This is a genomic window from Amycolatopsis acididurans, from assembly GCF_012328925.1.
Lineage (GTDB): Bacteria > Actinomycetota > Actinomycetes > Mycobacteriales > Pseudonocardiaceae > Amycolatopsis_E > Amycolatopsis_E acididurans.
This window is the reverse complement of the sequence record NZ_JAAXLS010000030.1, coordinates 1-54,739: the sequence shown is the minus strand read 5'-3', so window position 1 is coordinate 54,739 and position 54,739 is coordinate 1. Positions and strand designations below refer to the sequence as shown.

Genomic DNA, 54,739 nt, shown 5'->3' with positions numbered 1-54,739 from the left:
CTCGCCGCCGAAGGCGCGAAGGTCGTCGTGAACGACCTCGGCGGTGCACAGGACGGCACGGGCGGCGAACCCGGGCCGGCGCAGCAGGTGGTGCAGGAGATCCGAGACGCGGGCGGCCAGGCCGTCGCCAACGGTGACGACGTCGCCGACGCGCAGGGTGCGCAGTCGGTGGTCGACACGGCGATCCAGGAGTTCGGCAGGCTCGACGCGGTGGTGAACAACGCCGGCATCCTGCGCGACCGCGTTCTCGTCAACATGGACGAAACGGACTGGGACATCGTGGTGCGTGTCAACCTCAGGGGCACGTTCCTGGTCACCCGCAGCGCCGCGCGGTACTGGCGCGAGGAGAGCAAGGCCGGTCGTGAAGTCGCCGCGTCGGTCGTCAACACCTCCAGCGAGTCGGGTGTGTTCGGTAACCCCGGTCAGGTGAACTACGCCGCGGCGAAGGCGGCGGTCGCGTCGCTGACCCAGGTCGCCTCGAAGGAACTGAACCGCTACGGCGTGCGCGTGAACGCGATCCTCCCGCAGGCGCGTACGCGCCTGACCGAGAGCACGTTCGGTGACGCGATGGCCCCGAAGGAGGGCAAGTTCGACCGCTGGAACCCGGCCAACATCGCCCCCTTCGTCACCTACCTGTCCTCGCCGGCCTGCGAGATCACCGGCGAGGTGTTCCTCGTTGGCGGCAGCCGGGTGCAGCGGGTCCGGCCGTGGGAACTCGACCCCGAATGGAAGCTGAGCGCCGAGGGCCGCTGGAGCGTGGCCGACCTGGAGAAGGCGGTCATCGAGGCCGGTGTCCCGAAGGGACAGTCATGGAGCGCGAACCCCTCGGGCGGTAAGAAGTGACGACAGTCGGCGAAAAAGAGGCCCGGATGCCCGAGGCCGTCATCGACGACGCGATGATCGAGTCGATGAAGGCCAAGGCGGGCATCCAGCTGCGGATCTCGCATTCGGTCAACAACGAGGAAGCGACCCGCATCGCGGTCACGAAGTTCGCCGGTGGCATCGGCGACATCAACGAACTGTGGACCGATCCCGAACGGGCCCTGGCCTCGGAGTACGGGGCACCGGTCGCGCCACCGTCCTTCGTGATCGGCTGTTTCTCGGGTATCCAGTTCGGCTGGCCCGGTCTCGGTTCGTTCCACTCCGCGACCCAGATGGAGCTGCTCGCGCCCATTTACTGGGGCGACAAGATCGAGGCCACCTGTCGCTACGACGGGTTCACCGGCCCCCGGCCGAGCAGCTTCGCGGGCCGCATGGTCACAGACCACTTCGTCAACGACTACGTCAACCAGCGTGGCGAGGCGGTCGCACAGATCCGCTGGCAGGTCGTGAACTACGAGCGCGCGGCCGCGCGTGGCAAGAGCAAGTCACGCAAGATCGACGTACCGCACCGCTGGACCGAGGACGAGCTGCGGGCGATCGAAGAACGCGTGCTCGCCCAGCGGCCGCGCGGCGCCGAGCCCCGGTACTGGGAAGACGTCGAGGTCGGCGAACCGATCGACGACCTGACCAAGGGCCCGATCGGGCTCACCGACGAGGTCGCGTTCATCGCGGGCGGCGGCACCCCGATCCCGCGGCTGAAGGCACACGCGGCGTCCCTTCACGACTACGCGGCACACCCGGCGTGGGCGTTCCGGGACCCGGTCACCGGTGCCCAGGAACCGATCTACGCCGTGCACTACAACCAGGCCGCCGCGAACGCGATGGGCGTGGCCTTCCAGTACGACGTGGGTTTCCAGCGGCAGTGCTGGCAGATCCACCTGCTGACACACTGGTGCGGCGACAACGGGTGGGTCAAGCACCTTTCGTCGCAGTACCGCGGTTTCGTCTACCTGTCGGACGTGATCGACCTCGGCGGGGTGGTCACGGGTAAGTCCGTCGACGATTCCGGCGAGCACGTCGTCGAGATCACCACGCACGCCCGCAACCAGCGCGGAGACGACATCATGCCCGGCACCGCGGTGGTCGCGCTGCCCAGCCGCGACGGTGGCGCGAGCCCGGTCGCGGCCAGGGCAAGGACGATGTCATGAGTGGCGAGGCGGGTATCAGGGAACAGCTGCGTGCCGAGGTGCGCCGCTGCCTGTCCGACCACGTCGATGTGCGCCCGTACTTCGCCGAAGGGGCGGATTCGGGGCCCCGGACCGACGAGGCGCTGTGGCGGCTGCTGGCGACGCAGATGAACCTGCCCGGGCTGATCGTTCCCGAAGCCGACGGCGGCGCCGGCGCACAGCTGGCCGACCTCGCGGTGGTGTTCGAGGAACTCGGCGCGGCGCTCGCGCCCGTTCCGATGTTCGCCACGGCCGGGTTCGCGTTGCCGCTCGTGCTCGCGGTAGCGGGCGAGCGGCGCACCGACGCCGCCGGCGATCTGCTGGCGGCGATCGCGTCGGGAACCACAACGGTGACGGTCGCACTCAACGAACCGGATGGCGGCTACCGTCCGGATTCCACCACCGTGCGCGCGGTGCGCACGGAAACCGGATGGTCGTTGTCGGGTAGCAAGTCCTTCGTGATCGACGCACCCGCGGCGGACATCATCCTGGTGCCGGCCTGGACCTCCGCCGGTATCGGGCTGTTCGCGGCCGACCGCGGCGAGGTGGCCGTCAGCCCGATGCCCTCGCTCGACCTGTTGCGGCCACTGTCCACGGTGCGGTTCGACGGAGCACCGGCGCGGTTGATCAGTGACGAGGACGCCGTCGCGCTCGACGCGGGGTTGGATCTCGCACTCGTGCTGCTGGCCGCCGAGCAGGTGGGCGGGGCCCAGCGTTGCCTGGACAACGCCGTCGCTTATGCCAAGCAGCGTGTCCAGTTCGGACGGCCGATCGGCAGCTTCCAGGCGATCAAACATCAGCTCGTGGATCTGCTGCTGCAGGTCGAAATGGCTCGTTCGGCGATGACGCACGCGATCGGCGTCGCGGATTCCTATCTGCGAGACCCCGGTGCGGGTACCGCGCGTGATCTGGCCGAGGCGGCGAGCCTGTCCCGTGCGCTGTGCTCGGACACGTTCACCCACGTCGCCGACGAGGCCCTGCACATCCACGGTGGCATCGGGTTCACCTGGGAGCACGACTCGCACCTCTACTACCGCCGCGCCAAGGCGACCGAACTGCTCTTCGGCATTCCGGACGCCCACCGGGAACGGCTCGCCGCGGCCGCCGGTCTGTAGAAGGGAACCGACACGATGCCGGATGTGCTGGTCGACCGTGCCGAGGGCGTGGTCACCGTGACGTTGAACCGTCCAAAAAGGAAGAACGGTGTCACCTGGCCACTGATCGAGGAGCTGGTTCGCGAACTCGAGAACATCGCCGGGAATTCCGGCGACCGGGTCGTCGTCCTCACCGGTGCCGGCGGGGCGTTCTGCTCCGGCATGGACCTGTCCGAGTCGGTGGCACCCGACGAACTGCGCTTCATGCGGCGCGTCGGGCAAGTGGTCACCCTGCTGCACGAGATGCCCAAGCCGACCATCGCCAAGGTCGCCGGACCTGCCGTGGGCTTCGGCTGCAACCTGGCGCTGGCCTGCGACCTGACGGTGGCGGGGGAAGGCGCGATGTTCGGCGAGATCTTCGCCGAACGCGGGCTCACCCTCGACGGCGGTGGTTCCTGGTTGCTGCCGCGCCTGGTGGGGCTGCAGAAAGCGAAGGAACTCGTGTTCTTCGCCCAGCGAGTGTCCGGCTCCGAGGCGGCCTCGCTCGGGCTTGTGGCATGTGCTGTTCCCGACGACGAACTCGACAAGGTGGCCGACGACTGGGCACGCAGGCTGGCCGACGCGCCGACCCTGGCTTTGTCGATCATGAAGAAGTCGCTGAACAAGGCGTTCGAATCATCCTTCGCCGAGGCCATCGAGACCGAGAGCCTCGCTCAGTCGTTCAGTTTCTCCTCCGCCGAGGCCAAGGAGGGCATGCGCGCCTTCCTGCAGCGGCGTGAGCCGCGGTTCCGCGGATAGTCAGGTCGAGCAATGGAGCAGACATGGCGTTGTCAGGGTTCTACCCCTCCCCACCGTCCACCGTGGCACCCGCCACGACGCATCACGTAGTTCTGATAACGGCCATCGTGCTCTTCGCCCTGTGGGTGTTGTACGCGCTGGCCGACCTGATCCGCACGCGTTCGCCGATCCTGTTGTTCTGCGCCATCGGAGGACTGGTGTGCGCGCTCATGGAGACGTTCTGGGGTGTGCTCGGCCTCTTGAACTACCGGGACGGCAACCTGATGTCCTGGATCCAGTTCAACTTCCGGGGCGACCCGCTCTGGTCGACGCTGCTTTACTCGCTGTTCGCGGGTGGTAGCGCCTATCTGTTCTACGACCTTACGCGCAAGGGTGCGCCGAGGAAGCAGTACTGGATGGGCATGGGCGTGATCATCGTGTCGAACCTGGTGATCGAGATCCCGCTGACGGCACTGAAGCTTTACGACTACTACGGCCCGCAGCCTTTCCAGTTCTACCAGGGTGGTTTCCCGCTCTGGTGGCTGTTCACCAATCTCGGGGGAATCGCCTCGGGTGTGCTGCTCGCGCTGGCGGTCGGCCGCTACGGCGTGCGCGGCACGCTGCTGGCCGTCCCCCTGGTTCCCTGTGCTTTCGGCGCCTGGGAGTTGTGGGCCGGATGGCCGACGTTCGTGACCATGACAATGGGCGTGTCGCGCGCGTGGACCTACCTGGGGGCCGCCATCACCATCGCGCTGAGCGTCAGTACGGTCGCCGCGATCGTGAACGCGGTACGGCCACGGACGGAAACGATCGAGCGGTCGCCGGTCCCGCACCAGGATGCCGCGGGCACACGTTAGAGGCGCGCACCCGTTCACGCGAGCGATGCGCTCGCACGCTCACCTGGAGAAGAGATGACCTTATCTTGCGCTGCCCGCCGTATCGCGGTCGTACCGGCAGCTATGGCGGCCGCCGCACTGGCTGCTGTCCTGCCCGCGGTCGCGGCGACGGATCCCGCGGTTGCGATCGCGCAGAGCCTCGCCGCGGGCGACGGACCCGGAGCCGCGCAGCAGATCGAATCCGCCGGCTTCGAGCACGACTCCCGGCGACTCGCGCACGTCATTGTGGAGGGCGGGCATCTCGCGGTGCGCAACCACAACGGCGACGGTTTCCGTGACGCGGTCGCATTTGCTTTCCCACATTCCGGCGTGCCCTTCTCCGGCGCGATGGCCACCTTCGGCCTGGCGGCAACCGAGGTCGCCGCCACCGGGGTCACGCCCGACGAAGCCCTCGTCGGCGGAGAAACCATAGCTGCCACCACCAAGGCATACCTCATCTGAACCTGCGACGGAGAAATCATGTTCGGCAAGAAGCTACGCCTGTCCGCGCTCGGCGCGACGGCCATCGTGCTCACGGTTCCGTCCCTGGCGGCAGCGGACACGATCTCCATCACCGAATCGGCGCCGTTCCCGAGCCCCGCGGCAGGTCCCTGCGAGATCCACTTCGACAGCTCCGGCATCGGCTGGGTCGAGGAGATCACCGCGAACAAGATCGGCCGCTACGACCCGGCTACCGGCGCTATCACCGAGGTCCCCGTGCCGACGCCGCTGTCAGTGCCCGGGGGTGAGGCGATCGGGACGGACGGCGGTGTGTGGTTCACCGAAGTGTCGGCCAACAAGATCGCCCGGCTGGACCCGGGCACCCAGCAGATCGAGGAATACACCATCCCGATTCCGGGCGCACTGGGCAGCGTCCAGCTTCCCACGGGAGCGGCCGCGTCCGACGCGATCGAAGCCGGCCCGGACAACGCGATGTGGTTCACCGAGATCGGCAACAACGCGATCGGCCGGATCGACCTGGCTACGCACGCCATCACGTCGTATCCCATCCCGACCCCGCTGGCCGGGCCGATCATCGTGCACCGAGGTCCGGGCAGCACCATGATCTTCCCGGAGGCCACGGCGGGCAAGGTCGGTCAGATCGACATCTACACGCATCAGTTCACCGAATACACCGTGCCATCGCCGGCTTCGGCTCCGCAGGGCGTCACCACCGCTGAGGATGGGACGATCTGGTTCACCGAGACCGGTACGGGCAACATCGGGCAGATCAACCCGGAAACGCGGCAGGTCGCCGAGTGGTCGCTGGCCGCGCCCGCCAACCTGTTCCTGCCCCGGCCCGGGCCGCTCGTCTTCGGCAGTGAGGGCAAGATCTATGTCGCCGAAGGAAACCTCGACGGCGGCACGAACATCGGCCAGTTCGACCCGGTGACGCACGCTTACCGTGACTTCCCGATCCCGACCCCGGCGGCGAGTCCGTGCGACCTCAACGCCCACGGCGGTTCCGTCTACTTCGGTGAGCTGCTGGGCAACCGTATCGGCAGGCTCACCATCGGCAGCTGATACCAGAAACCACTGTGGCGGCCGGCGCGTTGAGTGCGCCGGCCGCCACAGTGGTTCTCAGAGCATCGCGAGGCGGGGGAGGGTACCGGCCCGCAGTTCACGGCCCAGCTCGGCGTTCAGTGCCGTGGTCGTGCCGAGGAACGGCTCGAGCACCATGGCGCGCTTGAGGTATCGGTGGAAATCGTGCTCCCATGTGAAGCCCATGCCGCCCAGCACTTGCTGGCAGTGTTGCCGGGCCGCCTCACTGAACCGGTTCGCCGTGACCTTCGCGATCGCCGCGGCGATCGCACGCTCATGCTCGCCGGCCGCCTCCCAAGCCGCATCCGCCGCCAGCTTCGCGCATTCCTGCCACAAGCGCACGTCGGCCAGTTTGTGCTTGACGGCCTGGAAACCGCCCAGCGTTCGTCCGAATTGGACGCGTGAGCCGACGTGGTCCACGGCAAGCTCGAGCATCGCGCCCGCGAGTCCGGTCAGTTCATGGGCCAGCGCCCGGTGTCCCGCGGCGCGCAGGTTCCGCCAGCACGCCGCATCGGTGGTGACCGTGGAGCTGTCCGCGTGCAGTGTCGTGTCCAGCTTCACCCAGCCCGCCTCGGGTGCGATGCCGGTGCCGGAGCCCGGCCAGGATCCTTGCCACGGAGCTTGGACGACGACGGTGGCCCCGTCGAGCACCGCCGGGACGACGACGCGGTCCGGCGCTTCCGCGCGGACGGCGACGATTCCCCGTACCTCGACCGTCATTGCGGATCCGTCCACCGTGGCGGCGCTGGTCGGGCCGGCGTGCGCGAGCGCGGGAAAGACGACAGCCGCCATGCCGCCGAGTCCGGTGGCCGTCGTGCAACTGATGTCCAGAGCCGACGACCGGGCAAGGCCGCGACCCTGTAGTTCGAGCAGGATAGAAACCGCGGCGTGTGGCTCTTCCTCGAGCAGCTCGCGCCAGCCGAACTCGGTCAGCGCGTCGTCCAGGCGCTCGGGCGCGGCGTTTCGCACGATCCCCTCGAGGCTTTCGGCCAGCAGGGCCTTTTCCCCGGAGTCCATGGTCACTCCCTTGGCAGGCCGAGTACACGCTCGGCGATGATGTTGCGCTGGATTTCGGCCGCGCCGCCGTAGATGGACGAGGCGCGCGAGTACAGGTAATCGCTGCGCAGGTCGCGTGCCGCCTCGTCCTCGCCGAGCAGCACGGTATCCGGTGCGCTCCCCAAGGCCGCGTCGAACAGGAACTTCTCGGCCGTGGACATCATCAGCTTGTCGAACGAGGGCAGCACGCCGACCGGCTCCCCGGCGGAGAGCGAGCGCACGGTTCGCCGCGACAGCAGCCGAAGTGCGTGGATCAGCGTGAACGCCTCGCCCGCGGCCGCGTCCGGCAGCTCCGGGGCGAGGTCGGTGATGGTGCCCAGCCGCCAGCGCATCCACGCCTGCCGCTGCCACGCGGCGGCACCACGCTCGCAGCTCAGTACGAACATCGCGACGGCCCAGCCCCCGTTGACCTCGCCCAGCGTCCGGGACTTGGGTACGAGCACGTCGTCGAAGAACAGGCTGCAGAACTCGTCGTCGCCGTTCATGCTCGTCAACGGACGGATCTCGATTCCCGGCGTATCCATGTCGAGGAAGAGCGCGGTGATGCCCTTGTGCGCGGACTCGACCGTGCCGGTCCTGGCCAGGAGCACGCAGCGGTTCGCGAACTGGGCCCAGCTGGTCCAGATCTTTTCGCCGTTGACCCGCCAGGCGTCCCCCTCGTCCACGGCACGAAGCCGCAGCGAGCCGAGATCGCTTCCGGCGCCGGGCTCGGAGAACCCCTGACACCAGCTTTCCTCGCCGCGCAGCAGGCGGGGCAGCATCTCGGCAGCGAGTTCGGGCGGCGCGAACCGGGCGACAGCCGGACCGAGGACCTCCTGGGTGCCGAACGAGAACGGCGGCGGGTACCCCGCCGCGGCCAGCTCTTCGCTGATGACGGCGCGAAGGATGAGCGGCCCGCCAAGGCCGCCGACCTCTTCGGGCCAGCCCAGCCGGATCCAGCCGGCCGAGAAGAGCATCCGCTGCAACGTGGACAGGGTCGCGAAGATCTGGCCGACCTCGGTGCTCAGGTGCCGGAAAGGCGCGAGTTCTGCGGCGTTGTCGGCCAGCCAGCCGACGAACGCGGCACGCACCTCCTCGACCGACTTGCCTGCCAGCGCGGTCACGTCGTCGTCGACCACGGAAGTCATGCGACCGCGCCCTTCTCGTTGAGTTCGGACACCTCGTCAGCGGTGAAGCCCCATTGGGCCAATGCGGCGGCCGCACTCTCCGTGCCGGCCCCACGCTCCGCGACCGCGCCCGGAGTCCGGGAGAACCGCGGGGCGGGGGCCGGCTGCAGGATCCCGCCGACCTCGACGAACCCGCTTCGCGCCTGGATGTGGGGGTGGCGGGCCGCCTCCTCCGGGGTGAGGACCGGTGTCACGCACGCGTCCGTGCCCGCGAAGATCTTCTCCCATTCATCCCTGGTCCGGCTCCGGAACGCTCCCGCGATCTCCGAGCGCAGCCGTGGCCAGCCGGGCTGGTCGTACTGGGCCGGCAGGCGTGCGGCATCGAGCCCGAGCCCCTGCAGCAGCTGAGCGTAGAAGCGCCGCTCCAGCGCCCCGACGCTGACGTACTTGCCGTCGGCTGTCTCGTAGGTGTCGTAGAACGGGGCACCACCGTCGAGCAGGTTCGCGCCCCGCTCGGGAGACCAGTCGCCGGCGGCGCGCTGTCCGTGCATCCAGGCCGTGAGCAGCGCGGCACCGTCGACCATCGCGGCGTCGATCACCTGGCCCTCGCCGGATGTGTTGCGCTCGTGGAGCGCGGCGACGATGCCGAGCGCCAACAGCAGGCCACCACCACCGAAGTCGCCGACCAGGTTCAGCGGCGCGACGGGCGGCTCGCCGGCGCGCCCGATCGGCTCGAGTACCCCCGCCAGCGAGATGTAGTTGATGTCGTGTCCCGCACGATCGGCCAGCGGTCCGGCCTGGCCCCACCCGGTCATGCGTCCGTAGATCAAACGGGGATTGACCGAACGGCAGTCCTCCGGCCCGATACCGAGCCGTTCGGCGACGCCAGGCCGGAATCCTTCGACCAGAACGTCCGCGCGCTCGGCGAGGCGCCGCACGATGGCCGGGCCTTCGGGCGCTTTCAGATCGACCGTGATCGAGCGGCGGCCGCGCGCGAGCGGGTCGGTGGCCGGGCGAGGGCGGGTGGCCCGGTCGACCCTGAGCACCTCGGCGCCCAGATCGGCCAGGACCATGCACGCGAACGGAGCGGGTGCCGCACTGGCGATCTCGACGACCCGCACTCCGTGCAGCGGACCCATTCAGGCCACCCCCGCCGGGCGAGCCTCCAGGATGTGCACCGCGCACGCCGAGGCCAGTCCGATCACGTGGGTGAGCCCGACCTTCGCGCCTTCGATCTGGCGCTCGCCCGCCTCGCCGCGCAGGTGAGTCGTGACCTCGTAGAGGTTGGCGATCCCGGTCGCGCCGATGGGGTGGCCCTTGGACAGCAGCCCGCCCGAGACGTTGACGGGGATCTTGCCCTCGCGCCAGGGAGCGCCGGAGTCGATGAAGTCACCCGCTCCGCCGGGCTCGCACAGCCGGAGGTTGTCGTAGTGGATGAGCTCGGCGGTCGCGAAGCAGTCGTGTAGTTCGACGAGGTCGAGGTCGTCCGGCCCCAGGCCGGCCTTCGCGTAGGCGGCATCGGCGGCCTGCCGGGTCAGCGTGTTGACGTCGGGCTGCACCTGACCCGCCTCGCTCCAGGGGTCAGAGGTCAGCACCGAGGCCGAGATCTTCACCGCCCGCCTGCGCACGTCCGGGTCCAGCGTCTTGAGCTTCGCGTCGGAAACCAGCACCACGGCCGCCGCTCCGTCGCCGGTCGGGCAGCACATCGGCAACGTGTTCGGATACGCGATGACCTCGGACTCGAGGATCTCCCGTAGTGAGAACTCCTTGCGGTACTGGGCCAGCGGGTTGAGCACGGAATGCGCGTGGTTCTTCTGGGCCACGCGCGCGAACTGCGTCGCCGTCACGCCGTGCCGGAGTGCGTACTCGGTGCCTGCCTGCGCGAACACACCCGGCATCAGGCCGGTCCCCAGCACGCCCTCGGTCTTGAGCACCGAGCCGTAGCGGCCCTTGGGCTGGTACTGCTTCTTGGCGTCCCGGTTCTTCGCGGCGCCGCCGAGCAGACCCATCTTGCCCATCTTCTCGACACCCACCGCGAGAGCTGTGTCGGACTCGCCCGAGGCGATCGACATCAGGGCGACGCGGACCGCGGTCGCGCCTGTCGCGCACGCGTTGACCACGTTGTACACCGGAACGCCGGTCTGCCCGATCTGCTTCTGCAGGCGCTGGCCGTTGTGCGAGTTCGCCTCGTAGACGTTGCCGAGGGCGAGCGCGCCGATGTCGGTGATCGCGCTGCCGCCGTCCTTGAGCGCCCCCAGCGCGGCCTCGCTCGCCAGGTCGAGCAGGTCCTTGTCGGGGAACCGCCCGAACCTGGTCATCGCCGTGCCGATGATCCAGACGTCACCGGAGCTCATGGAAGTTCCTTTCGCTTGCGGTAGCCGAAGCCGACCGCCTCGACACCGTCGTCATCGGTTCCGGCCACGAACACCTCCAGCGTCACCGGCAGGCGTGGCGTGATCTCCGCCGGATCGGTCACGCCGAGCAGGTTCGCCTTCACAGCGCCGCCGCCGTCCAGGTCGACGACCACGGAGGTGTAGGGCGCGGGGACCGATGGAGCGGCCCGGTGCACGATCGTGAAGGCACGGACCCATCCGTCGTTGGACAGCGTCTTGCGGACGAACTCGACACCGCCGCACTTCGCGCAGGCGTTACGACGGTCGAAGTAAAGCGCCGAGCAGGAGGAGCACGCATGCGCCTCCAGATGTGCCGGGTCGTCGAGTACGAGGTAATCGACGATGGGGATCTGCTGTGCCATGTGCTGGACCAATCAGTCGTACCGTGACCAATATACTCTAGTTATAGACGATATTTGGCTAGAGTAATCCGGCGTCGAGTACCCTGTCCATCCGTTAGATGTCACACCTGCGACCGTATAAGTCTGATTGGCAATAGTTTACAACTGGAGTAAATTTGCGAAGGTTGAGTGAGCTCCAGGAAGGTTGATCGGACATGACGCGTGAAGTGTGGATCATCGACGGCGCCCGGACGCCCCGTGGCAAGGGCAAGCCCACCGGTGCGCTGCACGAGATCCATCCGCAGGAACTGCTGGCGCAGGTACTGGGCGCGCTCGCGGAGCGCTCAGGCATCGACACCTCGGCGGTCGACGACGTCGTGATGGGCAACGGCGACCACAACGGCGACCACGCCAACGACATCGCCAGGATGGCGGTCCTCGCCGCCGGCTGGCCCATCGACGTTCCCGGTGTCACGCTCAACCGCTTCTGCGGTTCGGGGCAGCAGGCCGTGATGTTCGCGGCCATGGGTATCGCCGCGGGCTGGCAGGACCTGGTCGTCGCCGGCGGTGTGGAGAGCATGTCCCGCTACGGAACGGGATTCGGCAACCCGCTCGACGCCGGCAACCGGCGGCTGCGCGAGCGGTACCCGCTCGTCCCGCAGGGCATCTCGGCCGACCTCATCGCCACGCTGGAGAAGTTCGACCGCGCGGCGGTCGACGCGTTCGCGGCGCGCAGTCAGGACCGGGCGGCCAAGGCGATCGCCGACAATCGCTTCTCGGGCAGTCTCATCCCGGTCGTGGGCGCCGACGGCGAGATCGTGCTGGACCACGACGAACACCCACGGCCGGGTACGACCGCGGATTCCCTGGCCGGGCTGCCGCCGTCCTTCGCCAGGGCGGGCGCGAAGGTCCGGGAGCCGGAGGGGCTGTCCTACGACCAGATGTGCGCGAAGGTCTACCCCGAAGCCGGCGAGATCGACCACGTCCACCATGCCGGCAACTCCTCGGGCGTGGTCGACGGTGCCGGTGCGCTGGTTCTGAGCTCTCCGGAGTACGCCAAGGCGCACGGGCTGAAGCCGCGCGCCCGGATCCTCGCCGGCACCGTCGCGGGAGCGGAACCGGTGATCATGCTCACCGCGCCCGGCCCCGCGTCACGCAAGTGTCTAGCCAAGGCGGGGATGGCGATCGCCGACATCGACCTGTGGGAGATCAACGAGGCCTTCGCCGCGGTCCCGCTCAAGGTCATCCGTGATCTGGGCATCGACGAGGACCGGGTCAACGTGAACGGCGGCGCGATCGCACTGGGTCATCCCATCGGTGCCACCGGCGCGATGCTCTTCCAGACCGTCCTGGACGAACTCGAACACAGCGACAAGACAACCGGCCTCGTGACCATGTGCACCGGCGGCGGCATGGGCACCGCGACGATCATCGAACGGATCTAGGCCGGCGGCCCAAGAGCCTCCTTCCGTTGCGGCGAAAGGAGGCTTTTGCGGGGCGTCTATCGGGTCCGTCCGCTCGGCTGTCCGACCACCCGGTCGGTGAGGAAGCGCTCCAGGCCGACGCTGAACACGTCGTTGTCGTCTCCAGCGACCATGTGGCCCGCCCCGCTGACGTCGATTTGCTCGGCGTGCGGGATCAGCGCACGAAGTTCGGCGGCCGACTCCTCACTGACGACCCGGGATTGCACGCCGCGCACCAGGAGGGTGGGGACGGTGACCTGTGCCGCCGCGCGCCGGGCTCGTTCGGCGCGGTGATCGTCGTCGAGTCGTTCGCGGCTGGGCTCGTCGCGGCCGTCCAGGAAGCGCGGGTCCCAGTGCCAGTACCAGCGGCCTTCGCGCAGCCGCAGGTTCTTGCGGAGCCCGTCCGTCGACGTCGGGCGCGGGCGGTGCGGGTTGTAGGCGGCGACGGCGTCGGCCGCCTCGTCGAGCGTCGCGAACCCGCCCATGCCGCTGCGCATGAACGCCATGATCTCGGCAACGCCCTCGGGCTCGATGCGCGGTGTGACGTCGACCAGGACGATGCCGCGGCTGAATCCGCGATGTTCGCCTTCGGCGAGCAGCGCGGTCGTACCGCCGAGCGAGGCGCCGACCAGGACGGGCCGCACGTCGAGTGCGGTGACGACCGCCTCGAGGTCCGCGACCAGGGCATCCATCGAATAGTCGCCGTCGGGCGCCCAGCCGCTGTCGCCGTGGCCCCGCGCGTCGAGGGCGTACGCGGTCCAGCCCGCCCGGGCCAGCGCCCGGCCGGTCTTCCGCCACGAGTGGCGGGTCTGGCCGCCACCGTGCAGCAGCAACACGGTGCCCGAAGACTCCGTGCCCTCGGGCGGGTCCCAGCGGTCCGCGGCGAGCAGGACGCCACCCGTCCCGACGAACACGAGTTCTCTGGTCATTCGTGTACCTCCCACCGGAACTCTAGGCGCGAGTAGTCCAGCAGGCGAGTATCCGTGACATAGGCGACCGGGACCGTCGCCTACTCCAGCCCGTAGCGGGGCAGTGTGCCTCGCGTGATCAGCGGGCAGTGCCCGGTTCCCGGAACGCCGTCGATGGTGAGCTTCACGGGCTGTTCTCGATGTCCAGGCGGGACCGGTTCGCCGTTGAGCAGGACCGTCTCCGGGGGACGGTGCTCGTAGACGTCGTGCTCGGCGACCGTGCCGCGCCAAGCGCCGAGTCCTCGCCGGTCGTTGTAGCCGCCGTCGTAGCCGGTGCCGGAATAGGCCCATGCGTGCAGCAGCGGTTCCACGCGCACGATACGAGTCTTGTCGCTCTCCAGCGTGAGCGTCATCCGGAGCTCGCGGTAGGCGCGGCTTCCGGGCGTGAATTCGGCGTGCAGCTCCAGATCGGACACCCGTTCGCGTGATCCGTCCCGGCCGATCAGTTCGCCGTCCAGCGCGAGGCGTCGCCCGTCGGCGTTCTCCCGGTATTGGAGAGCCAGGAACTCGTCTCCCGCCTCGGCGAACAGAACGAGGTGGAGGATCGGCTTCCTCGGAGCGGTGGGCATATCGGCGGTCATGCTCGGATCGCCATGGGATTTCTCGAAGCCGCCTACGCCAGGGCGGATGCCCCAGGAGTGGTCGCGGGCCCCGAACCAATCGTCGACGTCGATCCGGCCTCCGCCGTGGTCGATCCACCCGCGCCACCGTCCGAGTTGGTCGTAACGCGTCATGTCCTGCATCGTGCGCCCGGCCGGTGCGTCGAAGTGGTGTGCTTCGAGGTGCGGCGCGAACGTCGATGTCCAGACGAGGTCCGCGGCAAGGGGCGACGAGTGTGGGTCGACGGTGAGCCGGATTCGCTCGAACGGCTTCTCGACGACGATGCGGAGATCGCCGACCGCGAGGCTGTCCCTGTCGTCATCCAGTGGCCGTGCGAATCGTGTGTTGTACTGGCTCGAACCGGCCTGGATCGAGACGTAGCCGTCGCAGCTGCCGGTGTTCTTGTAGACACCCAGACCCGCGATCAGGCCGGCCGACCCGCGGGGATCGGCTGCGGTGAGCCAGTACCGGTCGAAGAAGCGGACATCCGACGTGGCCGCGTGCCGTAGCGGGAACGGCGTCTGGTGCAAGAGCGTTTCGTCCAGGTCGCACAGTTCATGGTGGCGGAAGCCCATGCATCACTCCAGTCGCGAACTCGCCAAATAGTCTATAAGTAGAGTATCGCGTGCTGGAGCGCTTGTGAATCGTTCAGGCGGCCTCGCCCGAAGAACCGCGGTGCGCGATTCGTTCGGACAGCACGTCGAGAAACCAGTTCATCGTGCGTTCCGCGGCACGAGCACGAGCGGAGTTCGAGGCGAGCCGGGCCTGTTCGAGCGCTTGTCGCGCCTGCTGGATGCGGAGATGCAGCTCCGGCGTGGAGGTGGCTGCCTTTCGGAAGTCGTTCATGCGGCCTGCCTTTTCATCGACGTCGAAGGTGTTGGAGACCGGTCCTGCCGGGCGGCCGAGATGCTCGCCCGGCAGGACCGGAGCACTTGGCGGTTCGCCGCGCTGTCCGGCAGCCGATGGCAACGAGGGCAGGTGAGGGCGACCGAGCCGGTGAGCTCGTCGACGGCGATGGTCGCGGGCACGTCGCAGCGCCGGCACCAGCGGTGTCCGGTCACCCGGATGGCATGCGCCGCGGACGACGTGCATTGGTGGACCCACCGGCGGTGCGCGGGGCACGTGACACGGTCATGCGGCGAGAGGGTTTCCCGCTCCTCCGCCGCGTCCTCGCGTATCAAGGTGCTGGACAGGCATGTGTCGTCCGGCGCCCCGCTCCGAGGCCCCTTGACCTCCCGAGGCGCCGGAACCGATCCCGGCTTCTCGCGCAACATGAGAACAGAATCCGCCGGACAACGCGGCCGCGACATCCGCAAAGGTACCTACGTTCGTACTAATCAGGTACCGGTCGCATGCCGTCGGCACCAGCGGACCGATCCCGCGGGTATTGTCGTTACTCGCACTTCTGCTTTTCGAGACAGGCTTTCAGGCTGGACCAGATCCTCTGTTCCTGCCTGCGTCCCAGCGCGGCGAGCAGTGGGGTGGCGAGTTTGAGCATCCCCTTCGGTCGTAGGTTCCAGCTCCAGCTCATTCGGGTGCCCTGCGCCTCCGGCACGAAGGTGAGCGCTCCGCTGATCTCGATGGCGTCCATGTGTGTCACCGAGGCGAGCCTGGACGGCGGCGCATACTCCGTGATCTCCAGCTCGAAGGGGGTGGCGCGCTTACGTGAGGTCGCGACCGCGTGCCACCGGGTGCCTCGGCCGATCGGTCCGGGAGTGGTTTTCTCGACACCGCTCAGCCGAGGATTGTAGGTGGGTTCGTTCCGCTCGTCGGCGACGAAATCGAAGACTTCCTCGACGGGGCGTTCGATGTGAATGGAACCGTTGATCGAGGTCATGCTGTTCGCTGTTCTTCCGAGGCTGACAAGGGCCCGCTGTGGGGCGGACGTGACGCGTCGCCGCGACGTGGCAGCCGTAGGAGCGAGATGCCGACAACGGCGAACCACACCCACAGAAGCGGCCCGTACGCGGTGTAGAGCGTCGACGTCGAGAAGCGCAGCGCCTCGCTGACCACACCGAGGGCGCCGGTGGCGATTCCCAGCCAGCCTGCCCAGTGGGGGAGGGCGCCCCGGATCATCGGCAGCGAGATCAACAGCACTCCCAAGGGGGTGAGGACCCCGGCAAGCGACACCGTGTTGTTCTGGGCGACGAGCGCCTCCGCGGCCGCGACGAACGACGATCGCGCCGCGTCATCGGACGCCGCGCGGTACTGATCGCTGAGGTAGACCAGCGACAGCGTTCCCTCGCTCGTCACCGGGACAGCGAGTAGCGCCGTCCAGGATGCGGCACCGACCGCGAACCCCAGTACGGCGAGGCTCGGACTCGCGGCGAACAGAGCGACCAGAAGGGCAACGAACACGACCAGCCCGAACAGTGACGGCACGAGCCAGAGAACCTGCTGGGCGATATAGGAGTTTTCGTGGTCCGCGATGAACCGCAGGGTCGCCTCGCCCCCGGAGACAGGCGGTGGAGCGAGCGTGTAGAGGACCAGAGCCGCCAGACCCGCCAGCACGAACAGAATCCCCGCGCTTCCGGCCACCCGGAAGAGCGGATTCCACGCTGAGGTTCTGGACCAAGACGGCGCCGACATGCGCCTGAAGCTAGCCCCGGCGGATTGCCGCCCGCAGGGGGCGAAAGTCCTCACCAGGGACCGCCGTCACGGAGCCGGGCGGGCCAACCCGCTGTAACCGTCCACTTCGGACGCCGTCAGTCCACCAGGCGGGGCAGCAGTTCGCGCACGCCGCGGCGGAGGTCGTCCAGTGCTTCGTCCGCGCCGGCGAGGTGGCGTAGCAGCGCCTGCTGGAACAGGCCGTCGAACATGGCGTACGCATCGGCCGGCGAGCAGGTCGGCCGGGTCTGGCTGAGGGTGGCGTAGGCCTCGACGTCGCGCCAGATCATCTCCTGCAGACTGTCGTCGATCTCGGCGACGTCGTCCCGGAACGCCTCTTCGAACATCGACTGCGTCCGCAGGTCGTACCAGAGCCGGTGCATCAGCGGAGCGTCCTCGAGCGCGGCGGCCAGTCCGTCCCCGCAGGCCGTCGCGAGCTCGCCGGGGGTGGACGCTTCCGCGACGAAGCCGTCGTAGCGCTCCACGCACGCGGCCTTGTATCGCCGCACGCAGTAGGTGATCAGCTCGATCTTGTCGGCGAAGTAGTAGTGCAGCAGCCCGTGGGAGAACTTGGTGTGCTCCGCGATCGTGCGCAGGCTGGTGCGCGCGTAGCCGAGCTGAGTCAGCGCGAGCAGCGCGGCATCGGCGAGTTCCCGGCGCCGCTCCTCGAACTTGTCGACGCGGGTCCGGCGCTTCACGGCGGCTGCGCTGGTCACGGACCCGACAATACCATTGAGCGGTTTATTAACCACTCGTCCAGGAAAATCTTGACAATCGTCCAAAGAAGGGTCAGGGTCGCAGTGTGAGCAGGTGGCGCACCGAACCAGCGTGAGCCGGTCGCCATGGCGCACCACCACAAAACGGAGACAACGATGTCGCTGACGTTCTACCTGGACAAGGGCGCCTCCCTGGACCCCGGAGCGCCGTGCCTGACCCTCGACGGGGTGTCGCTGTCCTACGGCGAGGTTGTCGAGCTCACCCACGCGATCGCCCGGGCGCTACGGCGCTCGGGCGTCGCCCCTGGCGACAAGGTCGGCATCCTTTCGGCCAACGACCCGACCGCGTTCGGCTGCGTGTTCGGCATCGCACGCGCCGGTGCGGTGTGGTGCCCGATCAACCCGCGCAACGCGGCCGCCGAGAACGCCGAGCTGCTCGACCTGTTCGACTGCTCCACGTTGATCTTCCAGCCGGCCTTCGACGAGCTGGTCGCCCAGATCGCCCCGGCGCTTCCGAAGCTGACCACGCTGGTCCGGCTCGGCGCTGGGGACGACCTCGCGCCTGGCTTCGACGCGTGGCTCGACGCCGCCCGGAACGATCCGCCGGCCGAGGCGCGGCCACCCGAGGACGTCGTGGCGCTGGTCGGCACCGGAGGCACGACGGGACGCCCCAAGGGTGTCATGCTCACCGACCGCAATCTCGAGGCGATGTCGGCGATCACGCTGATGAGCTATCCCTTCGAGGGGCGCCCGGTCTACCTGGCCCAGGCGCCGCTGACGCACGCGGCCGGCGTGCTGTGCTTCCCGATTCTCGCCCTCGGCGGCGAGGTCATCATCATGGCGAAGCCCGACGTGGGCCGGTTCCTGGAGCTGATCGAGCGGCACCGGGTCACGCACACCTTCCTGCCGCCCACGCTGATCTACATGGTTCTCGGCCACCCGGCGCTGGAGCGCACGGACCTGTCGTCGCTGCAGTGTTTCTGGTACGGCGCGGCGCCCATGTCGGCCGCCAGGCTGGCCGAGGCCCTCGACCGGATCGGGCCGATGGCGCAGCTGTTCGGGCAGTCCGAGGCGCCGATGATGATCTCGACGATGTCACCTGCCGAGCACCGCCTGCCCGACGGCAGTATCCACACTGGACGCCTGTCGTCCGCGGGCAGGCCCTCGCCGCTGGTCACGGTCGCGATCCTCGACGACGAGTGCCGGCAGGTACCGCGCGGGCGGCGCGGGGAGATCTGCGTGCGCGGCTCGCTGGTGATGGCCGGCTACTACCGCAATCCGGAGGCCACGGCGGAGGCTTCCGCAGGCGGCTGGCACCACACCGGCGACATCGGTTTCCTCGACGACGAGGGCTATCTCCACATCGTCGACCGCGCCAAGGACATGGTCATCACCGGCGGTTTCAACGTCTACTCCGCCGAAGTCGAGCAGGCGCTGATGGCCCACGACGCGATCCGCGACTGCGCCGTGGTCGGCCTGCCGGACGACAAATGGGGCGAACGCGTCACCGCCGTCGTCCAACTGCAGCCCGGCACCACACTGGACACCGGAGAACTGGTCGCGTTCGTCAAACAGCGCATCGGCAGCGTCAAGGCGCCCAAGCAGATCGAGATCTGGCCGGACCTGCCGCGCTCGACCATCGGCAAGGTGCTCAAGACCGAGATCCGCTCGAAACTCACCGGCAGTTGAGCCGAAAGAACCCGGCGAAATCACCACGAAGAAAACACAGCAAGGAGGCTGTACCACCATGAAACTCGCGCTCTATCTGCCGAACTTCCGGGACAAGGTGACGGTGCCGGAACTCGAGGACCTCACCGGTCTCGCCGAGGACCTCGACTTCGACTCCGTGTGGACGCTCGACCGGATCATCGTGCCGGAGTCGTCGGACCGCGAGGAAATGCAGTACGCCTTCGGCATGATCGACGGGTTCCCCAAGGGGCTTCCGGTGAGCTCGCGGGGCGAGTTCCTGCAGGGGATGCCGCTGATTCCGTGGCTGGCGGCGAAAACGTCGAAGGTGCGGATCGGCATGAGCATCATCGACACGCCGTACCGCTCGCCGGGTGTCCTCGCCGCGGAACTGTCCACTATCGACCATCTCTCCGGCGGCAGGCTCAACGTGGCCGTCGGTTCCGGCTGGATGCCCGAGGAGTTCGCGGCCGCGAGTGCCTCGCACATCTTTCCCAAACGGCACAAGCATGTGCGGGAAACACTCGAGATCATGCAGGGCATCTGGACCAATGACCTGTTCGAGTACCACGGCGAGTTCGCCGACTTCGGCAGGAGCGGGTTCGGGGTGAAGCCGGTGCAGCAGCCGCACCCGCCGATCTTCTTCAGTGGCCTCAAGGACCCGAAACGCTCGGCGAGCCGCATCGCGAAGTACGGCCTGTCCGGCTGGATCGGGATCCAGGACTCGCCGGAGGACATCAAGCGGTGGCGCACCGAGATCCAGCGTGAACTCGACGACCTCGACACCTCCCGCTCGGTCGACGACCTCGAGATCAGCAGCATGATCTGGTTCGTCATCACCGACCAGGAGATGGACCAGACCCCGATGGGCAAGGGCACCAACCTGCTCGCGGGCACGGCCGAGCAGATCACCGACATGCTCAAGCGCTACAAGGAAGCCGGGCTGACCATGCCGTTCCTGTGGCCGCCCTTCCAGGACGTGCCGGTCGCCAAGACGCTCGACGACATGAAGCGTCTCAAGGAAGAAATCATGCCCAAGATCGACGCCATGTGATTCCCCCAACGAAGTGAGAGGAACAAGAATGTCCGAGCTGCAAGGAAAGCGTGCTTTTGTCACCGGGTCCGGCGCGGGGATCGGCAAGGCGATCGCGGCTCTGTTCGCCGAACGTGGCGCACAGGTCGTGGTGAGCGACCTCAACGCCGACTCGGCCAAGCAGTCGGCCGAGGAGATCGGCGCCGCGGGCGTGGCCAACTGTGATGTCACCGACGAGGCGCAGGTCCAGACCGCCGTGCAGCAGGCGGTGGATCTTCTCGGCGGCCTCGATGTGCTGGTCAACAACGCCGGGATCGAGGTTTCCTCGCCGCTGCTGCAGCAGTCGACGGAGAGCTTCGACAAGATCTTCGCGGTCAACGTGCGGGGCACGTTCGTGACGATGAAGGCGGCGACCCCGCATCTGGTCGCCTCCAAGGGAAACATCGTCAACATCGCGTCGATCGCCGGTATCGGTGGCAGTCCGCTGCTGGGCTCCTACTGCGCGACGAAGGCGGCCGTCATCCAGCTCACCCGGGTCGCGGCGGTGGAAATGCGGCCGACGGGCGTGCGCGTCAACGCGGTCTGCCCCGGCTTCGCCGACACCGCCATGGTGGACCGGCTCAAGCCCGATTTCGAAGCGGCGACCCAGATTCCCTTCGGTGACCTGGTCGCCATGAAGCAGGGGCGGCTGGGCACCCCGCAGGACATCGCCGAGGTCGCGGCGTTCCTCGCGTCCGACCGGGCGGCGTGGATCACGGGCAGCCACTACGTCCTCGACGGCGGCCTGACCGCGTCGCTCGTGTGAGCCTCCTGGCCGGCGGGTGCAGGGGGCCCGTCGGCCAGGTCCGCCTCGATGGCGCTCAGCTGAGGCCGGAATAGGAGTGCAGGCCGGAGGTCGCCAGGTTGATGAACAGCAGGTTGAACGTCAGCGCGGCCAGGCCCAGCACGTTGAGCACCGCGGCGCGAGTGCCTCGCCAGCCGGCCGTGGCTCGTGCGTGCAGGTACGCGGCGTAGATCAGCCAGGCGACGAACGATGTGACTTCTTTGGGGTCCCAGCCCCAGAAGCGGCCCCAAGCCGACTCGGCCCACACCGCCCCGCAGATCACCGCGAACGTGAACAGCGGGAAGCCGACGACGGTGGCGCGGTAGGCGAGCCGGTCCAGCGTCGAGGACTCGGGCAGCTTCGTCCGCGGTCGCGCCGACCGGACGAGGTAGAGCACGCTCGCGATGCCGGGCACCACGAGCGTGCCGGTGGCCGCCGCCGCGGTGGTGACGTGGATGACGAGCCAGTAGGACTGCAGCGCGGGCGGAACCGGTGCGGCCTGCGCGTAGAACACCTTGCCGTTGAGCACCATCAACCCGGCGACCGGCAGTAGCACCCAGACTGCCATGTGCCGCAACGGAAATCGGTTCACGGTGGCAAGCCACGCGCCGACCGCGACAAGCGTGATGACCATGACGTACTCGTAGAGATTTCCCAGCGGCCACCGATGTGCCGCGATCCCACGGCACACCACGGCGACCACATGCAGGCCGAAGCCGAGCCACGTCAGTGCCAGCGCCCGCCCGCCGGCGCGATCGTCCGGAGTGGATGGTCGCGTGTTCGGCGCGCCCACTGTGGCGGGACGCCGCGACTTCGACGACAGCGACACCGTGGCGAACACCATCGCCAGCAGGTACACGCCGGTGGCGGTGAGAAACGACCAGTCACTGATGGTCGCGACCGTGAACCCCAAATCGAGACCCCCAACATCGCACGACGACCCCGTGTCCGCCCCCGCTTCGGCACGGGCTGGTCATTTGTATAGCATACTGTACATGCGACCAGTCGAGGACCTGACCGCCCGTGCGCGGATCCGGGACGCCGCCCTGTCGTTGTTCGCCGAACACGGCGTCGCGGGCACCAGCATGCGGCGGATCGCCGACCATGCGGGCGTTTCGCTGGCGCTCGTCCAGTACCACTTCGGCAACAAGGCCGGGCTGGAGCGGGGATGTGACGAGTACGTGGTCGAGTTCATCCGGGCGGCCTTGTCACGCGGGGTCGACGGGAAGCAGCTCGACAACGCCGAGTTCGTGGAAGAGACCCATCGCGCGGGCGCACCGGTTCTGCGTTACCTGGGCCGGGCGCTCGCGGACGGAACGCCCGCGGCGGGTTCCTTGTTCGACGAACTGGTCGCGATCACTGAGCGGTATCGGGAAAGCCAGGCCGATCCCCGTGCCGAAGCCGCGGTGTTCGTCGCGATGCGGCTGGGCATCTACGTGCTGCAGGACCATCTGACACGCGCACTCGGTGTCGATGCCTTCGGTCCGGAGGGGATGGCGCGGATCGCGGCCGCGCAGCTCGCGATCATCTCACCCGAGTTCGCGGGGCCGGAGATGATGGAGAAGGCCCGGGCGGGCCTGCGCAAGCGCCGCCGCCCGTGACTGTCGCTGTGGCGCCGGGAAGTCAGCCGACCGAAGCCACGTTCGGTCAGGCCTCGCCCGAGGCGACCACTCCCGCGTCGTGCAGGCGGGCGATTTCGGTGGTGCTCAGGCCCAGCACGTCCGACAGCACCGTCTCAGTGTGTTCGCCGAGGCCGGGGGCGCTGGCGGTGCCGCCGTACTCGCCGCCCCACCGCAGGGGCGAGCGGGCGCTGGGCACCTCGCCGATACCCGGCTGGTCCACAGTCGACAAGACCGGCGACGGGTCGTCGACGAGTTCCGGCATTCCACGGTAGCGGCCCCACAGCACGCGCGCCGAGTTCAGGTCTTCGGCGACCACCGGCAGCGGGCGGGCGGCGAACCACGGGCGCAGGATCGCCGCGATCGTCTCGCGCACCCGGTACCGGTCGGCCTCCTGGTTGAGGTCCACGTTCAGCGCGGGCTCCAGCGCGGAGAACACGTCTTCGGTCCCGGTCACCTTGCGCAGCGCGTGCCACTGATGCTCGGTGAGCGCGACGACCATCACGCGCTCGCCGTCCGCCGTCTCGAAGTCGGTGCCGAAGCTGCCGTACACGTGGTTGCCGTGCTTGGGCCGCTCGGCGCCGCGCAACCGCGCCTCGCCCAGCCAGCCCAGGTTCGCCACGCCCGCGGTCGCCACATCGGCCAGCGCGACCTCGATGTAGGCGCCCTGGCCCGTCGCGGTGCGTTCGTGCAACGCGGCCAGCACGCCGGTGGTCACGGTCATTCCGGTCACCAGGTCCCACGCGGGCAGCACGTGGTTCACCGGCGCCGCGTCCGACTCACGCCCGGTGATCGTCGGCACGCCGACCTCCGCGTTGACCGTGTAGTCCACCGCGGGCCTGCCATCGGCGTGTCCCTGCAGGTGGAGGTGAATCAGGTCCGCCCGCCGCGCCGAGAGGTTCTCGTACGACATCCAGCGCCTGCCGACCACGTTGTCCACCAGGATACCGGCCTCCGCGACCAGCGCGGTGACCAGTTCGCGGCCCTCGTCCGAGCGCATGTTCACCGCGACCGAACGCTTTCCGCGGTTGAGCGCTGTCCAATACAGACTCGTTCCGCTCGGCGCGACCGGCCAGCGGCGGTAGTCGGCCGCGCCGCCGATCGGATCGACGCGGATGACGTCCGCGCCCAGCTGTGCGAGCGTCATGCACGCCGAGGGCGCGGCGACGAAACTCGCGCATTCGATGATCCGCAGGCCGTGCAGGGGAGTCATGCCACCTTCTCGAAGATCGCCGCGAGGCCCTGGCCGCCACCGATGCACATGGTTTCCAGCGCGTACCGCGCGTCCCGCCTGCGCATCTCCCGCAGCATCGTGGTCAGGATGCGCACGCCGGTCGCGCCGACCGGATGGCCGAGCGAGATACCCGAGCCGTTGACGTTCATCCGCTCGAAGTCCGCTTCGCCGAAACCCCATTCGCGCGTGCATGCCAGCACCTGCGCGGCGAAGGCCTCGTTCAGCTCGATGAGGTCGATGTCGCTGAGCTCGAGCCCGGCCCGGGAAAGCGCCCTCGCCGTCGCCGGTACCGGGCCGATCCCCATCGTGCGCGGCGGCACCCCGGCGGCCGACCACGAGACGAGCCGCGCGAACGGTTGCAGACCAAGCTGTTCCGCTTTGTCCATTGTGGTCACCAGGCACGCCGCGGCGCCGTCGTTCTGACCGCTCGCGTTCCCGGCGGTGACCGTCGATTCCGGATCGTCGCGCACCATGACGGGCTTCAACTTGCCCAGCGACTCCAGCGAGCTGTCCGCACGGGGGTGCTCGTCGCGGTCGATCACCGTCTCCGGCTTCCCGCGCTTGCCGGGCACGGTCACCGGGACGATCTCCTCGCCGAACCGGCCGTCCTCGATCGCGGCGACCGCGCGCTGGTGCGAGTGCAGCGCGAGCAGATCCTGTTCCTCGCGCGGAATCCCGTACTCGCGCCGCAGGTTTTCTGCCGTCTCCAGCATTCCGCCGGGCACCGGATAGTTCTTGCCACCCGCCGTGACGCGGCCGCGGGCGAGCCGGTCGGCGAGTTCGACCCCGCCGCCGCGGACGCCCCACCGGATCGCGTCGGTGTAGAATTCGACGCTGCTCATGCTTTCCGCGCCGCCGGCGAGCACGACCTCGTTCACCCCGGTCTGCACCCGCATCGCCGCGTCGAGCACCGCCTGCAGCGCCGAGCCGCAGCGCCGGTCGACCTGCACGCCCGGCACCTCGACAGGAAGGCCCGCGTCCAGCGCGGCGACGCGGCCGATCGCGGGCGCCTCGCCGTTGGGATAGCACTGCCCGAAGATCACGTCCTCGACCGAATCCGGCGCGATACCGGTGCGCTTGACCACCTCGGCGATCACGGTCGCGGCGAGCGAGGCCGCGGGGATGTCGCGGAACACGCCGCCGTAGCGGCCCACCGGAGTGCGGACGGGTTCGCAGATCACAACGTCGGTCATGGCGCCGCCTCTCGTTCACGCAGCGCCCACTCGCGCAGGGTCGCCGCCTTGATCTTCATACCATTCGTGCCGGAGGTCGTGGGCATCTCGTCGATCACATGAACCGCCGTCGGCACCTTGAACTTCGCCAGCGTCTCAGCACACCACGCGCGCAGTGCCGCGCCGTCCACCGGCTGGTCGGCGGTGACGAACCCGATCGCCTCGTCGCCTTCGTCGCCGCGGACGCCGACGACCTTCGCGCTCAGGACGGCCGCGTGCTCGGCCAGCCGGTGCTCGATCTCGGCGGGATCGACAAGGAAACCCCGCAGCCGCAACACATCGCCCATCCGGCAGACGTAGACGATGCCACCGTCGTTCTCGATCTCCACCAGATCGCCGGTGCGGAACCAGCCGTCCTCGGTGAACGAGCGGGCCGCCGCATCGGGATCGCCGAGGTAGGCGTCGACCACGTTCGGCCCACGCAGCTGCAGCTCTCCGTCGACCGCGCGCGCCGCGATCCGGGGCGAGACCAGGCGCCCGCCGCCACGCCAACGCCGGGACTCCGGTTCGTCGGGCGGCCACAACGCGGTGAGCGCGAAAACCTCCGACGAGCCGTAGACCCCGGTGGTCGAGGTGCCGAACTCGCGCCCGGCCCATTCCGCGATTTCCCCGGTGCGGCCCAGGAAATCCGCCATGCCCAGCCAGCGCCAGGACGAAAGATCCTCGCCCTGCCAGGCGTCGGCGAGCCTGCCGACCAGATCGTCGCCGCCCACCACGTGCGTCGCCCGCCGGCGGGCCATGTCGGCGAGCACGGCGCGTGCGTCGAAAACGGGTTCCAGCAAACAGGTTCCGCCACCCGCGATGGCGGCCATCGCCGTGTTGAACCCGAACACGCCCGAAAGCGGGAGTGCGCACAGGGCCACGTCGCCCGCGTGAATGCCGATCTTCTCGGCGTCCGCACGGGCGTGCTCGGCCACGGCGGACCCGAGATGCGCGGCCAGTTTCGGCTGCCCGGTCGAGCCGGAGGTGGTGAACGCGACGGCCAGTTCGTCGTCGCCGGAGGCCAGTTCGCCGTCGCGGTCCGAGGGGACCCAGGCGCCCGCGCCGACGTCGTACGCGGTGGCGTCCGTGCCGCGGATCACCGCGACGGCGGGTACGACATCGGTGATCGCGCGGCGCAGCCGGCCGATGAGGTCGAGTCCGTGGAAGTCGTGCGCGATGGCGACGAGCTTCGGCCGCGCGCGTTCCAGGACGTGCCGCACCTCCTCGACGTTGTAGCGCGTGTTGACCCCGATGACGTGTGCGCCGAGCGAAGCCACCGCGAACTGCCAGGTCAGCGCTTCCGGCCAGTTGGGCAGCCACACCGCGACGCAGTCACCGCGGCCGAGTCCGGCCTCGCGCAGGTCGGTGGTGAGCGAGCGGACCCCGCGCAGCATGTCGGCCGTGGAGATGCGCGCGTCGCCCTCGATGGCGACGACCGATCCGGGGTCGCGTTCGGTGAGCAGGGACAACAGGGTCATCGCAGCTCCGTAAGCCAGCTGTGCAGCAAAGGCGCGAAGTCCTCGATCTCCTCCATCGGGTAGTGCCCGATGCCGTCGAGGACCGTGCAGCGCGCGCCGGGGATGTCCTTGGCCGTCATGCGCACCTTCGCCACGTCGAGCCAGAGGTCGTCCTCACCTACGACAAGGTGCACCGGGCAGGCGATCCGGGCAAGTCCCGCGCGCACGTCGTGGGTGCCCCAGCCGAGCAGATCCGAGGTTGAGACCGCCGGATCCTCGCGCCGGTGCATGGTCGCGATCAGCTCGGCCCGCTCCGGCGCGACATCGCGGCCGACCACCGCGAGCGTGCCGAGGTGGGTGCGATCGGTACGGCTCGGCGCGGCCACGTCCTCCAGTTCGCGGCGCAGTCCGGACATGCTCACGCGCCCCGGCCCGGCCTCGGCGGCCATCGCGACCGCGCCGGCGAGCCGGTCGCCCATGGAGACGGCCAGGTCGAGGGTGATCTTGCCGCCGATCGAACAGCCCACGACGAACGGCCGCTCCAGGCCCAGGGTCGCGATCAGACGTTCGCACCAGCGTGCGTAGCTGCCCAGGTCCGACACCGGGCCGTGCTCGGCCGGTTCGGAACGGCCGTGACCGGGCAGGTCGGGCACGATCACGCGGTAGCCGAGAGCGGCGAGCGGGCCGGCCGTGTGCCGCCACTGCACGCCGCTCTGCCCGGCGGTGTGCAGGCACAGCACGGGTGTTCCGCTGCCGTGCTGTTCCACATAGGACAACCGGCCGTCGATTTCCAGATAGCTCACCGGGCTACCTCCCGTGCGCTGGTGATCAGCTGGTCGAGCACCTTGGTCAGCCGCAGGTACTCGTAGCCGCTGCCGGTGACCTCGAACTGGCCGAGCATCGCCCGCCGCATGAAGTCGTTCACCGGGCCGGTGACCAGCTCCGTCCAGGTCAGCTCGCTCGCGCCGAGGGTGAAGGTCGCGCCGAGGGGCGCGCGGCGCGTCACGTCGACGACCCGGCCGCGGTAGATCCGCAGGTGCACCTCCTCGGCGCCGCTGCGCAGCCCGATCGTGCCGTCCCAGGTCGCGGTCGCGTCGGCGAAGTCCGGACCGAGTGCGGCGACGACCTCGGTGGCCCATTCCGTGGTGCCGAACGCCCGGCCTGCCGGGTCGGGCCCCTCGCCGCGTGCGGGCACCGACACGGTGACCGTGCCTTCCCGCAGTGGCTCGCCGTCCTGGTCGCGGACGACGACGTGTCTGGTGACCTGGCCCTCGTCGTCACGGACGCGGCGGCAGCGCGTGACGGTCAGCTCCGCGCACAGCTCGCCGCCGGGCGAGATAGGCCGGACCTGTCGCCAGCTCAGCGCGGTGACCGGCTCGTCGACCAGGTCGAAGGCCGTGGCCCGGTCGGCGTTGACGGGGTGGGACACCCGCTGTCCCACCATGAATTCCTCGAAGAACATCGGTGCTCCTCACGAACGAACGTTCTTATGAAAACGTGGTTGCCCGCGGGAGTCAAGGGCAGATAGCATGCTTGACATGAACAGTCGTTCTTCGACGCTCGTTCCGGAGACCGCCCGCGCCAACGAGGCGGCGATCCTCAACGCCGCGCTCGAGGCGTTCAGCCAGAAGGGGTTCAACGGGGCGTCGATGCGCGATGTCGCGCGCGGCGCGGGAACGAGCCTGTCGAACCTGTACAACTACTTTCCGTCCAAGTCCGATCTGCTGGCCGCGCTGCTGCGCATGGCCAACGACGAGCTGCTGAACCGGATCGAGACCGCGGTCGCGGGCGCGGGCAGGCGCGCCACCGATCAGCTGCGCGCGGCCGTCGAAGCGCACGTGCGGTTCGTGGTGGAGCACCAGAACGCGTCGCTGGTGGCGCTGAGCGAGATCCGGTACCTGACCGGTGCCGCCCGCAAGCGGGTCGTCGCGGCGCGGGACCGCACGCAGGGTCTGTACGAGGAGATCGTGGCCGCCGGTGCCGCCGGCGGCGAGTTCGGCACCCCGCATCCCGAGGACGCGGCCCGCAACCTGGTATCGATGCTGTCGGCGATCTCGACCTGGTACAGCCCCGGCGGCCGGCTCGATCCTGATGCGCTCGCCGCTCAGCACGCCCGCTTTTCCATGGCCCTGCTTGAGACGAACGATCGTTCGTAGGAGGTTTCCCGTGACCGATATCGAAGCCAGGCTGCGGAAGCTGGAGGACGCGCACGAGATCGCGCAGCTGCGGGCGCGCTACTGCCAGTGCCTCGATGACGGCCGGTGGGACGAGCTCGCCTCGCAGTTCACCGAGAATGGCGCTTTCATCGGGCTGTCCACCGCACGCGGACGGGACGAGCTGCGCACCTTCTTCGCCGGGCTGCAGCAGGGGCCGCTGACCGCGTGGTGGCATTTCAGCGCGAACGAGACCGTCACGATCGAAGGCGACGTCGCGACCGGCGAGACCTGGCTCTACCAACCGTGCGTCGTCGAGGGCGAAGCGCAGGTCGCGGCAGGCCGCTACCGCGACCGGATCGAGCGAGTCGGCGGGCGCTGGCTGTTCGCCGAACGGCATGTCACGTTCTTCTTCTGGGTGCCACTGGCTCAAGGCTGGGCGCCCGGCCGGATGGGTTGGGCGCCGGCCGAAGCAGCTCTCGACCCCGCGTACAAGTGACCTTGCGCACGCTCGTCCGTGACACCGGGCGAGGGGGCGGAGAATAAGCGGACGCTCGTACGCAGGGAGGCGCGATGCAGGAACCGCTGTTCGGTTCGGTCGATGAGGTGGTCGAGCGGCTCGCCGGGGCCGGATACCTGGCCTCCACACCGGTCGCGACCACCGTGTTCCTCGCCGACCGGCTCGGCAAACCGCTCCTGGTCGAAGGCCCCGCCGGTGTCGGCAAGACCGAACTGGCGCGTGCGCTGGCCGAGGCGACCGGCAGCGAACTGGTGCGCCTGCAGTGCTACGAGGGCATCGACGAGGCCCGCGCGCTGTACGAGTGGAACCATGCCAAGCAGCTGCTGCGCATCACGGCCGGCCGTGACGAAGGCTGGGAAGAGACCCGCGACCAGGTGTTCAGCGAGGAGTTCCTGCTGCCCCGGCCGCTGCTCAAGGCGATCCGCAACCCCGACCCGACCGTGCTGCTGATCGACGAGACCGACAAGTCCGACGTCGAGATGGAGGGCCTGCTGCTGGAGGTGCTCGGCGACTTTCAGGTCACCGTCCCGGAACTGGGCACGATCACCGCGACCCGGCGGCCGTTCGTGCTGCTGACCTCCAACGCGACGCGCGAGCTTTCCGAGGCGCTCAAACGGCGCTGCCTGTTCCTGCACCTGGATTTCCCGTCGCCGGAGCTCGAACGCGACATCGTCACGCTCAAGGTGCCCGGTCTCGACGCGGAACTGGCCGAATCGCTCGTACGCGTCGTCGGCGCGTTGCGCACCATGGAACTGCGTAAGGCGCCCTCGATCGCCGAGTCGGTCGACTGGGCACGCACCCTGCTCGCGCTGGGCGCGGACACGCTCGACGAGCAGGTGGTGGAGGACAGCCTCGGCGTGATCCTGAAGTACCAGGCCGATCACCACAAGGCCGCCGCCGAGCTGAAACTGGACCGGCTGCTGGCATGAGTGGGCTGCCGACCCGGCTGGTCGAGTTCGTCGGATCCTTGCGGGAGCACGGAATTCCGGTCGGGCCGGGCGAGACCGTGGACGCTGCCGCCGCCGTCGACGTGCTCGGGCTGGCCGACCGCGAGCAACTGCGCGCCGCGCTCGCCGCGACCGTGCTGCGCCGGTCCGGGCAGCGCGCGACCTTCGACGCGGTGTTCGATCTGTACTTCCCGGCCGCCGTCGGCACCGCCGAAACCGCGGCGGAGGTCGAGGATCTCGAATCGCTGCGCAACGAGCTGGTCGCCGCGATGGGCGAGGGGGATTCCGAAGGCATGCGCGCGCTGGCCGGCGCGGGGGTGGGCGAGTACGGCCAGTACGGCTCCACGGGCGGGATGAGCGGCTGGTCGGCGTATCAGACCCTGTCCAGGATCCGGCCGGATTCGTTGCTGGAGCGGGTACTCGAGGCGATCCGCGGGGAACAGGACGAGGGGCTCGGCGAGGCGATCGCACAGCGCGAGGCGCGGTCGCGGATCGCGGAGTTCCGCGAGTACGTGCAGGCCGAGGCGCGCCGCCGCACGGCCGAACTCCGTGGCAGGGACCGGATTTCCAAGCACGCCGTCGCGCCGCACACCGAGCTGGTGAGCTTCACCAACGCCAGCCGCGACCAGATCGCCGATCTGCGCCGCACGATCCAGCCGTTGTCGCGCAAGCTCGCGACGCGCCTGTCGACCCGTCGCCGCCGCACCCGGCGCGGCCAGATCGACCTGCGCCGCACGCTGCGCCGGTCGCTGGCCACCGGCGGGGTGCCGATGCGCCCGGCGATGCGGGACCGGCGGCCGGGCAGGCCGGAACTGGTGCTGCTGTGCGACATGTCGGGCTCGGTGGCCGGGTTCGCGCAGTTCACCCTGCTGCTGGTGCAGGCGCTGGCGGACCAGTTCTCGAAGGTGCGCAGCTTCGCGTTCGTCGGGCTGACCGACGAGATCACCGACATGGTCAGCGCGGGCGCCGCCGACCCGGAAGGCCTCGCGCGGCGGATCATGACCGAGGCCCGGCTCACGAAATGGGGCATCAACAGCGACTACGGCGATTCGCTGCGCAGTTTCGTCGAAGAATGGCCCGATGTCGTCGGCCCGCGCACGTCGGTGCTGATCCTCGGCGACGGCCGCACCAACGGCGGCGATCCGAACCTCGTTGCCGTGCGGCGCATCGCCGAGCGGGCGCGGCACGTGTACTGGCTCAACCCGGAGGCGCGGTCCAACTGGGGGACCGGCGATTCGGCGGCACTGCGCTACGGCAAGCTCGTGCCGATGTACGAGTGCCGCAACCTGCGGCAGCTGTCCCGGCTCGTGACGGAGCTGCTACCCGGCTGAGCCCCTAGGGTGGAAGCGTGCTGATCACCTCGGAGGAGTACCTCTTCTACGCGGATCGCGCGCTGGACGGCATGGCCGCGATCCTCACCGAACTCGGCGACGAGCGCGCGAACACCCGGCCCGGCCTGCCCGGCGCGAACACGCCGTTCGGGCTCGTCACGCATTGCCTCGGCGTGCTCGAGTTCTGGGCAGGCAAGCTCGTCGCGGGCAGGCAGGTCGAGCGCGACCGGGACGCCGAGTTCACCGCGACCGGCGCGGTGGCCGATCTCGTGGCGCGTGTCGAGGCGGCGAAGCGGCAGCTGCGCGAGGACCTCGCCGTCGCGGACTTCCGGGCGCCGCTGCGCGGTCCGGTGCACGCGCACTACCAGGGCACGGTCGTCGAACAGTCGCAGGGCGGCGCGCTGCAGCACGCGTACGAGGAACTCGCGCAGCACCACGGTCAGCTCGAAGTCACCCGCGACCTCCTGCGCGGTCAGTGACATGCCGATGAACCCCACCGTCGCGGCCGCCGCCGGCGACGGACCCGGCTGACCTTGGCTACAGCCAGCGGCCAAGGTCCGGGGCGTCCAGCGGGCCGCGCCCGGCGAGCCAACGGCAGATGTCCGCGGCCTTGCCGCCGATGACCTTGCCGTCCTCGCCGATCCGCCATTCGCGGGTGCGGTCGTCGGGGCGCAGCACGACGGGCGGGCCCTGGTCACGTGCGGCGCGGGTGCCGGCGATGTCGGTGATCAGCGCGTCGATCAGCTCGGCGGGGAAGTCGGTGAACCCGAAGCCCGTTCCCAGGTCCACGGCGTGAATCCACAGCTCGCGCGTGCGCATCCACGGGATCTCCGTCGCGGGCACGGTCCGGCCCTGCGCCGTGCGGACCTCCGCGTTCCAGTCGGTCAGTGCGGCGAGCTCGCGGCGCAGCCGCTCGTCGGATTCGGTGGCCAGCGTGCGCAGTTCGATCGGCGACAGCTTCGCGCCGTCCTCGATCTCCTCGTTGCGCGCCTCGGGGCTCGCGTACATCCGCGTCTCTTCGCCGGTGCCGGCCCAGTGCACGAGCCGGGAAAGGGCTTTGGCGTTGTAGCCGACGTGCGCGACGAGATGTGCGTTGGTCCAGCCAGGCAGCGTGCTCTGGTCGGCGAAGGCGCGGTCGGGCAGCTGCTCCAGCCGCTCGAGGAAGATCCGCGAGCCCTCGTCGACCCACGCGAGCCGTTGGGTCAGCTCGGTCATGCCGCCAGCCTAGGAATCTTTCTTCAGGCTGGGAACAACTTTCCACTGTGGAGAACAGTACAGTCGGCACCGGAGGAGTGAGGATGGATCGCGAGACCGCACGGGTGCGGCTGCTCGACGCGGCCGAGGACTTGTTCTATACGCGCGGCATCCAGACGGTCGGTATGGACGACATCCGCTCCGCCTCCGGCGTCTCGCTCAAGCGCCTCTACCAGGTGTTTCCCGCCAAGGATCAGCTCGTCGAGGCCTATCTGGAACGCCGGGACACGCGTTGGCGGGCGCGGCTGGCCGTGTACGTGGACACCGTCGAGGACCCGCGCGAACGGATCCTCGCCGTGTTCGACTGGCTCGAACGGTGGTTCGCCGAGCCGGGCTTCCGCGGCTGCGCGTGGATCAACTCCTTCGGTGAACTCGGCGCGGTCTCCGAGGCCGTGGCGGCGCAGGCACGCCGCCATAAGAGTGCATTCCGGTCCTACCTCGGCGGTCTGGTCGGTGAGGCCGCATTGCCCACCGAACTGACCGACCAGCTGCTCCTTCTGGCCGAGGGAGCCATGGTCACCGCGGGGATCTTCGGCCGAACGGACCCGGCGCGCCACGGCAGGACGGCCGCCGCGGCGCTCGTTCGGGCGGCAAGTCGCAACTAGTCCACGGGCGCCGCAACGCGTACGGTCGTGACCAGGAGCTACGTCTCCGTGAGCGGGAGGGCGCTTGCGATGCGATCGATGTGGAAGGGATCCGTTTCGTTCGGGTTGGTCACGATTCCGATCAGCCTGTACGCGGCGACGGAGAACAAGAACGTCTCGCTGCGCCAGGTGCACGCGAGCGACGGCGGGCGCATCCAGTACAAGCGCTACTGCTCGATCGAGAACGTCGAGGTGCCCTACGCCGACATCGCCAAGGGCTACGAGCTCGACGACGGCGAGATGGTCGTGATCACCGACGACGACCTCAAGGAGCTGCCGCTGTCCAGCTCCAACGTGATCGACGTGCTGGAATTCGTGCCGCTGGAGGCCATCGATCCACTGCACTACGACAAGCACTACTACCTCGAACCGCAGAAACCGGCGGTGAAGCCGTACGTGCTGCTGCGCGACGCGCTGCACAAGTCCGGTCACGTGGCCATCGCCAAGGTCGCGTTGCGCCAGCGCGAAACGCTCGCGCTGCTGCGGGTGCACAACGACGTGCTGGTCATGACCACCATGCTGTGGCCGGACGAGGTGCGCACACCCGACTTCGGTTTCCTCAACGAGGACCCGCCGCAGGTGCGCTCGCAGGAGCTGGCCATGGCGGGTTCGCTCATCGACTCGCTGTCCGAGCCGGTGTTCGACCCCGGCAAGTACACCGACAGCTACCGCGAGGCGCTGGAGTCGATGATCGAGGCGAAGGTCGCGGGCAAGGACACCAGGAAGACGCCCAAGCGCGCGGCGAAGTCGGAGGTCGTGGACCTGATGGCGGCGCTGGAGGCGAGCGTGTCCGAGGCGAAGAAGGCCCGCAAGCCCGCCGCGCGCAAGACGCCCGCCAAGAAGACCACGACGACCAGGCGTTCTTCGAAGAGTGCCTGACGTCTCGGCGACACGCCGGAGCGTCCTCCCCGCCTTCCGCCGCCCTGGGTGATACCAACGGGAGTTGCCATGACCCCCGGCGGAAGGTGTCGATCATGGACCACCTGGATCGTTGCGACGGCACCCTGATCCAGCACGAGGACACGTTCGTCGAGTGCACCGACCCGGACTGCACCGACCTCGACCTCGTGCGGCACCGGCTGACCATCTCCTGCGAGGAGATCGACGGCGGCTGCGCGTGCACGGCCACGCTGGAGATCGAGGAGTACGCGCAGGCCTGCTGACCGGGCCGTCAGCGGACCACGTTCTCCAGGGTCTCGTCCTTCGCGAAGTGCGCGAGCTGCCGTTCCACGAGCCGCTGGGCACGCGGATGGAACGACGCCGAGCCGCCCCCGATGTGCGGGGTGATGACGGCGCCCTCCAGTGTCCACAAGGGATGGTCCGACGGCAGCGGTTCCGGGTCCACCACGTCGATCGCGGCACGCAGGCGCCCCGCGGCCACCTCGGCGGTCAGCGCGTCGGTGTCGACCGCGGTGCCACGGCCGACGTTGACGACCAGTGCCGCATCGGGCAGTGCGGCCAGTTCCCCGGCGCCGAGCACGCCACGCGTCGCGGGCGTGTCCGGCAGCACGAGAACCACGATGTCAGCGGTGGGCAGCAGCCGGGGGAGTTCATCGATCCCGTGCACGCCTTCCCGCGCGCTGCTGGCGACCGGCACGACCTCGGCCTCACCGGCCACGAGGTAGCGCTCGATCGCCTTCCCGATCGAGCCGTACCCGACCAGCAGCACGCGAGAGTCGGCCAGCGAGCGCGTGTGCTCGCGGTCCCACGAACCGACCCGCTGCTGCGCGAACCAGCGCGGCATGTCGCGCTGGGCGGCGAGGATCAGCGCGAGCGTGTGCTCGGCGACGCTGAGGTCGTGCAGCCCGCGCCCGTTCGCGAGCAGCACGCCCTCGGGCAGCAGCGGTAGCAGGTTGTCGTACCCGGCGGAGAGCGTCTGGACCACCCGCAACGACGGCAGCCGCGGAATGAGCTTCGGCGGCTCGGCGCCCCGGTCGTAGGGCAGCACGTAGAACTCGACGTCGTCCAGTCCCGGCGGCGGTGCGCCGGTGCCGTCCCAGACCGTCGCCTCCAGCTCGCCCGGCACGGCGATATCCGGCCAGGGCAACAGAACGCGGGTCATGCGGTCCTTTCTTTTCGTTTCGTGGGCACCACCAGTAGCACGACGGCGGCCGCGGCCATGGTGGCGGCGAGCATCAGGAACGCGGCGGCGGAGCTGCCGGTCGCGTTCTTCAGCCAGCCCACCAGATACGTGCCGAGGAAACCACCGAGCGCCCCTGCGGCGTTGATGACCGCCACCGCGACACCCGCCGTGCCCTGCGGCAGCAGTTCGGAGATCATCGCGAAGAACGGGCCGTACGGCGCGTACAACGCGATCGCCGCGACGATCAGCAGCACGAACGACCACCAGAACCGGTGCGCGCCGAGCAGGTACGAACCGTAGAAGGCGACCGCGCCGCCGAGCAGCCACGGCCACACGAAGTGACGGCGCGCGCCGAGCCGGTCGGAGCTACGGGAGTTGAACAGCATCGCGACGACCGCGAACGCGTACGGGACGGCCGACAGCAGCCCGGTGGCACCGATGCCCGCCGAGGATCCGGCCTTGACGATCGAGGGCAGCCAGAACACGAAGCCGTACACGCCGATGCTCCACAGCAGGTACTGCACCGCGAGCAGCAGCACCGCGGGCGAGGTGAAGGCCGCGCGCAGGGGCCGGTCGGTCCTGGTGACCTTCGCGAGTTCGGCCTGTTCGGCGGTGATCTCCTGCTCGACGGCGTCGCGTTCGCCCGGGGCGAGCCAGGCGGCGTCCGCGGGCCGGTCGCGGACCTGCGAGCGGAAGTAGAAGGCCCAGATCAGCGCGGGCACACCCTCGACGATGAACATGCCGCGCCACGAGGTCGCCTCGACCAGGTAACCGGACACGGCCGACAGCCACAACACGGTGACCGGATTGCCGAGGATCAGGAACGCGTTCGCGCGGCCGCGCTCGGCCTTGGTGAACCAGCGCGCGAGCAGCACGACGAGCGCGGGCAGCACGGCGGCCTCGACGGCGCCGAGCAGGAACCGCACCACGATCAGCGCGACGACGTTGCTGAGCAGGCCCTGCAACGTCGCGAGCACGCCCCAGGCCAGCACCGAGTAGAAGATCAGGTCCCGCACGCTGCGGCGGTCGGCGTAGAGCACGCCGGGCACCTGGAGCAGGAAGTAGCCGATGAAGAACGACGCCCCGATCAGGCCCGACGTCGCGCTGGTCAGGTGCAGGTCCTTGGACATCCCGCCGGCGGTCGCGATCGAGAAGTTCGACCGGTCGAGGTAGGCGAGGCTGTAGGTGACGAAGACGATCGGGATCAGGCGCAGCCAGCGCTGCCGCCCGAGTACGGCCGTCCCCGCCTGCTCGACGGTTTTCATCGCTTTCTCCTGTCGCCGTTACTGTCGCCATTGACGAGCTTTCCGTAATATGGAAAGCTATTCCGTAATACGGTGAAGTTGAGTGTGCTTCGCCAGGACTTGTCGCGTCAAGGGGGCGATATGGCGGATATGGTCGGCAAGGCCCTGCGCCTGCTGTCGCTGCTCGGGAGCTACCCCGAGGGCGTCGCCCTGTCCGAACTCGCGCGCGTCGCCGGATACCCGGTCAGCACCACGCACCGGCTGCTCAGCTCGCTGCACGGTGAGGGGTTCGCGAGCAGCGATCCGGCGTCCAAGCGCTACTCGCTCGGGCTGCGGCTTTTCGAGCTGGGACAACAGGTTTCGCACGCGCGCGGTTTCGCGGGCGTCGCGCTGCCGGTGATGAACCGGCTGTCGGCGGAGACCGGGGAGCCCACGCTGATGGCCGTGCTGGACGGGCACAACCAGGTCTACGTGCACACCGTGCAGGGCAGCAGGCGGTTGCAGATCCGGGGCGAGCCCGGCGAGCGTGGTCCGCTGCACTGCACGTCGATGGGCAAATGCCTGGTCGCGTTCGCGCCGCACCGGGACGAACTGGTGGCGAGCCTGGAGCTGACCCCGCTCGCGCCACGCACGATCACCTCGCGCGCGGCGTTCGCCGCCGAGATCGACTCGGTGCGCGAGCAGGGTTTCGCGATCGCCGACGAGGAGCACGAGGCCGGTATCCGCGCCGTCGGTGTGCCGATCCGCACCCCGGACGGCACCGCGATCGCGGCCCTGTCCACGGCGGGTCCGGCCTACCAGCTCAGCGTCGACGATCTGAAGGGTTTCGTGCCGGCGTTGCGCGAGGCCGCGCGCGAGCTGGCGGCGCTGCTGCCTCGTTAGCCGTCCCGCTCGGATAACCGGATGCGGAGACCCCTGGGGGGTTGACTACGCTGTGCTGAACGAGTATCAGCGCCGCAGCGCACCGCGAGGAGAATCCCAGTGATCACCAGGATGTCGTCGTTGTTCCTTCGCACCCTGCGTGAGGACCCGGCGGACGCCGAAGTGCCCAGCCACAAGCTGCTGGTCCGCGCAGGCTACGTCCGCCGCGTCGCGCCGGGCGGGTACTCGTGGCTGCCGCTGGGCCTGCGCGTGCTGCGCAGGATCGAGGACGTGGTGCGCGAGGAGATGGACGCCATCGGCGCCCAGGAGATCCAGTTCCCCGCGCTGCTGCCCCGCGAGCCGTACGAGAAGACCGGCCGCTGGACCGAGTACGGCGACGCCCTGTTCCGGGTCAAGGACCGCAAGGGCGCCGACTATCTGCTCGGGCCCACGCACGAGGAGCTGTTCGCGCTCACCGTGAAGGGCGAGTACAGCTCCTACAAGGACTATCCGGTCGTGCTGTACCAAATCCAGACCAAGTACCGGGACGAGGCGCGTCCGCGCGCCGGCATCCTGCGTGGCCGCGAGTTCGTCATGAAGGACTCCTACTCCTTCGACCTCGACGACGACGGCCTGTCGCGGTCGTACCAGCTCCACCGCGATGCCTACATCAAGATCTTCGACCGGCTCGGCCTCGAGTACGTGATCGTGGCGGCCACGTCCGGTGCGATGGGCGGTTCGGCGTCGGAGGAGTTCCTCGCGGTGGCGCCCACCGGTGAGGACACCTACGTGCGCAGCACCGAGTCGGGCTACGCGGCCAACGTCGAGGCGGTCACCACGCCCGCGCCGCCCGCGCAGTCCATCGAGGACAAGCCCGAGGCGCAGGTGCACTACACGCCCGGCACGCCGACCATCGCAACGCTGGTCGACTACCTCAACGACAAGACCGATCTCGGCCGCACGTTCACCGCGGCGGACACGCTCAAGAACGTGATGGTCAAGATCCGCAGGCCGGGGCAGAAGGACTGGGAGATCCTGGGCATCGGCGTGCCCGGTGACCGCGAGGTCGACACCAAGCGCATGGAGGCCTCGCTCGAGCCGGCCGAGGTCGCGCTGCTCGAAGAGTCCGACTTCGCCGCGAACCCGTTCCTCGTCAAGGGCTACATTGGTCCGAAGTCGTTGCAGGACAACGGGATTCGCTACCTGGTCGACCCGCGTGTGGTCACCGGCACGGCATGGGTCACCGGCGCGGACAAGGCCGACCACCACGTCGTGGACCTCGTCGCCGGACGGGATTTCACGCCGGACGGCACGATCGAGGCCGCCGAGGTCCGCGAGGGTGACGCGTCGCCGGACGGCAAGGGCAGCCTGGTCGCCGCGCGCGGGATCGAGATCGGGCACATCTTCCAGCTGGGCCGCAAGTACACCGACGCGTTCGAGGTGGACGCACTCGGCGCCGACTCGAAGCCGATCCGCATCACCATGGGGTCCTACGGGGTGGGCGTTTCGCGGCTGGTCGCCGTGATCGCCGAGCAGCACCACGACGAGCTGGGCCTGGTGTGGCCGCGCGCGGTGGCGCCCGCGGACGTGCACGTGGTGATCGCGGGCAAGGACGAGACGGTCGCCGCCGGTGCCGAGAAGCTGGCCGGTGAGCTGGATGCCGCGGGCGTGCGCGTGCTGCTGGACGACCGCAAGGCCACCCCGGGCGTGAAGTTCGCCGACGCCGAACTGATCGGCGTGCCGACGATCCTCGTGGTGGGCCGCGGCCTGGCCAAGGGCGTGGTCGAGGTGAAGGACCGCCTCTCGGGCGACCGCCAGGAGATCCCGGTCGACGACGCCGTGGCGCACCTGGTGAAGCTGGTCCGCAGCTGAGCCGGCGCCCGCCCGAGCGGCGGGCGACGGGTGGCAGCGGCAGGCGTGTGCAACCGGGCGAGGCAACAGCGCGGTGGGCACGCGATCGGCCAACGATGGCGCAGCCGAGCAAACGCTCAACCGGCAGCCGAGGACGGAACCGGCACCGAGCGGACCGGCACCGGGAAAAGATGCCTCGCCGGCGGGCAGGCTCGGGGATGACCACACCTGGCGGCTCTTTTTTTGTTGTTGCGCTTGCTTTTCTACTCGCCTGTTCGGCCGTCTATCGACTCGCGGATCAGGTCGGCGTGGCCGTTGTGCCTCGAATATTCCTCGATCATGTGGCAGAGGATCCAGCGCAGGTTCGGTGATCGGCCGTCTTGCCACGCGGCGGCGCGCGCCAGCTGGTCCAAACCGCCTTCCGCCAAGGCCGCGTCGACCATCTTGCGCGAGTGTGTCACCGACTCCTGCCACAGCGCGCGGAGTTCCTCCGGACTGTCGTCCGCGGCGGAGTGCCAGTCCCAATCCGGGTCCGCAGCCCAGTCTACTGTGGACCATGGCTCGCGCTGTTGTCCCCACAGTACCGCCGAAAACCAGCGGTCCTCCACATACGCCAGGTGCTTGAGCATCCCGCCCAGTGTCATCGGGGACGGGGCGAGCGTCGCGCGCAGTCCGGCCGCGTCCAGGGCTGCGCACTTCCAGTCGAAGGTCGCGCGCTGAAAATCCAGAAAGCCCTGCAGGGTCGCGGCTTCGCCGTCCGCGATCGGCGGCTCGGGGCGTTCCTCGTCAATCATGCAGCACCGCCTTGAGCACCGCCGGTGTGTCCGACAGATCCGCCAGCACGGTGTGCGCTCCGGCGTCGTGCAACTCGGCGGCCCCGAAGCGTCCCGTGGCGACACCGATCGCGACCGCGCCGTGCGCCAGTGCCGCTTCGATGTCGTGCGGGGTGTCGCCGATGACGATCACGGCGTCCGCGACGAAGCCCGCCTGCTCGACCGCGTGCGCCACCAGGTCCGGCCGGTGCGCCGACAACGATCCGTAGCCGCCGATCTCGAAATCGAGGTGGTGGTGCAGATCGAACGCGGCCAGCTTGTGCCACGCGACCTCCCGGAGGTTCCCGGTCACGAGCGACTGCACCGCACCGCCCACCGACGCGAGACCCGCCAGCGCCTCCGCCGCGCCCGGCAGCACGTGGCCGCCGCCGGCCATCCCCGGCATCGCCTCCTCCGACACCGCGATCAGCCCGGCCCAGACCTTCCGCACGACCTCCTCGTCCGGCTCGATGCCGTGCGCCTTCAACACTTCCGACGTGATCGCGAGCTCGGTCCGGCCGAAGAACGGCGGCATGCCCTCCATCGTGATGCCCACGACGTCGGCGAGCACCCGCGAGTACCAGTCGCGGCCCGCGCCACGCAGATCGATGAGGGTCTGGTCGATGTCCCACAGCACAAGTCGCACGAGACGACAGTACCGGCAAGTTTTTCAACAACCGTTGACCTCAATTGCGGCCGAGGTCTACCGTGGCCGTTAAATTCAACGGACGCGGAAAATCTGGAGGAAGCGATGTCGAGGGGAAAGCCGATGTGGTCGCTGGCCTCGCTCGCGGCGTTCGTCGGCGCCGCGGTCGCCATCGTGCTCGGCCTGGTGACCGTGGGGGTGCAGGCGACGGCCGGCCCACGTGGTCTCCCGGTCGCGGTGGCCGTGCCGGATTCGGCGCCGCCGCCGCTGCACGTGGCGGCCGAGCACGTGGCGCAACAGGGCGGGGGCGCGCTGGCCTGGCGGATCACGACGCCGGACGAGGCCAGGACCATGCTGGACGACAAGGACGTCTACGGAATCCTCGAACCCGGCAATCCGGCCACGATCGTCGTCTCGGGCGCGGTCAACCCGGCCGGCACGCAGATCGTGCAGCAGGCGCTGACCACGGCCGCCTCGGCCACAGGAGGCCCGGTGCGGGTCGAGACCGTGCACCCGGCGACCACCGCCGCGCGCACCGCACCGCTGGCGGCGAGCATCCTGGCCTGGCTCGGCTCACTCGCGGCCGGTGCCGTGGCGCTGGTGCTGGCCAAACGTTCCGGGCGCACGCTCAACCTCGCCGCCCGCCTGGCCCGGGTGCTGGGCAGCGCCGTGCTGATGACCACCGTGCTGGCCGGGTTCTTCAAGCTCTGGGACTCGTCGCTGCCGCTGGGCTGGGACGTGCTCGGCTTCATCTTCCTGATCACGGCCGCGTTCGCCGCGCTCCAGGGCGCGTTGCTGCGGCTGCTCGGGCTGGCCGCGATGGCGGTGCTGGCGCCGATGTACCTGCTCGCCCCGGCCGTGGCGGGTCAGGTGCCGGAAATGCTCAACCCCGCCTACAGAACGGCGCTGTGGTCCTGGACGCCGTTCCGGTTCTCCACCGAGGGCCTGCGCAGCATCATGCAGGGCACCCCGGGCGCGCCGGACGTGACGCTCGCGCTGTGGGTGCTCGGCGCGATGCTGGTCGTGGGCCTCGTCGTCGTGCTCTGGCCGGGCCGGTCAACCCCGAAGGTAGCTGAGCCGGACGCGGCGGACCGGGTTGTCGAGGTTGGTGTCCACTAGGCAGATCGACTGCCAGGTGCCCAGCGCCGGCGTGCCGCCGAGCACCGGGACGCTCGCGTAGGGCGGCACGAGTGCGGGTAGCACGTGGTCGCGGCCGTGGCCGCGGCTACCGTGCTGGTGCCGCCAGCGGTTGTCGCGGGGGAGCAGCTCGTCGAGCGCGCTGAGCAGGTCGTCGTCGCTGCCCGCGCCCGTCTCCAGGATCGCCAGCCCGGCCGTCGCGTGCGGGACCCACACGTGCAGCAGGCCGTCTTCGGCGTCCGCCTCGTTCAGGAAGCCCTCGGCCTCCTTGGTCAGATCGCGGACCACCGCCGTGCCGCCCGTGTGGATCTCGATCTCCTTGGAGTACATGACCTTCACCGTAGTTGCTCCCAGCATGTGGTACCGGAAATAACCGCGGCGCCCCCATCGCTGGTTCCGGCATGTCCGAAGGTCTGCATCTCGCCGCCGCACTCGACGGCGCCGGCTGGCATCCAGCCGCCTGGCGCGAACCGGAAGCACGGCCCGCGGAGCTGTTCACCGCGGGGTACTGGAAGGACCTGGCTCTCGAGGCCGAACGTGGGCTCCTCGACTTCGTGACCATCGAGGACTCGCTCGGCCCGCACACCGACCGCACGGATCGGGTGGAGGGGCGGCTGGACGCGGTGCTCATCGCGTCCCGGATCGCACCGCACACCCGGCATCTCGGGTTCGTCCCGACCGTCATCGCGACACACACCGAGCCGTTTCACATCTCCAAGGCGATCGCGACGCTGGACTACGTCAGCTCCGGGCGTGCGGGCGTGCGCGTGCGGGTTTCCGGCAGCCAAGCCGAAAACGATCACTTCGGCCGCCGCGACGTGCTCTCCCGCGAGGACCTGTTCGACGAGGCAGCCGACTACGTCGAGGTGGTGCGCAGGCTGTGGGACAGCTGGGAGGACGACGCCGAGATCCGCGACGTAGCCACCGGCCGCTTCGTCGACCGCGACAAGCTCCACTACATCGATTTCGAGGGGCGCTTCTTCAGCGTGAAGGGGCCCTCGATCACGCCGCGTCCGCCGCAGGGGCAGCCACCGGTCGCGGTGCTCGCGCACGTGCCCGTCGCCTACCGGCTCGCCGAACGCGGCTGTGACCTGGTGTTCGTCACCGAACGGAACGCGCCGGTCGACGGGCCGATCGTGTTCACCGATCTCGTGGTGTTCCTCGACGACACCGAGCGCGCGGCCGTGGACCGCAAGGCGCGGCTGGACGAGGTGGCGGGTGATGAGTACACCTCCGACGCCGAGATCTTCGCCGGCACCCCGGCGCAGCTCGCCGACCTGCTGACCGACTGGGGCACCCCCGGTTTCCGGCTGCGCCCCGGCACGATCCCGCACGACCTGACCGCCATCACCCGCGGCCTGGTGCCGGAACTGCAGCGGCGCGGGCTGTTCCGCCGCGAATACGAGGCGAGCACGCTTCGCGGCCTGCTCGGTCTGTCCCGGCCCGTCAATCGTTACGCCGCGTGAGGAGACGCAGATGACCAAGCAGATGCATCTCGCCGCGCACTTCCCGGGCGTCAACAACACCACGGTGTGGAGCGATCCCGGGGCGGGCAGCCACATCGAGTTCAGTTCGTTCGTCCACCTCGCGCGGATGGCCGAACGCGCCAAGTTCGACTTCTTCTTCCTCGCCGAGGGCCTGCGCCTGCGGGAACAGGGCGGGAAGATCTACGACCTGGACGTGGTCGGACGGCCCGACACCTTCACCGTGCTCGCCGCGCTGGCCGCGGTCACCGAACGGCTCGGGCTGACCGGCACGATCAACTCGACGTTCAACGAGCCGTACGAGGTGGCGCGGCAGTTCGCCAGCCTCGACCACCTCTCGGCGGGCCGCTCCGGCTGGAACGTGGTCACCTCGTGGGATGCCTTCACCGGCGAGAACTTCCGCCGCGGCGGCTACCTCGCCGAGGACCGGCGTTACGTGCGCGCCAAACGGTTCCTGGAGACCGCGACGGAGCTGTTCGACTCGTGGCGCGACGGGGATGTGCCGGCGGACAAGGCGTCCGGGCGCTTCCTGGCCCGTGCCGGCGCGGGTGCGTTCGAGCGGCACGACGAGCAGTTCGACATCCGCGGCCGGTTCACTGTGCCACGCGGCCCGCAGGGGCGGCCGGTGATCCTGCAGGCCGGGGATTCGGAGCAGGGCCGCGAGTTCGCGGCGGCGACCGCGGACGCGATCTTCACGCGGCACGGCACGAAGGAGGCCGGGCAGGCGTTCTACGCCGACGTCAAGCGGCGGCTGGCCGCCTACGGCAGGAAAACGGAGCAGCTGGTGGTGCTGCCCGCGGCGACGTTCGTGCTCGGCGACACCGACGCCGAGGCGGCCGAACTCGCGGATGTCGTGCGGCACCAGCAGGTCAGCGGGCAGACGGCGATCAAGTTCCTGGAGCAGGTGTGGAACCGGGACCTGTCGGCCTACGACCCGGACGGGCCGCTGCCCGAGGTGGACCCGGTCGTCGGTGAGAACACCGTCGCCCGTGGCCGGGCCAGCGTGCGGATGTACCGGGACCCGATCGCGACCGCCCGCGAATGGCGTGAACTGGCGGCGGCGAAGAACCTTTCGATCCGCGAAGTGGTGATCGAGAAGACCGGGCGGCAGAACTTCATCGGCTCGCCCGGCACGATCGCCGAGTCGATGATCGATCTCGTGAACTCACAGGCGTGCGACGGGTTCATCCTCGTCCCGCACGTGACGCCCGGCGGGCTGGATCCCTTCGCCGACAAGGTGGTCCCGCTGCTGCAGGAACGCGGTGCCTTCCGCACGGACTACACCGGGACCACGCTGCGGGACCACCTCGGCGTGTGACTACTCCTGGGACGTGTGGTCGGCCTCCGCGCGACGGCCCGCTTCGCGCATCTCGATGACCTCGGTGAGGAAATCGCCGGTCTCGCGGGCGATATCGCGCACGGCGCCGGTGATGATCGTCGCGATGTTGCCGATGTGCGTCGCCGCCGTCTCGGTCAGCACCTGCACCGTGTCCTTCTGCCGCTCGAACTGGCCAACCATTGCATCCCCTAAGCCGCTCGGAGTTCCGGGCTCACTGTAGTGGGCTCGGTCGGCTCCTGCTGCGAACCGCTGCCCGGTAACGCGAACTTCACGATCTTCTTCGCGACCGACCACAGCTGCTTGTGCAGCGGGCCGGTGTTGTAGGGCAGGCCGTACTTCTCGCACGCCGCCCGCACCTCGGCGGCGATCTGCGGGTAGCGGCGCGCGGGGATGTCCGGGAACAGGTGGTGCTCGATCTGGTGCGAGAGGTTGCCGGTGAGGATGTGGAACAGCTTGCCGCCGGTGATGTTCGCCGAACCGAGGATCTGGCGCAGGTACCAGTGCCCGCGCGTCTCGTTCTCGGTCTCCTCCTCGGTGAAGCTCTCGACGTCCGCGGGGAAGTGGCCGCAGAAGATGATCGAGAACGCCCACAGGTTGCGCACCAGGTTCGCCGAGGCGTTGCCCAGGAAGGTCAGTGGCGCGAGCGGTCCCGTCAGCAGCGGGAACAGCACATAGTCCTTCCCGACCTGCCGCGCCGCCTTTTTCACCATCTTGGCGCCGACCTCTTTGTTGTCGGACCATGTGCGCTCCCCGCGTACGATCCGGTCGAACTCCAGATCGTGCAGCATCACGCCCCACTGGAAGATGAATGCCAGCAGCGTCGCGTACACCGGGTTGCCGAGATAGTACGGATGCCATTTCTGCGCCGGGTCGATGCGCAGGATGCCGTACCCGATGTCCCGGTCCTTGTCGAGGATGTTGGTGTAGGTGTGGTGAATGTAGTTGTGCGAATGGCGCCAGTTCTCCGCAGGCGCCACCGTGTCCCATTCGAAACGCTGCGAGCTGAGCTCCGGGATGCGCGTCCAGTCGTACTGGCCGTGCATCACGTTGTGCCCGATCTCCATGTTGTCCAGGATCTTCGACAGCGACAGCGCGGCCACCCCGGCCAGCCACGCGGGCGGGAAGAACCCGGCGAACAACAGCCCGCGGCCGGCTATTTCCAGTCCGCGCTGGGTTTTGATGATGTTCTGGATGTACTCGACATCGGCCTCGCCGAGATCGGCCACGACGCGCTGCCTGATCTCGTCCATTTCGCGGCCGAATTCCTCGATCTGTTCCGGCGTGAGCCGGTCAGCCAAACCGGTCATGACAGAGCTCCTAACAGTTGATCTCGACGTCCCCTACCGGAACGGAGATGCACAGCTGGATTTCTTCGTTCTCTTCGCTCGACAGTTCGCCCGACATGGCGTTGCGAACCGTTCCGGCGTTCTTGACCTTCGTGCAGGAAAAGCAGATGCCCATGCGGCAGCCGTGTTCCGGGGTCAGGCCCGCGTCCTCGGCCTGTTCCAGCAGCGGCCGTCCGGAGTTGTCGATCTCCTTGCCGCTGTGCGCGAACCGGACCCGGCCGGTCGCGTTCGCGGTGTCGAAGGTCAGCTCCGGCGGGGTGAACTCTTCGGTGTGCAGTTGTTCACCCAACCCATCGGCCTCGTACACCGAACGCACCGAGTCCATCAGCGGCTTCGGTCCGCACACGTAGGTCTGCGCGGTGCGGTACCACGGTGCGACCGCTTCCAGGTGCGCACGCGAGAAGAAGCCTCGCAGGTCGCCGCCGTCGGCGTGGGTGTAGGCGAGCACCGTGTCCCGGTAAATCAGTTCCTCGCGGTAGAGCGCGTCCTCGGCGGTGTTCGCGTAGTGCACGAACGCCACCTCGCCCTGGTAGTTCTCGTCCGCCAGCGTGCGCAGCATCGAGAGCACGGGCGTGATCCCGCTGCCGCCGCTGATCAGGACCAGGCGGTCCGGGCGTGGCGTTGGCAACGTGAACCGGCCCTCCGGCTGCGACAGCCCGAGCACCATCCCGGGTTCCGCGTTCCGCCACAAGTGCCGTGACACGAGGCCGTCCGGGTCGGCCTTGATGGTCAGTTCCAGGCCGTCGCGGTGGTGCGAACCGGCCGGTGAATAGCAGCGGGTGCGCCGCACGCCGTCGATGTCGACGGACACCCGCACGTACTGGCCCGCCGTGAAACCGCGCCAGGCCCGGCTCGGGCGCAGCGTCAGCGTCACCGTGTCGGCCGTCTGCCTGCGCACATCCGTGACCACGCCACGGATTTCCCTGCGCACCAGCATCGGGTCGACCAGTTCCAGGTAGCGGTCCATGCCGTGCGGGGTGAGCAGCGCTTCCGCGATCGAGGCGAGTTTGCTCATCGCGTTACCTCCTACAGTGCACAACTGTACACTCAATGGTGGAGGTAGCCAGTGGGGCAGGCAACGTGAGGTGGGCTACACGGTGAACGCACCTAAGCTGATCGGTGTGACGGCGGAACCGGTGACGCGCCACGAGCGCAAGGAACGGACAAGGCGCGCGCTGCTCGACGCTGCGCTGAAACTGCTGGCGGACCGCAACTTCGCGAGCCTGTCGCTGCGCGAGGTGACCAAAGAGGCCGGTATCGTGCCCACCGCCTTCTACCGGCATTTCGCGTCGATGGAGGAACTGGGCGTCGCGCTCGTGAACGAGTCCGTGCGCACGCTGCGCGGCATGCTCCGCTCCGCGCGGGACGACCGCAGGCGCACCACCGACATCATCTCCGCCTCGGTGCGCACACTGTACGAACACGTGCGTGCACACGAAGACCATTTCCGGTTCCTGACCCGGGAGCGCTACGCCGGAGGGAGCGCGATTTCCCGCGCCATCGCGATCGAGCTCAAATTGTTCTCCAGCGACCTGGCCATCGACCTGGCACGGTTCGAATACCTGCGCGAATGGTCGGCGGAAGATCTGCACATGATGGCGGACCTGCTGGTCACGGCCATGCTCGGGACGGTCGTGGAGCTGCTCGAAGTGCGTTCCGGCGACGTCGAAACCGACAAGACGATCATCCGCATCGCGGAAAAACAGCTTCGGCTCGTCGTTCTGGGCGTACCGCACTGGCGCAGCCGGACTTGACTCCACTGGTGGGCTGGATCTTTCCTGACAAAACTGGGACGATCCGGCGGCATCGCTGGTGGAGCAGGAGGTTGACAGCGTGGATACCGAGCCGTTGACGGTCGGCGTCGTACGGGAGTCCGTTGCCGGGGAAAGACGCGTCGCGCTGGTGCCCAAACTGGTCGAACGCCTGGTCAAGCGCGGCCTGAAGGTCATCGTGGAGTCCGGGGCCGGCGAGGGCGCCTCGCTTGCCGACGAGGCGTTCGAGGAAGCGGGCGCGCAGGTCGGCAACGCCTGGGACGCGCGGATCGTGCTGAAAGTGGCCGCGCCGACCGAGGAGGAGGCCGCGCGCCTGCTGCCCGGCACCGTACTCATCGGTTTCCTCAAACCCTTGTCCGATGTGGACGCCATCGCCGCGCTCGACAAGGCAGGCATCACCGCGTTCGCCGTCGAGTCGATCCCGCGCATCACGCGCGCGCAGGCGATGGACGCCCTGTCCTCGCAGAGCAGCGTCGCCGGATACCGCGCGGTGCTGCTCGCTGCGCAGAAGCTGCCGCGGTTCTTCCCGATGCTCACCACGGCCGCGGGCACCGTGCCACCGGCCAAGGTGCTGGTGCTCGGCGTCGGTGTCGCCGGGCTGCAGGCGCTGGCCACCGCGAAACGGCTCGGCGCCCAGCCGACCGGCTACGACGTCCGCCCCGAGGTGGCCGACCAGGTGCGCTCGGTCGGCGCACAGTGGCTCGACCTCGGCATCGAGGCCGTCGGTGAGGGCGGCTACGCGCGCGAGCTGACCGAAGAGGAACGCGAAGAGCAGAAGCGCAGGCTGACCGAGGCGACCACGAAGTTCGACGTCGTCATCACCACGGCACTCGTGCCGGGGCGCCGGGCGCCGAAGCTGGTCACCGCCGAGGCCGTGCGCGGGATGCCGGCGGGCGGCGTGGTGGTGGACCTGGCCGGAGAGACGGGCGGCAACTGCGAGCTGACCCTGCCGGGCCTGGAGGTCGTCCATCACGACGTGACGATCTGTTCGCCGTTCAACCTCGCCGCCGAGATGCCGGGGCACGCCAGCGAGTTGTACGCGCGCAACCTCACCGAACTGGTCGAGCTGCTGGTGGACGCCGAGGGCAGGCTCGCCATCGACTTCACCGACGAGATCGTCGCCGGTGCGTGCGTCGCCGGGCGTGAGAAGGGAACAGCCTGATGCTGATCGGAAGCCTGGCGATCCTGGTGCTGGCCGGGTTCGTCGGATTCGCGGTGATCTCCAAGGTGCCCAACACCTTGCACACCCCGCTGATGTCGGGAACCAACGCGATCCACGGAATCGTGCTGCTCGGCGGGCTCATCGTGCTCGGCCTCGGCGCCGACGGGGTGCTGAACAAGGTGCTGCTGGTGATCGCGATCGCGTTCGGCACGATCAACGTCGTCGGCGGGTTCCTCGTCACCGACCGGATGCTCGCGATGTTCAAGGGCAAGAAGACCGAGAAAGAGGACGCCAAGTGACGAGTCTCATCGGCGTTCTCTACATCATCGCGTTCGCCCTTTTCATCTACGGCCTGATGGGCCTGACCGGTCCGCGCACCGCGGTACGCGGCAACTGGATCGCCGCGGTCGGCATGGGGATCGCGGTCGTCGCGACCCTGCTGACCCCGGGTATGAGCAACTGGCTGCTGATCGCGCTGGGTGTCGTGCTCGGCGCGCTCATCGGCGTGCCCGCCGCGCGCAAGGTGAAGATGACCGCGATGCCGCAGATGGTCGCGCTGTTCAACGGCGTCGGCGGCGGCGCGGTCGCGCTCATCGCGTGGGTCGAGTTCCGCACCAGCCACGGATACGCCGACGAGCCGCGCTACCTGGCGATCGCCTCGCTGTTCGCCGCGATCGTCGGCTCGATCTCGTTCTGGGGTTCGCTGATCGCCTTCGGCAAGCTCCAGGAAATCCTGCCGGGGCGGCCGATCACCCTGCGCAAGGCGCAGCAGCCGTTGAACATCGTTCTCCTGCTCGCCGCGGTCGGCTGTGCGATCGCGATCATCTCCGGTGCGGAGATCGAGTTGCTGATGATCCTGGTGCTCATCGCGGCGGCAGTACTCGGCCTGATGGTGGTGCTGCCGATCGGTGGTGCCGACATGCCCGTGGTGATCTCGTTGCTGAACGCGTTCACCGGCCTTTCCGCGGCGGCGATGGGTCTCGCGCTGCAGAACACGGCGCTCATCGTCGCGGGCATGATCGTCGGCGCGTCCGGTTCGATCCTGACCAACCTGATGGCCAAGGCGATGAACCGGTCCATTCCGGCGATCGTCGCCGGCGGCTTCGGCGGGACGACGGCGATCGCGGCCACCGGTACGAAGGAAGCCCGGCCGGTGCGCAGCACGGGCGCGGCCGACGCGGCGATCCAGATGGCCTACGCCAGCAAGGTGGTGGTCGTGCCGGGCTACGGTATGGCCGTCGCACAGGCGCAGCACGCCGTGCGGGAAATGGCGCAGTTGCTGGAGACCAAGGGAATCACGGTGAATTACGCGATTCACCCCGTGGCCGGCCGGATGCCGGGACATATGAACGTGCTGCTCGCCGAGGCCGATGTGCCCTATGAACAGCTCAAGGAAATGGACGAGATCAACTCGGAGTTCGCGCAGACCGATGTGGCGCTGGTGATCGGCGCCAATGACGTCACCAATCCCGCCGCGCGCAGCGATCCGAACTCGCCCATTTACGGAATGCCGATTCTGGACGTGACCGCGAGCCGATCCGTCATCGTGCTGAAACGCTCGATGAACTCCGGTTTCGCCGGGATCGACAACGATCTGTTCTACGATCCCAAGACGGCGATGCTCTTCGGTGACGCCAAAACGTCCGTCGGTGAAATCGTCGAAGAGTTGAAGACGCTCTGACCTGCCGGTTCCGGCACAAGAAAACCCCTCCTTCGCGATTACCGAAGGAGGGGTTCTTCTCGTTCGAGGGTCAGTTCTCGGCGGCGGAGAAGACGACCGGCGGCGCCTTGCGCGGGGTGCGACGGGAAGCCTTCTCGGCGGTGTTCGTCTTTTTCGCCGCGGCGGGCTTCTTCGCGGCGGCCTTGGTGCCGGTGGACTTCGCGGCCGTCGATTTCGCGGAAGTCTTCGCGGCCGGCGCGGATTTCGCGGAAGCCGTCTTCGCCGCCGCCGTGGATTTCGTCGTGCCGGTCTTCGGCGCCGCTTTCGCGGCAGCCGGTTTCGCGGCAGCCGGTTTGGCCGCGGTCTTCTTCACCGGGGCTTTTGCCTTGGTGGCGCTGGCTTTCGCGCTCGCGGCCTTGGGTGCCGCGGTTTTGCTGGCCGCCGCGGTCTTTGTGGTGGTGGCGCGTTTACGGACGGGCTTTTCTTCGGTTTTGGCTGCCTTCGCCGGTTTCGCGGCGGCGCGGCCACGACGCTTCGGGGTCGGCGGCGCGAGACGGCGCGGCTGGCGCTTGCGACCACCGGTGCGACGACCGTGCTCGACATAGGGCGCCAGGATCTCCCGCAGGCTTTCGGCGTTGTCGTCGGAGAGATCGATGTCGTAGTCGACACCGTCAAGGCGGAACCGGACCTGCTCCTGGGCCAGTTCGCCGTTCAGGTCGTCCAGTAGTTGCACCGCGGTGTTCTTGGCCACCGAAACCTCCCGTACTTGCAGATACTGCGGGCAGAATACCTTCCCGGGTTGCGTGCCGCGCCTGCCTGGTGTGCGCTGGCGTAATGACTGAAGAGGCTTATGACGTAGTGGTGATCGGCGGCGGCCCGGTCGGCGAGAACGCCGCCGATCGCGCGGTGCGAGGTGGGCTCAAAACCGCTCTGGTGGACCACGAACGTTTCGGCGGCGAGTGCTCGTACTGGGCGTGTATTCCGAGTAAAGCCTTACTGCGTCCGGGAAACGTGCTCGCCGCCGCGAGACGCGTGCCCGGGGTGGATGCCGCGCGGCCGCTCGACCCGGCCGCCGTGTTCGAGCGCCGCGACTCGTTCACGCACAACCTCGACGATTCGAGTCAGGTCAAATGGGCACAGGGCGCGGGAATCGAAACCGTACGCGGTCACGCGCGCATTACCGGTGAGCGAGAAGTCACTGTGGACGAAGACCGGGTGCTTCGTGCGGCGCACGCGGTCGTGGTGTGCAGCGGCAGCGTGCCGAAGACGCCGGGCATTCCCGGCCTTGCCGACGTGCCGACCTGGACTTCCCGCGACGCGACGTCGGCCAGCGAAGTTCCGCCACGGCTGGCCGTGCTCGGTGGTGGCGTGGTCGGGGTGGAGATGGCGCAGGCGTGGGCGCGGCTGGGCTCCGACGTGTGGCTGATCCTGACCGGTCCGCGGCCGCTGCCCAAGTACGCGGACTTCGCCGGCGACGCGGTCGCCGAGGGACTGCGTGCCGACGGCGTGCGGTTGCACGCGAACTCGGGATTGGTCGAGGCCACCGCTGCCGACGGTGCCGCGGTGCTCGAACTCAAGGGCGGCGAGACGCTCACCGTGGATCGTCTGCTCGTGGCCACCGGCCGCCGCCCGGCGACCGACGACCTCGGGCTCGAGGTGATCGGACTCGAACCCGGTTCGCCGCTCACCGTGGACGACACCGGCCGTGTGTCCGATGTGGACGGTGACTGGTTGTACGCGGCGGGTGACGTGACCGGCCGGGCGCCGCTGACGCACCAGGGCAAGTACGCGGCGCGCGCCGTCGGCGACGTGATCGCGGCCCGGGCCGCGGGCGGACAGGTCGAGGCCGCACCGTGGAGCGGTTTCACGAGCACGGCCGATCACCACGCCGTTCCGCAGGTGATCTTCACCGATCCCGAGGTGGCCTCGGTCGGGGTCGCGGGTCCGGTCGAGGGCGAACCGCATCGGGTCGTCGACATCGACATCGCGGTGGCGGGTTCGGCGCTGCACGCGGACGGCTACACGGGTAAGGCGCGGATGGTGGTGGACACCGAGCGCGAGGTGATCGTCGGTGTCACGTTCGTCGGCCAGGACGTCGCCGAACTACTGCATTCCGCGACGATCGCGATCGTCGGCGAGGTACCGCTGCGGCGCCTGTGGCACGCGGTGCCGGCGTTCCCGACCATCAGCGAGGTCTGGCTCCGCCTGCTGGAGACGTATGGGCTTTAGGTGATCTGCATGGCGGCGGCGGCGTGAGCGGTGCGCATCAGTCCGGGGTCGCTGCTGCTGGAGGCCTCGTCGAACCAGGCCACCAGCACCAGGCGCACCACGCCGCCCTGCACCGCACTCACGTAGGCCGCGCCGTCGAAATCCGGTTTGCGCGGCCATTTCCCGGTTTCGCTCGCGATGTCGGCGATCCCGCCGCCGCCGGGTTCGTCGGCGACCTTCTTGAATTCGCGGGCGGTCTCCTCGTTGGCGAACGTGATGACGGCGATCGCCACGGCGGCGGGCTTGCCGTCCGTCGTCGCCTCGTAGCTGCCGCGTTTGATGGCCACGCAGCCGGAGCGCTGCAGGCTGGCCTGCACGTCGCCGAACGCGTGCGAGGCGCATTCGGAGTCGGAGGCGGAGGCACGCTCGATGAACTGGATGCCGTTGACGACCTGGACGGCGGGCGTGTCCTGGTTCGCCGGGGCGGCCTGCTGATCGCCGCTGTCCCCGCCGGTGGTCGCCAGCACGATCGCGACCACGAGCAGCACGGCGAGCATGCCGATGGCGCCGAGCGGCAGCCAGCGGACCGTCTTCGACGGCCGGGCCGCGGTGGGGCGGACCGGCGCCGCGGCGATCACCTTGGGCACCGGCGTGGTGATCTCGATCGGTTTGGGCGGGGTGGCCTTCGGCGCTTGCGCGGGCACCTTCGGCAGCGTGACGGTCGGCGCGTCACGGCTGAAGCCCTCGGCCGCCAGCGTCTCGGCGGTGATCTCGGGGGCGTCGGGCGCGAGCAGCTTCAGTTGAGCGCGGGCTTCGTCGATCGTGCAAGGTTTCGGTGCGGAGGCGAGGGAGACGACCGCGGCGAGCATGCTGGTGGCGGTGGGGTGCAGGACCCGGACCATCCCGGCGGCGTCGGCGGCGGGCTGGTCGACCTGGTCCACGAACGGCCCGACCGCGAGGACGGTGCCGACCGGTACGCCCATCGGCTTGAGGTGTTTGCGCAACGACTCGGCGAGCGCGAGCTTGTGCGTCGCGGGGTTGACGGCCTTGTCGTCGGGTTTCACCGGCCAGCCGTCGGCCTTCCACGGACCGGTCAGCGGTGCCTCGAGCCGCATCACGGGTTCGGGCAGGTCCACCCCGAGCACGATCAGCACGCCGCGCGGCAGGACCAGGACGGCGTCGAAGGTGTGCGGGAACGGCAAGGGCCGCACGCCCGCGAGTGCGATCCCCCCGGCGACCTCGCTGCCCTTGCCCAGCGAGGCCACCGCGGCGCGAATGTCCTCGGCGACGCGGGACGGCTGTGGCGCCAAGCGCACGAGTCGCACCCGTACCTCCCCATGCCCGTTGTCCTGTGCGTTTCACACGCTAGCGCGCTCCCATCGCCGCCACCCTCTTCAGTGTGAAATTCACAAGCAAATCTAACGCTGAGTAGCCGCAAGCGGAGCCGAATGGGTGCTACCAGGGCACCCGAACCACCCAACAACGAGGGCGAAGCCGACCACACACCAGACCCCCACCCCGACGATCGTTCGCAGGACCGCCGCCCGGTCGCGCTCCGACCGACCGCCGCCCGCCCGACGGACCACCACCGCCCGAACGGAACCCGCCCGAACGCAACCCGACGACCCCCCCG

At 68.9% G+C, this 54,739-nt stretch carries 58 protein-coding genes (1 of these 58 cut by a window edge); 30 read left to right on the top strand and 28 right to left on the bottom strand.

Annotated elements, in window-relative coordinates; all coding sequences use genetic code 11:
• The 7 genes in view from HFP15_RS29700 to HFP15_RS29670 are tightly spaced (at most 54 nt apart) and all read left to right on the top strand, a layout consistent with a single transcriptional unit that may run on beyond the window.
• Positions 1-843 carry the 3' portion of an SDR family oxidoreductase gene (locus HFP15_RS29700; RefSeq protein ID WP_168520079.1) on the top strand. 75 nt of this gene lie to the left of the window's left edge, so the window shows 843 of its 918 coding nt (coding positions 76-918); its start codon lies off the left edge, out of view; the stop codon is at positions 841-843.
• A 26-nt stretch (positions 844-869) separates the two neighbouring features.
• Positions 870-2,030 (top strand): FAS1-like dehydratase domain-containing protein, encoded by a 1,161-nt coding sequence (locus tag HFP15_RS29695; protein WP_168520078.1) that lies wholly within the window; start codon positions 870-872, stop codon positions 2,028-2,030.
• Positions 2,027-3,163 (top strand): acyl-CoA dehydrogenase family protein, encoded by a 1,137-nt coding sequence (locus tag HFP15_RS29690; protein WP_168520077.1) that lies wholly within the window; start codon positions 2,027-2,029, stop codon positions 3,161-3,163. Before HFP15_RS29695 ends, HFP15_RS29690 begins: the two co-directional genes overlap by 4 nt.
• A 15-nt stretch (positions 3,164-3,178) precedes the next feature.
• Positions 3,179-3,940: an enoyl-CoA hydratase/isomerase family protein gene (locus HFP15_RS29685; RefSeq protein WP_168520076.1), complete on the top strand. Its 762-nt coding sequence runs from the start codon at positions 3,179-3,181 to the stop codon at positions 3,938-3,940.
• Positions 3,941-3,963: 23 nt separating this feature from the next.
• Entirely contained in the window at positions 3,964-4,776 is an 813-nt protein-coding gene (locus HFP15_RS29680; protein WP_168520075.1) for a hypothetical protein, read from the top strand.
• Between the two features lie 54 nt (positions 4,777-4,830).
• Positions 4,831-5,256 carry a hypothetical protein gene (locus HFP15_RS29675; protein WP_168520074.1) on the top strand — a complete coding sequence of 142 codons (426 nt, stop codon included), beginning with the start codon at positions 4,831-4,833 and terminating at the stop codon, positions 5,254-5,256.
• Between the two features lie 18 nt (positions 5,257-5,274).
• Positions 5,275-6,318, top strand: a complete 1,044-nt coding sequence (locus HFP15_RS29670) for a Vgb family protein (RefSeq protein WP_168520073.1) — start codon at positions 5,275-5,277, stop codon at positions 6,316-6,318.
• A 57-nt stretch (positions 6,319-6,375) separates the two neighbouring features.
• Here HFP15_RS29670 and HFP15_RS29665 read toward each other — a convergent pair whose 3' ends face one another.
• From HFP15_RS29665 to HFP15_RS29645, 5 genes are read right to left on the bottom strand one after another with little or no spacing between them, the layout of a single operon-like run.
• The gene (locus HFP15_RS29665; protein WP_168520072.1) at positions 6,376-7,353 is read right to left on the bottom strand and encodes an acyl-CoA dehydrogenase family protein; all 978 of its coding nucleotides are present in this window, start codon (positions 7,351-7,353) and stop codon (positions 6,376-6,378) included.
• 2 nt (positions 7,354-7,355) lie between these two features.
• Positions 7,356-8,519: an acyl-CoA dehydrogenase family protein gene (locus HFP15_RS29660; RefSeq protein WP_168520071.1), complete on the bottom strand. Its 1,164-nt coding sequence runs from the start codon at positions 8,517-8,519 to the stop codon at positions 7,356-7,358.
• Positions 8,516-9,637 carry a CaiB/BaiF CoA transferase family protein gene (locus HFP15_RS29655; RefSeq protein WP_168520070.1) on the bottom strand — a complete coding sequence of 374 codons (1,122 nt, stop codon included), beginning with the start codon at positions 9,635-9,637 and terminating at the stop codon, positions 8,516-8,518. The genes HFP15_RS29660 and HFP15_RS29655 overlap by 4 nt, the downstream gene beginning before the upstream one ends.
• Positions 9,638-10,852 carry a thiolase family protein gene (locus HFP15_RS29650; protein ID WP_168520069.1) on the bottom strand — a complete coding sequence of 405 codons (1,215 nt, stop codon included), beginning with the start codon at positions 10,850-10,852 and terminating at the stop codon, positions 9,638-9,640. It lies immediately after the preceding gene.
• Complete coding sequence (locus HFP15_RS29645) at positions 10,849-11,253, bottom strand: Zn-ribbon domain-containing OB-fold protein (protein ID WP_168520068.1); 405 nt, start codon at positions 11,251-11,253, stop codon at positions 10,849-10,851. The genes HFP15_RS29650 and HFP15_RS29645 overlap by 4 nt, the downstream gene beginning before the upstream one ends.
• Positions 11,254-11,447: 194 nt before the next feature.
• On the opposite strand from HFP15_RS29645, the gene HFP15_RS29640 reads away from it, so the two are divergent.
• A complete protein-coding gene (locus HFP15_RS29640) occupies positions 11,448-12,677 on the top strand; it encodes an acetyl-CoA C-acetyltransferase (protein WP_168520067.1) in 1,230 nt (409 codons plus the stop codon).
• Positions 12,678-12,733: 56 nt separating this feature from the next.
• Here HFP15_RS29640 and HFP15_RS29635 read toward each other — a convergent pair whose 3' ends face one another.
• From HFP15_RS29635 to HFP15_RS29610, 6 genes are all read right to left on the bottom strand, one after another.
• Positions 12,734-13,624, bottom strand: a complete 891-nt coding sequence (locus HFP15_RS29635; RefSeq protein WP_168520066.1) for an alpha/beta fold hydrolase — start codon at positions 13,622-13,624, stop codon at positions 12,734-12,736.
• An 80-nt stretch (positions 13,625-13,704) separates the two neighbouring features.
• Entirely contained in the window at positions 13,705-14,838 is a 1,134-nt protein-coding gene (locus HFP15_RS29630) for an Rv3169 family protein (protein ID WP_168520065.1), read from the bottom strand.
• A gap of 73 nt (positions 14,839-14,911) precedes the next feature.
• Positions 14,912-15,109, bottom strand: coding sequence for a hypothetical protein (locus HFP15_RS29625; protein WP_168520064.1), 198 nt, complete (start codon positions 15,107-15,109; stop codon positions 14,912-14,914).
• 547 nt (positions 15,110-15,656) lie between these two features.
• A complete protein-coding gene (locus HFP15_RS29620) occupies positions 15,657-16,100 on the bottom strand; it encodes an SRPBCC family protein (RefSeq protein WP_168520063.1) in 444 nt (147 codons plus the stop codon).
• Positions 16,097-16,801 carry a DUF4386 family protein gene (locus HFP15_RS29615; protein WP_168520062.1) on the bottom strand — a complete coding sequence of 235 codons (705 nt, stop codon included), beginning with the start codon at positions 16,799-16,801 and terminating at the stop codon, positions 16,097-16,099. The genes HFP15_RS29620 and HFP15_RS29615 overlap by 4 nt, the downstream gene beginning before the upstream one ends.
• 167 nt (positions 16,802-16,968) lie before the next feature.
• A complete protein-coding gene (locus HFP15_RS29610; protein ID WP_168520061.1) occupies positions 16,969-17,586 on the bottom strand; it encodes a TetR/AcrR family transcriptional regulator in 618 nt (205 codons plus the stop codon).
• A 156-nt stretch (positions 17,587-17,742) separates the two neighbouring features.
• On the opposite strand from HFP15_RS29610, the gene HFP15_RS29605 reads away from it, so the two are divergent.
• From HFP15_RS29605 to HFP15_RS29595, 3 genes are read left to right on the top strand one after another with little or no spacing between them, the layout of a single operon-like run.
• On the top strand, positions 17,743-19,275 hold the full coding sequence (locus tag HFP15_RS29605) for an acyl-CoA synthetase (protein WP_168520060.1): 1,533 nt from the start codon (positions 17,743-17,745) through the stop codon (positions 19,273-19,275).
• A 58-nt stretch (positions 19,276-19,333) separates the two neighbouring features.
• Positions 19,334-20,326 carry an LLM class flavin-dependent oxidoreductase gene (locus tag HFP15_RS29600; RefSeq protein ID WP_168520059.1) on the top strand — a complete coding sequence of 331 codons (993 nt, stop codon included), beginning with the start codon at positions 19,334-19,336 and terminating at the stop codon, positions 20,324-20,326.
• A gap of 28 nt (positions 20,327-20,354) precedes the next feature.
• Positions 20,355-21,110 (top strand): SDR family NAD(P)-dependent oxidoreductase, encoded by a 756-nt coding sequence (locus HFP15_RS29595; protein WP_168520058.1) that lies wholly within the window; start codon positions 20,355-20,357, stop codon positions 21,108-21,110.
• 55 nt (positions 21,111-21,165) lie between these two features.
• Here the strand turns inward: HFP15_RS29595 and ccsB are convergent, their stop codons facing one another.
• Complete coding sequence (gene ccsB, locus HFP15_RS29590; protein ID WP_246272144.1) at positions 21,166-22,041, bottom strand: c-type cytochrome biogenesis protein CcsB; 876 nt, start codon at positions 22,039-22,041, stop codon at positions 21,166-21,168.
• Positions 22,042-22,123: 82 nt separating this feature from the next.
• On the opposite strand from ccsB, the gene HFP15_RS43635 reads away from it, so the two are divergent.
• Positions 22,124-22,729, top strand: a complete 606-nt coding sequence (locus tag HFP15_RS43635; RefSeq protein ID WP_168520057.1) for a TetR/AcrR family transcriptional regulator — start codon at positions 22,124-22,126, stop codon at positions 22,727-22,729.
• 46 nt (positions 22,730-22,775) lie between these two features.
• On the opposite strand, the gene HFP15_RS29580 is transcribed toward HFP15_RS43635, so the two are convergent.
• Genes HFP15_RS29580 through HFP15_RS43055 form a run of 5 tightly spaced genes read right to left on the bottom strand, consistent with a single transcriptional unit; the run spans position 22,776 to position 28,114 of the window.
• Positions 22,776-23,960, bottom strand: coding sequence for a CoA transferase (locus HFP15_RS29580; protein ID WP_168520056.1), 1,185 nt, complete (start codon positions 23,958-23,960; stop codon positions 22,776-22,778).
• A complete protein-coding gene (locus HFP15_RS29575; RefSeq protein WP_168520055.1) occupies positions 23,957-25,174 on the bottom strand; it encodes an acetyl-CoA C-acetyltransferase in 1,218 nt (405 codons plus the stop codon). The genes HFP15_RS29580 and HFP15_RS29575 overlap by 4 nt, the downstream gene beginning before the upstream one ends.
• Positions 25,171-26,673 carry an AMP-binding protein gene (locus HFP15_RS29570; RefSeq protein WP_168520054.1) on the bottom strand — a complete coding sequence of 501 codons (1,503 nt, stop codon included), beginning with the start codon at positions 26,671-26,673 and terminating at the stop codon, positions 25,171-25,173. Before HFP15_RS29570 ends, HFP15_RS29575 begins: the two co-directional genes overlap by 4 nt.
• Positions 26,670-27,455, bottom strand: coding sequence for an alpha/beta fold hydrolase (locus tag HFP15_RS29565; RefSeq protein WP_312871812.1), 786 nt, complete (start codon positions 27,453-27,455; stop codon positions 26,670-26,672). Before HFP15_RS29565 ends, HFP15_RS29570 begins: the two co-directional genes overlap by 4 nt.
• A complete protein-coding gene (locus tag HFP15_RS43055) occupies positions 27,452-28,114 on the bottom strand; it encodes a hotdog family protein (RefSeq protein WP_246272143.1) in 663 nt (220 codons plus the stop codon). The genes HFP15_RS29565 and HFP15_RS43055 overlap by 4 nt, the downstream gene beginning before the upstream one ends.
• A gap of 76 nt (positions 28,115-28,190) precedes the next feature.
• Between HFP15_RS43055 and HFP15_RS29560 the strand changes: the two genes are divergently transcribed.
• The 5 genes from HFP15_RS29560 to HFP15_RS29540 all read left to right on the top strand — a co-directional run bounded on the left by HFP15_RS29560 (position 28,191) and on the right by HFP15_RS29540 (position 32,082).
• On the top strand, positions 28,191-28,808 hold the full coding sequence (locus HFP15_RS29560) for a TetR/AcrR family transcriptional regulator (protein ID WP_168520052.1): 618 nt from the start codon (positions 28,191-28,193) through the stop codon (positions 28,806-28,808).
• Between the two features lie 10 nt (positions 28,809-28,818).
• Positions 28,819-29,304, top strand: a complete 486-nt coding sequence (locus HFP15_RS29555; protein WP_312871811.1) for a nuclear transport factor 2 family protein — start codon at positions 28,819-28,821, stop codon at positions 29,302-29,304.
• A 74-nt stretch (positions 29,305-29,378) separates the two neighbouring features.
• Positions 29,379-30,254: an AAA family ATPase gene (locus tag HFP15_RS29550; RefSeq protein WP_168520050.1), complete on the top strand. Its 876-nt coding sequence runs from the start codon at positions 29,379-29,381 to the stop codon at positions 30,252-30,254.
• Complete coding sequence (locus HFP15_RS29545; protein ID WP_168520049.1) at positions 30,251-31,603, top strand: vWA domain-containing protein; 1,353 nt, start codon at positions 30,251-30,253, stop codon at positions 31,601-31,603. Before HFP15_RS29550 ends, HFP15_RS29545 begins: the two co-directional genes overlap by 4 nt.
• 17 nt (positions 31,604-31,620) lie before the next feature.
• The gene (locus HFP15_RS29540; RefSeq protein ID WP_312871809.1) at positions 31,621-32,082 is read left to right on the top strand and encodes a mycothiol transferase; all 462 of its coding nucleotides are present in this window, start codon (positions 31,621-31,623) and stop codon (positions 32,080-32,082) included.
• Positions 32,083-32,140: 58 nt separating this feature from the next.
• Here HFP15_RS29540 and HFP15_RS29535 read toward each other — a convergent pair whose 3' ends face one another.
• Entirely contained in the window at positions 32,141-32,818 is a 678-nt protein-coding gene (locus tag HFP15_RS29535; RefSeq protein WP_168520048.1) for a maleylpyruvate isomerase family mycothiol-dependent enzyme, read from the bottom strand.
• A gap of 83 nt (positions 32,819-32,901) precedes the next feature.
• Between HFP15_RS29535 and HFP15_RS29530 the strand changes: the two genes are divergently transcribed.
• The 3 genes from HFP15_RS29530 to HFP15_RS29520 all read left to right on the top strand — a co-directional run bounded on the left by HFP15_RS29530 (position 32,902) and on the right by HFP15_RS29520 (position 34,664).
• Positions 32,902-33,462 (top strand): TetR/AcrR family transcriptional regulator, encoded by a 561-nt coding sequence (locus HFP15_RS29530; RefSeq protein WP_168520047.1) that lies wholly within the window; start codon positions 32,902-32,904, stop codon positions 33,460-33,462.
• A gap of 69 nt (positions 33,463-33,531) precedes the next feature.
• On the top strand, positions 33,532-34,380 hold the full coding sequence (ku, locus tag HFP15_RS29525; protein WP_168520046.1) for a non-homologous end joining protein Ku: 849 nt from the start codon (positions 33,532-33,534) through the stop codon (positions 34,378-34,380).
• Positions 34,381-34,475: 95 nt separating this feature from the next.
• Entirely contained in the window at positions 34,476-34,664 is a 189-nt protein-coding gene (locus HFP15_RS29520; RefSeq protein ID WP_168520045.1) for a hypothetical protein, read from the top strand.
• Between the two features lie 8 nt (positions 34,665-34,672).
• On the opposite strand, the gene HFP15_RS29515 is transcribed toward HFP15_RS29520, so the two are convergent.
• Together HFP15_RS29515 and HFP15_RS29510 are read right to left on the bottom strand one after the other, a co-directional pair.
• Positions 34,673-35,563, bottom strand: coding sequence for a 2-hydroxyacid dehydrogenase (locus HFP15_RS29515; RefSeq protein WP_168520044.1), 891 nt, complete (start codon positions 35,561-35,563; stop codon positions 34,673-34,675).
• On the bottom strand, positions 35,560-36,849 hold the full coding sequence (locus HFP15_RS29510) for an MFS transporter (protein ID WP_168520043.1): 1,290 nt from the start codon (positions 36,847-36,849) through the stop codon (positions 35,560-35,562). Before HFP15_RS29510 ends, HFP15_RS29515 begins: the two co-directional genes overlap by 4 nt.
• 120 nt (positions 36,850-36,969) lie before the next feature.
• Between HFP15_RS29510 and HFP15_RS29505 the strand changes: the two genes are divergently transcribed.
• Both HFP15_RS29505 and HFP15_RS29500 read left to right on the top strand, forming a co-directional pair.
• Complete coding sequence (locus tag HFP15_RS29505) at positions 36,970-37,710, top strand: IclR family transcriptional regulator (RefSeq protein ID WP_168520042.1); 741 nt, start codon at positions 36,970-36,972, stop codon at positions 37,708-37,710.
• 99 nt (positions 37,711-37,809) lie between these two features.
• Positions 37,810-39,561 (top strand): proline--tRNA ligase, encoded by a 1,752-nt coding sequence (locus HFP15_RS29500; RefSeq protein ID WP_168520041.1) that lies wholly within the window; start codon positions 37,810-37,812, stop codon positions 39,559-39,561.
• A gap of 242 nt (positions 39,562-39,803) precedes the next feature.
• Here the strand turns inward: HFP15_RS29500 and HFP15_RS29495 are convergent, their stop codons facing one another.
• Together HFP15_RS29495 and HFP15_RS29490 are read right to left on the bottom strand one after the other, a co-directional pair.
• On the bottom strand, positions 39,804-40,334 hold the full coding sequence (locus HFP15_RS29495; RefSeq protein WP_168520040.1) for a DinB family protein: 531 nt from the start codon (positions 40,332-40,334) through the stop codon (positions 39,804-39,806).
• On the bottom strand, positions 40,327-40,998 hold the full coding sequence (locus tag HFP15_RS29490) for an HAD family hydrolase (protein ID WP_312871808.1): 672 nt from the start codon (positions 40,996-40,998) through the stop codon (positions 40,327-40,329). The genes HFP15_RS29495 and HFP15_RS29490 overlap by 8 nt, the downstream gene beginning before the upstream one ends.
• A 105-nt stretch (positions 40,999-41,103) precedes the next feature.
• Between HFP15_RS29490 and HFP15_RS29485 the strand changes: the two genes are divergently transcribed.
• Entirely contained in the window at positions 41,104-42,117 is a 1,014-nt protein-coding gene (locus HFP15_RS29485) for an ABC transporter permease (protein ID WP_210718034.1), read from the top strand.
• Here HFP15_RS29485 and HFP15_RS29480 read toward each other — a convergent pair.
• On the bottom strand, positions 42,055-42,465 hold the full coding sequence (locus tag HFP15_RS29480; RefSeq protein ID WP_168520039.1) for a YjbQ family protein: 411 nt from the start codon (positions 42,463-42,465) through the stop codon (positions 42,055-42,057). The two genes, HFP15_RS29485 and HFP15_RS29480, sit on opposite strands and share 63 nt — an antisense overlap.
• 71 nt (positions 42,466-42,536) lie before the next feature.
• Between HFP15_RS29480 and HFP15_RS29475 the strand changes: the two genes are divergently transcribed.
• Positions 42,537-43,601 carry an LLM class flavin-dependent oxidoreductase gene (locus HFP15_RS29475; RefSeq protein WP_168520038.1) on the top strand — a complete coding sequence of 355 codons (1,065 nt, stop codon included), beginning with the start codon at positions 42,537-42,539 and terminating at the stop codon, positions 43,599-43,601.
• Positions 43,602-43,611: 10 nt separating this feature from the next.
• Entirely contained in the window at positions 43,612-44,937 is a 1,326-nt protein-coding gene (locus HFP15_RS29470) for an NtaA/DmoA family FMN-dependent monooxygenase (protein WP_168520037.1), read from the top strand.
• On the opposite strand, the gene HFP15_RS29465 is transcribed toward HFP15_RS29470, so the two are convergent.
• From HFP15_RS29465 to HFP15_RS29455, 3 genes are read right to left on the bottom strand one after another with little or no spacing between them, the layout of a single operon-like run.
• Positions 44,938-45,138 (bottom strand): hypothetical protein, encoded by a 201-nt coding sequence (locus HFP15_RS29465; RefSeq protein WP_168520036.1) that lies wholly within the window; start codon positions 45,136-45,138, stop codon positions 44,938-44,940.
• Positions 45,139-45,146: 8 nt separating this feature from the next.
• Positions 45,147-46,265, bottom strand: a complete 1,119-nt coding sequence (locus HFP15_RS29460; protein WP_168520035.1) for a fatty acid desaturase family protein — start codon at positions 46,263-46,265, stop codon at positions 45,147-45,149.
• A gap of 10 nt (positions 46,266-46,275) precedes the next feature.
• Positions 46,276-47,319 carry a ferredoxin reductase gene (locus tag HFP15_RS29455; protein ID WP_168520034.1) on the bottom strand — a complete coding sequence of 348 codons (1,044 nt, stop codon included), beginning with the start codon at positions 47,317-47,319 and terminating at the stop codon, positions 46,276-46,278.
• Positions 47,320-47,389: 70 nt separating this feature from the next.
• Here HFP15_RS29455 and HFP15_RS29450 point away from each other — a divergent pair, with 70 nt between their 5' ends.
• From HFP15_RS29450 to HFP15_RS29435, 4 genes are all read left to right on the top strand, one after another.
• Positions 47,390-48,058, top strand: coding sequence for a TetR family transcriptional regulator (locus HFP15_RS29450; RefSeq protein ID WP_376768904.1), 669 nt, complete (start codon positions 47,390-47,392; stop codon positions 48,056-48,058).
• Between the two features lie 79 nt (positions 48,059-48,137).
• Positions 48,138-49,238, top strand: coding sequence for a Re/Si-specific NAD(P)(+) transhydrogenase subunit alpha (locus HFP15_RS29445; protein WP_312871807.1), 1,101 nt, complete (start codon positions 48,138-48,140; stop codon positions 49,236-49,238).
• The gene (locus HFP15_RS29440) at positions 49,238-49,537 is read left to right on the top strand and encodes an NAD(P) transhydrogenase subunit alpha part 2 (RefSeq protein ID WP_168520031.1); all 300 of its coding nucleotides are present in this window, start codon (positions 49,238-49,240) and stop codon (positions 49,535-49,537) included. Before HFP15_RS29445 ends, HFP15_RS29440 begins: the two co-directional genes overlap by 1 nt.
• The gene (locus tag HFP15_RS29435; RefSeq protein ID WP_168520030.1) at positions 49,534-50,919 is read left to right on the top strand and encodes an NAD(P)(+) transhydrogenase (Re/Si-specific) subunit beta; all 1,386 of its coding nucleotides are present in this window, start codon (positions 49,534-49,536) and stop codon (positions 50,917-50,919) included. Before HFP15_RS29440 ends, HFP15_RS29435 begins: the two co-directional genes overlap by 4 nt.
• A gap of 70 nt (positions 50,920-50,989) precedes the next feature.
• On the opposite strand, the gene HFP15_RS29430 is transcribed toward HFP15_RS29435, so the two are convergent.
• The gene (locus HFP15_RS29430; protein ID WP_312871806.1) at positions 50,990-51,649 is read right to left on the bottom strand and encodes a histone-like nucleoid-structuring protein Lsr2; all 660 of its coding nucleotides are present in this window, start codon (positions 51,647-51,649) and stop codon (positions 50,990-50,992) included.
• Between the two features lie 83 nt (positions 51,650-51,732).
• Between HFP15_RS29430 and HFP15_RS29425 the strand changes: the two genes are divergently transcribed.
• Positions 51,733-53,127 (top strand): dihydrolipoyl dehydrogenase family protein, encoded by a 1,395-nt coding sequence (locus tag HFP15_RS29425; protein ID WP_168520029.1) that lies wholly within the window; start codon positions 51,733-51,735, stop codon positions 53,125-53,127.
• Here HFP15_RS29425 and HFP15_RS29420 read toward each other — a convergent pair.
• Entirely contained in the window at positions 53,124-54,431 is a 1,308-nt protein-coding gene (locus HFP15_RS29420; RefSeq protein WP_168520028.1) for a hypothetical protein, read from the bottom strand. The genes HFP15_RS29425 and HFP15_RS29420 overlap by 4 nt on opposite strands.
• Between the last annotated feature and the right edge of the window lie 308 nt (positions 54,432-54,739).

Excerpts from the sequence above, each read along its gene's own strand:
- HFP15_RS29695 (WP_168520078.1), top strand. The coding sequence starts at position 870 with ATGCCCGAGGCCGTCATCGACGACGCGATGATCGAGTCGATGAAGGCC.
- HFP15_RS29690 (WP_168520077.1), top strand. The coding sequence starts at position 2,027 with ATGAGTGGCGAGGCGGGTATCAGGGAACAGCTGCGTGCCGAGGTGCGC.
- HFP15_RS29685 (WP_168520076.1), top strand. The coding sequence starts at position 3,179 with ATGCCGGATGTGCTGGTCGACCGTGCCGAGGGCGTGGTCACCGTGACG.
- HFP15_RS29680 (WP_168520075.1), top strand. The coding sequence starts at position 3,964 with ATGGCGTTGTCAGGGTTCTACCCCTCCCCACCGTCCACCGTGGCACCC.
- HFP15_RS29675 (WP_168520074.1), top strand. The coding sequence starts at position 4,831 with ATGACCTTATCTTGCGCTGCCCGCCGTATCGCGGTCGTACCGGCAGCT.
- HFP15_RS29670 (WP_168520073.1), top strand. The coding sequence starts at position 5,275 with ATGTTCGGCAAGAAGCTACGCCTGTCCGCGCTCGGCGCGACGGCCATC.
- HFP15_RS29665 (WP_168520072.1), bottom strand. The coding sequence starts at position 7,353 with ATGGACTCCGGGGAAAAGGCCCTGCTGGCCGAAAGCCTCGAGGGGATC.
- HFP15_RS29660 (WP_168520071.1), bottom strand. The coding sequence starts at position 8,519 with ATGACTTCCGTGGTCGACGACGACGTGACCGCGCTGGCAGGCAAGTCG.
- HFP15_RS29655 (WP_168520070.1), bottom strand. The coding sequence starts at position 9,637 with ATGGGTCCGCTGCACGGAGTGCGGGTCGTCGAGATCGCCAGTGCGGCA.
- HFP15_RS29650 (WP_168520069.1), bottom strand. The coding sequence starts at position 10,852 with ATGAGCTCCGGTGACGTCTGGATCATCGGCACGGCGATGACCAGGTTC.
- HFP15_RS29645 (WP_168520068.1), bottom strand. The coding sequence starts at position 11,253 with ATGGCACAGCAGATCCCCATCGTCGATTACCTCGTACTCGACGACCCG.
- HFP15_RS29640 (WP_168520067.1), top strand. The coding sequence starts at position 11,448 with ATGACGCGTGAAGTGTGGATCATCGACGGCGCCCGGACGCCCCGTGGC.
- HFP15_RS29635 (WP_168520066.1), bottom strand. The coding sequence starts at position 13,624 with ATGACCAGAGAACTCGTGTTCGTCGGGACGGGTGGCGTCCTGCTCGCC.
- HFP15_RS29630 (WP_168520065.1), bottom strand. The coding sequence starts at position 14,838 with ATGGGCTTCCGCCACCATGAACTGTGCGACCTGGACGAAACGCTCTTG.
- HFP15_RS29625 (WP_168520064.1), bottom strand. The coding sequence starts at position 15,109 with ATGAACGACTTCCGAAAGGCAGCCACCTCCACGCCGGAGCTGCATCTC.
- HFP15_RS29620 (WP_168520063.1), bottom strand. The coding sequence starts at position 16,100 with ATGACCTCGATCAACGGTTCCATTCACATCGAACGCCCCGTCGAGGAA.
- HFP15_RS29605 (WP_168520060.1), top strand. The coding sequence starts at position 17,743 with ATGTCGCTGACGTTCTACCTGGACAAGGGCGCCTCCCTGGACCCCGGA.
- HFP15_RS29600 (WP_168520059.1), top strand. The coding sequence starts at position 19,334 with ATGAAACTCGCGCTCTATCTGCCGAACTTCCGGGACAAGGTGACGGTG.
- HFP15_RS29595 (WP_168520058.1), top strand. The coding sequence starts at position 20,355 with ATGTCCGAGCTGCAAGGAAAGCGTGCTTTTGTCACCGGGTCCGGCGCG.
- HFP15_RS43635 (WP_168520057.1), top strand. The coding sequence starts at position 22,124 with ATGCGACCAGTCGAGGACCTGACCGCCCGTGCGCGGATCCGGGACGCC.
- HFP15_RS29580 (WP_168520056.1), bottom strand. The coding sequence starts at position 23,960 with ATGACTCCCCTGCACGGCCTGCGGATCATCGAATGCGCGAGTTTCGTC.
- HFP15_RS29575 (WP_168520055.1), bottom strand. The coding sequence starts at position 25,174 with ATGACCGACGTTGTGATCTGCGAACCCGTCCGCACTCCGGTGGGCCGC.
- HFP15_RS29570 (WP_168520054.1), bottom strand. The coding sequence starts at position 26,673 with ATGACCCTGTTGTCCCTGCTCACCGAACGCGACCCCGGATCGGTCGTC.
- HFP15_RS43055 (WP_246272143.1), bottom strand. The coding sequence starts at position 28,114 with ATGTTCTTCGAGGAATTCATGGTGGGACAGCGGGTGTCCCACCCCGTC.
- HFP15_RS29560 (WP_168520052.1), top strand. The coding sequence starts at position 28,191 with ATGAACAGTCGTTCTTCGACGCTCGTTCCGGAGACCGCCCGCGCCAAC.
- HFP15_RS29550 (WP_168520050.1), top strand. The coding sequence starts at position 29,379 with ATGCAGGAACCGCTGTTCGGTTCGGTCGATGAGGTGGTCGAGCGGCTC.
- HFP15_RS29545 (WP_168520049.1), top strand. The coding sequence starts at position 30,251 with ATGAGTGGGCTGCCGACCCGGCTGGTCGAGTTCGTCGGATCCTTGCGG.
- HFP15_RS29535 (WP_168520048.1), bottom strand. The coding sequence starts at position 32,818 with ATGACCGAGCTGACCCAACGGCTCGCGTGGGTCGACGAGGGCTCGCGG.
- HFP15_RS29530 (WP_168520047.1), top strand. The coding sequence starts at position 32,902 with ATGGATCGCGAGACCGCACGGGTGCGGCTGCTCGACGCGGCCGAGGAC.
- ku (WP_168520046.1), top strand. The coding sequence starts at position 33,532 with ATGCGATCGATGTGGAAGGGATCCGTTTCGTTCGGGTTGGTCACGATT.
- HFP15_RS29520 (WP_168520045.1), top strand. The coding sequence starts at position 34,476 with ATGGACCACCTGGATCGTTGCGACGGCACCCTGATCCAGCACGAGGAC.
- HFP15_RS29515 (WP_168520044.1), bottom strand. The coding sequence starts at position 35,563 with ATGACCCGCGTTCTGTTGCCCTGGCCGGATATCGCCGTGCCGGGCGAG.
- HFP15_RS29510 (WP_168520043.1), bottom strand. The coding sequence starts at position 36,849 with ATGAAAACCGTCGAGCAGGCGGGGACGGCCGTACTCGGGCGGCAGCGC.
- HFP15_RS29505 (WP_168520042.1), top strand. The coding sequence starts at position 36,970 with ATGGCGGATATGGTCGGCAAGGCCCTGCGCCTGCTGTCGCTGCTCGGG.
- HFP15_RS29495 (WP_168520040.1), bottom strand. The coding sequence starts at position 40,334 with ATGATTGACGAGGAACGCCCCGAGCCGCCGATCGCGGACGGCGAAGCC.
- HFP15_RS29485 (WP_210718034.1), top strand. The coding sequence starts at position 41,104 with ATGTCGAGGGGAAAGCCGATGTGGTCGCTGGCCTCGCTCGCGGCGTTC.
- HFP15_RS29480 (WP_168520039.1), bottom strand. The coding sequence starts at position 42,465 with ATGTACTCCAAGGAGATCGAGATCCACACGGGCGGCACGGCGGTGGTC.
- HFP15_RS29475 (WP_168520038.1), top strand. The coding sequence starts at position 42,537 with ATGTCCGAAGGTCTGCATCTCGCCGCCGCACTCGACGGCGCCGGCTGG.
- HFP15_RS29470 (WP_168520037.1), top strand. The coding sequence starts at position 43,612 with ATGACCAAGCAGATGCATCTCGCCGCGCACTTCCCGGGCGTCAACAAC.
- HFP15_RS29465 (WP_168520036.1), bottom strand. The coding sequence starts at position 45,138 with ATGGTTGGCCAGTTCGAGCGGCAGAAGGACACGGTGCAGGTGCTGACC.
- HFP15_RS29460 (WP_168520035.1), bottom strand. The coding sequence starts at position 46,265 with ATGACCGGTTTGGCTGACCGGCTCACGCCGGAACAGATCGAGGAATTC.
- HFP15_RS29455 (WP_168520034.1), bottom strand. The coding sequence starts at position 47,319 with ATGAGCAAACTCGCCTCGATCGCGGAAGCGCTGCTCACCCCGCACGGC.
- HFP15_RS29440 (WP_168520031.1), top strand. The coding sequence starts at position 49,238 with ATGCTGATCGGAAGCCTGGCGATCCTGGTGCTGGCCGGGTTCGTCGGA.
- HFP15_RS29425 (WP_168520029.1), top strand. The coding sequence starts at position 51,733 with ATGACTGAAGAGGCTTATGACGTAGTGGTGATCGGCGGCGGCCCGGTC.